General features: G+C 52.0%; 55 protein-coding genes, 1 tRNA gene, 1 other RNA gene and 2 pseudogenes (2 of these 59 running past the window's edge). 46 read left to right on the top strand and 13 right to left on the bottom strand.

All coding sequences use genetic code 11. The annotated features are described in order from the left end of the window. The 7 genes from tkt to ACQG19_RS20245 all read left to right on the top strand — a co-directional run. Positions 1-1456: the 3' portion of a transketolase gene (gene tkt / locus ACQG19_RS20275; RefSeq protein ID WP_246932814.1), read on the top strand. It extends 536 nt beyond the left edge of the window; only the last 1456 of its 1992 coding nucleotides appear in the window; the start codon falls outside the window, past its left edge; its stop codon occupies positions 1454-1456. Positions 1457-1813: 357 nt separating this feature from the next. Further along, entirely contained in the window at positions 1814-2833 is a 1020-nt protein-coding gene (epd, locus tag ACQG19_RS20270) for an erythrose-4-phosphate dehydrogenase (RefSeq protein WP_014833195.1), read from the top strand. Between the two features lie 49 nt (positions 2834-2882). Then, positions 2883-4046 carry a phosphoglycerate kinase gene (gene pgk / locus ACQG19_RS20265; RefSeq protein WP_013098635.1) on the top strand — a complete coding sequence of 388 codons (1164 nt, stop codon included), beginning with the start codon at positions 2883-2885 and terminating at the stop codon, positions 4044-4046. A 91-nt stretch (positions 4047-4137) separates the two neighbouring features. Further along, positions 4138-5217: a class II fructose-bisphosphate aldolase gene (gene fbaA, locus ACQG19_RS20260; RefSeq protein WP_013098634.1), complete on the top strand. Its 1080-nt coding sequence runs from the start codon at positions 4138-4140 to the stop codon at positions 5215-5217. A 185-nt stretch (positions 5218-5402) separates the two neighbouring features. Continuing rightward, positions 5403-6257 (top strand): small-conductance mechanosensitive channel MscS, encoded by an 855-nt coding sequence (locus ACQG19_RS20255; RefSeq protein ID WP_013098633.1) that lies wholly within the window; start codon positions 5403-5405, stop codon positions 6255-6257. Positions 6258-6402: 145 nt separating this feature from the next. Continuing rightward, on the top strand, positions 6403-7038 hold the full coding sequence (gene argO / locus ACQG19_RS20250; RefSeq protein WP_013098632.1) for an arginine exporter ArgO: 636 nt from the start codon (positions 6403-6405) through the stop codon (positions 7036-7038). A 92-nt stretch (positions 7039-7130) separates the two neighbouring features. Next, the gene (locus ACQG19_RS20245) at positions 7131-7871 is read left to right on the top strand and encodes an oxidative stress defense protein (RefSeq protein ID WP_013098631.1); all 741 of its coding nucleotides are present in this window, start codon (positions 7131-7133) and stop codon (positions 7869-7871) included. A gap of 48 nt (positions 7872-7919) precedes the next feature. Here the strand turns inward: ACQG19_RS20245 and argP are convergent, their stop codons facing one another. Next, complete coding sequence (argP, locus tag ACQG19_RS20240) at positions 7920-8813, bottom strand: DNA-binding transcriptional regulator ArgP (RefSeq protein ID WP_008499727.1); 894 nt, start codon at positions 8811-8813, stop codon at positions 7920-7922. Between the two features lie 127 nt (positions 8814-8940). Here argP and rpiA point away from each other — a divergent pair, with 127 nt between their 5' ends. Further along, the gene (gene rpiA / locus ACQG19_RS20235) at positions 8941-9600 is read left to right on the top strand and encodes a ribose-5-phosphate isomerase RpiA (protein WP_013098630.1); all 660 of its coding nucleotides are present in this window, start codon (positions 8941-8943) and stop codon (positions 9598-9600) included. Positions 9601-9867: 267 nt separating this feature from the next. Then, complete coding sequence (serA, locus tag ACQG19_RS20230) at positions 9868-11100, top strand: phosphoglycerate dehydrogenase (RefSeq protein WP_013098629.1); 1233 nt, start codon at positions 9868-9870, stop codon at positions 11098-11100. 96 nt (positions 11101-11196) lie between these two features. On the opposite strand, the gene ACQG19_RS20225 is transcribed toward serA, so the two are convergent. From ACQG19_RS20225 to zapA, 3 genes are all read right to left on the bottom strand, one after another. Further along, entirely contained in the window at positions 11197-11793 is a 597-nt protein-coding gene (locus tag ACQG19_RS20225; protein ID WP_040021696.1) for a 5-formyltetrahydrofolate cyclo-ligase, read from the bottom strand. 23 nt (positions 11794-11816) lie between these two features. Next, positions 11817-12000, bottom strand: a non-coding RNA gene (gene ssrS, locus ACQG19_RS20220) — 6S RNA. Between the two features lie 41 nt (positions 12001-12041). Next, positions 12042-12371: a cell division protein ZapA gene (gene zapA, locus ACQG19_RS20215; protein WP_006811891.1), complete on the bottom strand. Its 330-nt coding sequence runs from the start codon at positions 12369-12371 to the stop codon at positions 12042-12044. Positions 12372-12539: 168 nt separating this feature from the next. Between zapA and ACQG19_RS20210 the strand changes: the two genes are divergently transcribed. The 8 genes from ACQG19_RS20210 (at position 12540) to ACQG19_RS20175 (ending at position 22570) form a co-directional block, all read left to right on the top strand. Then, positions 12540-13118: a YecA family protein gene (locus ACQG19_RS20210; protein ID WP_013098627.1), complete on the top strand. Its 579-nt coding sequence runs from the start codon at positions 12540-12542 to the stop codon at positions 13116-13118. Between the two features lie 31 nt (positions 13119-13149). Next, the gene (gene pepP, locus ACQG19_RS20205) at positions 13150-14463 is read left to right on the top strand and encodes a Xaa-Pro aminopeptidase (protein ID WP_154232330.1); all 1314 of its coding nucleotides are present in this window, start codon (positions 13150-13152) and stop codon (positions 14461-14463) included. Next, entirely contained in the window at positions 14460-15638 is a 1179-nt protein-coding gene (gene ubiH, locus ACQG19_RS20200) for a 2-octaprenyl-6-methoxyphenyl hydroxylase (RefSeq protein ID WP_020687080.1), read from the top strand. Before pepP ends, ubiH begins: the two co-directional genes overlap by 4 nt. 12 nt (positions 15639-15650) lie before the next feature. Further along, on the top strand, positions 15651-16853 hold the full coding sequence (gene ubiI / locus ACQG19_RS20195) for an FAD-dependent 2-octaprenylphenol hydroxylase (protein WP_013098624.1): 1203 nt from the start codon (positions 15651-15653) through the stop codon (positions 16851-16853). 397 nt (positions 16854-17250) lie between these two features. Then, on the top strand, positions 17251-18345 hold the full coding sequence (gene gcvT, locus ACQG19_RS20190; RefSeq protein ID WP_028028158.1) for a glycine cleavage system aminomethyltransferase GcvT: 1095 nt from the start codon (positions 17251-17253) through the stop codon (positions 18343-18345). A gap of 23 nt (positions 18346-18368) precedes the next feature. After that, entirely contained in the window at positions 18369-18758 is a 390-nt protein-coding gene (gene gcvH / locus ACQG19_RS20185; RefSeq protein WP_013098622.1) for a glycine cleavage system protein GcvH, read from the top strand. Positions 18759-18880: 122 nt separating this feature from the next. Next, positions 18881-21754 carry an aminomethyl-transferring glycine dehydrogenase gene (gcvP, locus tag ACQG19_RS20180; RefSeq protein WP_038983907.1) on the top strand — a complete coding sequence of 958 codons (2874 nt, stop codon included), beginning with the start codon at positions 18881-18883 and terminating at the stop codon, positions 21752-21754. A gap of 72 nt (positions 21755-21826) precedes the next feature. Further along, positions 21827-22570, top strand: coding sequence for an SDR family oxidoreductase (locus ACQG19_RS20175; RefSeq protein WP_013098620.1), 744 nt, complete (start codon positions 21827-21829; stop codon positions 22568-22570). 69 nt (positions 22571-22639) lie between these two features. Here the strand turns inward: ACQG19_RS20175 and ACQG19_RS20170 are convergent, their stop codons facing one another. Together ACQG19_RS20170 and ACQG19_RS20165 are read right to left on the bottom strand one after the other, a co-directional pair. Further along, positions 22640-24073, bottom strand: a complete 1434-nt coding sequence (locus ACQG19_RS20170; RefSeq protein WP_020687084.1) for a 6-phospho-beta-glucosidase — start codon at positions 24071-24073, stop codon at positions 22640-22642. A gap of 115 nt (positions 24074-24188) precedes the next feature. After that, positions 24189-24920 carry a MurR/RpiR family transcriptional regulator gene (locus tag ACQG19_RS20165; protein WP_020687085.1) on the bottom strand — a complete coding sequence of 244 codons (732 nt, stop codon included), beginning with the start codon at positions 24918-24920 and terminating at the stop codon, positions 24189-24191. A 265-nt stretch (positions 24921-25185) separates the two neighbouring features. Between ACQG19_RS20165 and trhA the strand changes: the two genes are divergently transcribed. Next, a complete protein-coding gene (gene trhA / locus ACQG19_RS20160; RefSeq protein WP_003863433.1) occupies positions 25186-25845 on the top strand; it encodes a PAQR family membrane homeostasis protein TrhA in 660 nt (219 codons plus the stop codon). A gap of 109 nt (positions 25846-25954) precedes the next feature. Here the strand turns inward: trhA and ygfZ are convergent, their stop codons facing one another. Continuing rightward, a complete protein-coding gene (gene ygfZ / locus ACQG19_RS20155; protein ID WP_246932816.1) occupies positions 25955-26935 on the bottom strand; it encodes a tRNA-modifying protein YgfZ in 981 nt (326 codons plus the stop codon). 294 nt (positions 26936-27229) lie between these two features. Between ygfZ and sdhE the strand changes: the two genes are divergently transcribed. Together sdhE and ACQG19_RS20145 are read left to right on the top strand one after the other, a co-directional pair. Then, positions 27230-27496: an FAD assembly factor SdhE gene (sdhE, locus tag ACQG19_RS20150; protein WP_013098615.1), complete on the top strand. Its 267-nt coding sequence runs from the start codon at positions 27230-27232 to the stop codon at positions 27494-27496. Beyond that, positions 27477-27890: a protein YgfX gene (locus tag ACQG19_RS20145; RefSeq protein ID WP_023620447.1), complete on the top strand. Its 414-nt coding sequence runs from the start codon at positions 27477-27479 to the stop codon at positions 27888-27890. The genes sdhE and ACQG19_RS20145 overlap by 20 nt, the downstream gene beginning before the upstream one ends. 6 nt (positions 27891-27896) lie before the next feature. Here the strand turns inward: ACQG19_RS20145 and fldB are convergent, their stop codons facing one another. Beyond that, a complete protein-coding gene (gene fldB, locus ACQG19_RS20140; RefSeq protein WP_013098613.1) occupies positions 27897-28418 on the bottom strand; it encodes a flavodoxin FldB in 522 nt (173 codons plus the stop codon). A gap of 101 nt (positions 28419-28519) precedes the next feature. Between fldB and xerD the strand changes: the two genes are divergently transcribed. The 5 genes from xerD to lysS all read left to right on the top strand — a co-directional run bounded on the left by xerD (position 28520) and on the right by lysS (position 34613). Beyond that, positions 28520-29416 carry a site-specific tyrosine recombinase XerD gene (gene xerD, locus ACQG19_RS20135; protein WP_040021689.1) on the top strand — a complete coding sequence of 299 codons (897 nt, stop codon included), beginning with the start codon at positions 28520-28522 and terminating at the stop codon, positions 29414-29416. Positions 29417-29444: 28 nt separating this feature from the next. Beyond that, the gene (dsbC, locus tag ACQG19_RS20130; protein ID WP_013098611.1) at positions 29445-30158 is read left to right on the top strand and encodes a bifunctional protein-disulfide isomerase/oxidoreductase DsbC; all 714 of its coding nucleotides are present in this window, start codon (positions 29445-29447) and stop codon (positions 30156-30158) included. A gap of 5 nt (positions 30159-30163) precedes the next feature. Then, on the top strand, positions 30164-31897 hold the full coding sequence (recJ, locus tag ACQG19_RS20125; RefSeq protein ID WP_246932818.1) for a single-stranded-DNA-specific exonuclease RecJ: 1734 nt from the start codon (positions 30164-30166) through the stop codon (positions 31895-31897). Between the two features lie 90 nt (positions 31898-31987). Beyond that, positions 31988-33086 (top strand): peptide chain release factor 2 gene (prfB, locus tag ACQG19_RS20120; protein ID WP_129327563.1). Its coding sequence is split into 2 segments (ribosomal slippage): positions 31988-32062 and positions 32064-33086, totalling 1098 coding nucleotides; the frame shifts between segments, so codons are not numbered across the junction. Positions 33087-33095: 9 nt separating this feature from the next. Beyond that, a complete protein-coding gene (gene lysS, locus ACQG19_RS20115) occupies positions 33096-34613 on the top strand; it encodes a lysine--tRNA ligase (RefSeq protein ID WP_246932820.1) in 1518 nt (505 codons plus the stop codon). A gap of 47 nt (positions 34614-34660) precedes the next feature. On the opposite strand, the gene idi is transcribed toward lysS, so the two are convergent. Further along, complete coding sequence (gene idi / locus ACQG19_RS20110; protein WP_020687092.1) at positions 34661-35203, bottom strand: isopentenyl-diphosphate Delta-isomerase; 543 nt, start codon at positions 35201-35203, stop codon at positions 34661-34663. 162 nt (positions 35204-35365) lie between these two features. On the opposite strand from idi, the gene actS reads away from it, so the two are divergent. The 3 genes from actS to ACQG19_RS20095 all read left to right on the top strand — a co-directional run bounded on the left by actS (position 35366) and on the right by ACQG19_RS20095 (position 38254). Continuing rightward, positions 35366-36109 carry an amidase activator ActS gene (actS, locus tag ACQG19_RS20105; protein ID WP_013098606.1) on the top strand — a complete coding sequence of 248 codons (744 nt, stop codon included), beginning with the start codon at positions 35366-35368 and terminating at the stop codon, positions 36107-36109. 80 nt (positions 36110-36189) lie between these two features. Continuing rightward, positions 36190-36263, top strand: a tRNA-Gly gene (locus tag ACQG19_RS20100). A gap of 608 nt (positions 36264-36871) precedes the next feature. Then, positions 36872-38254 carry an HNH endonuclease signature motif containing protein gene (locus ACQG19_RS20095; RefSeq protein WP_023309091.1) on the top strand — a complete coding sequence of 461 codons (1383 nt, stop codon included), beginning with the start codon at positions 36872-36874 and terminating at the stop codon, positions 38252-38254. Between the two features lie 46 nt (positions 38255-38300). On the opposite strand, the gene ACQG19_RS20090 is transcribed toward ACQG19_RS20095, so the two are convergent. After that, complete coding sequence (locus tag ACQG19_RS20090; protein ID WP_023309090.1) at positions 38301-38879, bottom strand: tyrosine-type recombinase/integrase; 579 nt, start codon at positions 38877-38879, stop codon at positions 38301-38303. A 1619-nt stretch (positions 38880-40498) separates the two neighbouring features. Between ACQG19_RS20090 and ACQG19_RS20085 the strand changes: the two genes are divergently transcribed. From ACQG19_RS20085 to ACQG19_RS20030, 12 genes are all read left to right on the top strand, one after another. Next, positions 40499-40747: a hypothetical protein gene (locus tag ACQG19_RS20085; RefSeq protein WP_131678078.1), complete on the top strand. Its 249-nt coding sequence runs from the start codon at positions 40499-40501 to the stop codon at positions 40745-40747. 18 nt (positions 40748-40765) lie between these two features. Beyond that, a complete protein-coding gene (locus ACQG19_RS20080) occupies positions 40766-40942 on the top strand; it encodes a hypothetical protein (protein WP_170227636.1) in 177 nt (58 codons plus the stop codon). A 14-nt stretch (positions 40943-40956) separates the two neighbouring features. Beyond that, positions 40957-41727, top strand: a complete 771-nt coding sequence (locus ACQG19_RS20075) for an ArsR family transcriptional regulator (protein WP_155024043.1) — start codon at positions 40957-40959, stop codon at positions 41725-41727. Next, the gene (locus ACQG19_RS20070; protein WP_032693799.1) at positions 41721-42182 is read left to right on the top strand and encodes a helix-turn-helix domain-containing protein; all 462 of its coding nucleotides are present in this window, start codon (positions 41721-41723) and stop codon (positions 42180-42182) included. Before ACQG19_RS20075 ends, ACQG19_RS20070 begins: the two co-directional genes overlap by 7 nt. 105 nt (positions 42183-42287) lie before the next feature. Beyond that, complete coding sequence (locus ACQG19_RS20065) at positions 42288-42674, top strand: hypothetical protein (protein WP_246932822.1); 387 nt, start codon at positions 42288-42290, stop codon at positions 42672-42674. After that, on the top strand, positions 42667-43005 hold the full coding sequence (locus ACQG19_RS20060; protein ID WP_155024042.1) for a hypothetical protein: 339 nt from the start codon (positions 42667-42669) through the stop codon (positions 43003-43005). The genes ACQG19_RS20065 and ACQG19_RS20060 overlap by 8 nt, the downstream gene beginning before the upstream one ends. 662 nt (positions 43006-43667) lie before the next feature. After that, a complete protein-coding gene (locus ACQG19_RS20055) occupies positions 43668-43901 on the top strand; it encodes a hypothetical protein (protein WP_023309086.1) in 234 nt (77 codons plus the stop codon). 3 nt (positions 43902-43904) lie between these two features. Then, positions 43905-44282, top strand: a complete 378-nt coding sequence (locus tag ACQG19_RS20050) for a hypothetical protein (protein WP_155024041.1) — start codon at positions 43905-43907, stop codon at positions 44280-44282. Between the two features lie 18 nt (positions 44283-44300). Continuing rightward, entirely contained in the window at positions 44301-45338 is a 1038-nt protein-coding gene (locus ACQG19_RS20045) for a major capsid protein (protein ID WP_155024040.1), read from the top strand. 136 nt (positions 45339-45474) lie between these two features. After that, complete coding sequence (locus ACQG19_RS20040) at positions 45475-45669, top strand: hypothetical protein (protein ID WP_038416657.1); 195 nt, start codon at positions 45475-45477, stop codon at positions 45667-45669. Continuing rightward, complete coding sequence (locus ACQG19_RS20035) at positions 45669-47534, top strand: hypothetical protein (RefSeq protein WP_038416655.1); 1866 nt, start codon at positions 45669-45671, stop codon at positions 47532-47534. Before ACQG19_RS20040 ends, ACQG19_RS20035 begins: the two co-directional genes overlap by 1 nt. A gap of 23 nt (positions 47535-47557) precedes the next feature. Then, positions 47558-48235 carry a phage baseplate protein gene (locus tag ACQG19_RS20030; RefSeq protein WP_038417074.1) on the top strand — a complete coding sequence of 226 codons (678 nt, stop codon included), beginning with the start codon at positions 47558-47560 and terminating at the stop codon, positions 48233-48235. 21 nt (positions 48236-48256) lie between these two features. On the opposite strand, the gene fabV is transcribed toward ACQG19_RS20030, so the two are convergent. Both fabV and ACQG19_RS20020 read right to left on the bottom strand, forming a co-directional pair. Next, positions 48257-49453 carry an enoyl-ACP reductase FabV gene (gene fabV, locus ACQG19_RS20025; protein WP_023309081.1) on the bottom strand — a complete coding sequence of 399 codons (1197 nt, stop codon included), beginning with the start codon at positions 49451-49453 and terminating at the stop codon, positions 48257-48259. Positions 49454-49588: 135 nt separating this feature from the next. After that, on the bottom strand, positions 49589-50770 hold the full coding sequence (locus ACQG19_RS20020; protein ID WP_023309080.1) for a tyrosine-type recombinase/integrase: 1182 nt from the start codon (positions 50768-50770) through the stop codon (positions 49589-49591). A 229-nt stretch (positions 50771-50999) separates the two neighbouring features. Here ACQG19_RS20020 and ACQG19_RS20015 point away from each other — a divergent pair. The 5 genes and pseudogenes from ACQG19_RS20015 to ACQG19_RS19995 all read left to right on the top strand — a co-directional run. Then, positions 51000-51797 (top strand): annotated as a pseudogene (locus tag ACQG19_RS20015) (integrase); the annotation flags it as partial. 66 nt (positions 51798-51863) lie between these two features. Further along, the gene (istA, locus tag ACQG19_RS20010) at positions 51864-52886 is read left to right on the top strand and encodes an IS21-like element ISSen3 family transposase (RefSeq protein WP_000627495.1); all 1023 of its coding nucleotides are present in this window, start codon (positions 51864-51866) and stop codon (positions 52884-52886) included. Next, positions 52883-53665, top strand: coding sequence for an IS21-like element ISSen3 family helper ATPase IstB (gene istB / locus ACQG19_RS20005; protein WP_001531258.1), 783 nt, complete (start codon positions 52883-52885; stop codon positions 53663-53665). The genes istA and istB overlap by 4 nt, the downstream gene beginning before the upstream one ends. A gap of 67 nt (positions 53666-53732) precedes the next feature. After that, a pseudogene (locus ACQG19_RS20000) lies at positions 53733-54503 on the top strand (site-specific integrase); the annotation flags it as partial. Between the two features lie 60 nt (positions 54504-54563). Next, a protein-coding gene (locus ACQG19_RS19995) for an IS3 family transposase (protein ID WP_085949497.1) occupies positions 54564-55711 on the top strand; the annotation gives its coding sequence in 2 pieces (ribosomal slippage) (positions 54564-54801 and positions 54801-55711; 1149 coding nt in all). A gap of 390 nt (positions 55712-56101) precedes the next feature. Here the strand turns inward: ACQG19_RS19995 and ACQG19_RS19990 are convergent. Continuing rightward, positions 56102-57043, bottom strand: coding sequence for a LecA/PA-IL family lectin (locus tag ACQG19_RS19990; RefSeq protein ID WP_246932427.1), 942 nt, complete (start codon positions 57041-57043; stop codon positions 56102-56104). A gap of 404 nt (positions 57044-57447) precedes the next feature. Here ACQG19_RS19990 and ACQG19_RS19985 point away from each other — a divergent pair, with 404 nt between their 5' ends. Continuing rightward, positions 57448-57671, top strand: partial view of a helix-turn-helix domain-containing protein gene (locus ACQG19_RS19985; protein WP_058650435.1) — the start only. 406 nt of this gene lie beyond the right edge of the window; 224 of the gene's 630 nt are visible here — the first part of the coding sequence; the start codon lies at positions 57448-57450; the stop codon falls past the right edge of the window.

The following is a 57671-nucleotide window of genomic DNA, read 5'->3' as shown; positions in this document are numbered from 1 at the left end:
TGCGTTCTACGACGACAACGGTATCTCCATCGACGGTCATGTTGAAGGCTGGTTTACTGATGACACTGCGGCACGTTTCGAAGCCTACGGCTGGCACGTTGTGCGTGGCGTTGATGGCCACGATGCTGACTCGATTAAACGTGCAGTAGAAGAAGCGCGTGCGGTCACTGACAAACCATCCCTGCTGATGTGCAAAACCATCATCGGCTTCGGTTCTCCGAACAAAGCGGGCACCCACGATTCCCACGGTGCACCACTGGGCGACGCGGAAATCGCGCTGACCCGTGAAGCGTTGGGCTGGAAACACCCTGCATTCGAAATCCCATCTGAAATCTATGCCCAGTGGGATGCCAAAGAAGCGGGTCAGGCGAAAGAAGCGGCCTGGAACGAGAAGTTCGCGGCTTACGCTAAAGCCTTCCCACAGGAAGCGGCTGAATTCACCCGTCGTATGAAAGGTGAAATGCCGTCTGACTTCGATGCGAAAGCGAACGAGTTCATCGCTAAGCTGCAGGCGAACCCATCTAAAATCGCCAGCCGTAAAGCGTCTCAGAATGCGATCGAAGCGTTCGGTCCATGGCTTCCAGAATTCCTCGGCGGCTCCGCTGACCTGGCACCGTCTAACCTGACCCTGTGGTCTGGCTCTAAGCCAATCAACGAAGATGCGGCCGGTAACTACATCCATTATGGTGTACGTGAATTCGGTATGACCGCTATCGCGAACGGTATCTCCCTGCACGGTGGTTTCCTGCCGTACACCTCTACCTTCCTGATGTTCGTGGAATATGCCCGTAACGCCGTGCGTATGGCTGCGCTGATGAAACAGCGTCAGGTGATGGTTTATACCCACGACTCCATTGGTCTGGGCGAAGATGGTCCAACTCACCAGCCGGTAGAGCAGGTTGCTTCTCTGCGTGTCACCCCGAACATGAGCACATGGCGTCCATGTGACCAGGTGGAATCTGCAGTGGCATGGAAATACGGCGTTGAGCGTCAGGACGGTCCAACCGCGCTGATCCTCTCCCGTCAGAACCTGGCGCAGCAGGATCGTACCGAAGAGCAACTGGCGAACATCGCCCGCGGTTGCTACGTGCTGAAGGATTGCGCGGGACAGCCAGAGCTGATCTTCATCGCAACCGGTTCTGAAGTTGAGCTGGCTGTTGCAGCCTGGGACAAACTGACTGCCGAAGGCGTTAAAGCGCGCGTGGTTTCCATGCCGTCTACCGATGCGTTCGACAAGCAGGATGCTGCTTACCGTGAATCCGTACTGCCTAAAGCCGTTTCCGCACGCGTGGCGGTTGAAGCGGGTATCGCTGACTACTGGTTCAAATACGTGGGTCTGAACGGCGCTATCGTCGGTATGACCACCTTCGGTGAATCTGCTCCGGCAGAGCAGCTGTTCGAAGAGTTCGGCTTCACCGTTGAGAACGTTGTCGCTAAGGCGAAAGAACTGCTGTAATTGCCGTTTTGCCCGGTGGCGCTTACGCTTACCGGGACTACAAATGGCTCGAAAGTAGGCCGGGTAAGCGCTAGCGCGCCACCCGGCTTTTTTGTAGGCACTATTCCTCAGACATGTAACTGCTCTGTAAATTATTCCATCCAAAATGTGACGCAAGTCATATAGCTCGCTTATTCATCTGGACAGACATTCCTTTTATTCCCCGATTCGCTTATTCTTGCTGAAGCGTTTCAGTCGATTAAATGTTCGACAATTGACCAATCAATCGCAGTTTGTGATAGCAAAGATTCCCCTTCGGGCGTAGCTGGATTACTCTTTCAGCCACCTCGAACTCAGGGATAGCTTTGCAGGAGATCTATGACCGTACGCGTAGCGATTAATGGCTTCGGTCGCATCGGGCGCAACGTGGTTCGTGCTTTATATGAATCCGGGCGTCGGGCGGAAATTACCGTGGTGGCAATCAATGAACTGGCGGATGCTGCGGGCATGGCGCATTTATTGAAATATGACACCAGCCACGGACGCTTTGCCTGGGACGTGCGCCAGGAAAGGGATCAGCTGTTTGTCGGTGACGATACGATCCGCGTACTGCATGAGCGCAGTATTGCCGCGCTACCGTGGCGTGAACTGGGTGTGGATGTGGTGCTTGACTGTACCGGCGTATATGGCAACCGCGAACACGGCGAAGCGCATCTCACCGCCGGCGCGAAAAAAGTCCTGTTCTCTCATCCCGGCAGTAACGACCTCGACGCAACGGTCGTTTTCGGCGTCAATCAGCATGAGCTGCAAGCCGAACACCGTATTGTCTCCAACGCCTCCTGCACCACCAACTGCATTATTCCGGTCATTAAACTGTTAGACGATGCATATGGCATTGAATCCGGCACCGTGACCACGATTCACTCCGCCATGCACGATCAGCAGGTCATCGACGCCTACCACCCGGATTTACGACGCACGCGTGCTGCGAGCCAGTCAATCATCCCGGTGGACACAAAGCTGGCTGCCGGGATCACCCGAATTTTCCCGCAGTTTAATGACCGTTTTGAAGCGATTGCCGTGCGTGTACCGACGATAAACGTCACCGCAATTGACCTCAGCGTGACGGTGAAAAAACCGGTAAAAGCCTGTGAAGTCAACCTGTTGCTGCAAAAAGCGGCACAGGGGGCATTTCATGGTATAGTTGACTATACGGAATTACCGTTGGTCTCAGTGGATTTTAACCACGACCCGCACAGCGCCATTGTTGATGGCACGCAAACGCGCGTCAGTGGCGCACACCTTATCAAGACGCTGGTCTGGTGTGATAACGAATGGGGCTTTGCTAACCGAATGCTCGACACCACGTTAGCAATGGCTGCCAAAGGTTTCAGGTAAGACGCATCGTGCGTCTGCAAAACTTTAAGAATCAACGAGAGGATTCACCATGTCTGTAATTAAGATGACCGATCTGGATCTGGCTGGTAAACGCGTTTTCATCCGTGCGGATCTGAACGTGCCAGTTAAAGATGGCAAAGTGACCAGTGACGCGCGTATCCGTGCATCTCTGCCAACCATCGAACTGGCTCTGAAGCAGGGTGCGAAAGTGATGGTGACCTCCCACCTGGGTCGTCCAACTGAAGGCGAGTACAACGAAGAGTTCTCTCTGCTGCCGGTTGTTAATTACCTGAAAGACAAACTGTCCAGCCCGGTTCGCCTGGTAAAAGATTACCTGGATGGCGTGGAAGTGGCTGCCGGTGAGCTGGTGGTGCTGGAAAACGTTCGCTTCAACAAAGGCGAGAAGAAAGACGACGAAGCACTCTCCAAAAAATACGCGGCGCTGTGCGACGTATTCGTAATGGATGCATTCGGTACTGCGCACCGTGCGCAGGCGTCTACCCACGGTATCGGTAAATTCGCAGACGTTGCGTGCGCTGGTCCTCTGCTGGCTGCGGAACTGGATGCGCTGGGTAAAGCACTGAAAGAGCCTGCTCGTCCAATGGTTGCCATCGTGGGTGGTTCTAAAGTTTCTACCAAACTGACCGTTCTGGATTCCCTGTCTAAAATCGCTGACCAGCTGATCGTTGGCGGTGGTATCGCGAACACCTTCGTTGCCGCTCAGGGCCACAACGTTGGTAAATCCCTGTATGAAGCAGACCTGGTTGACGAAGCCAAACGCCTGCTGGGTACCTGTGATATCCCGGTTCCAACCGATGTTCGCGTTGCCACTGAGTTCTCCGAAACGGCGACTGCTACCCTGAAATCAGTGAACGACATCAAAGATGAAGAGCAGATTCTGGACCTGGGCGACGTTTCTGCACAGAAACTGGCTGAAATCCTGAAAAACGCAAAAACTATCCTGTGGAACGGTCCTGTTGGCGTGTTCGAATTCCCGAACTTCCGTAAAGGGACTGAAATTGTTGCTAACGCTATCGCAGACAGCGAAGCGTTCTCTATCGCAGGCGGTGGTGACACCCTGGCAGCAATCGACCTGTTCGGTATCGCTGACAAAATCTCATACATCTCCACTGGTGGCGGCGCATTCCTCGAATTCGTGGAAGGCAAAGTTCTGCCAGCAGTAGCAATGCTCGAAGAGCGCGCTAAGAAGTAAGCCATTCAAGGGCAGGGAAACCTGCCCAATTTTCAGCGCGCTTTAAGAGCTCGCACCTTTTCTAACGGCCGAAGATACAGGACTAAGCAACATGTCTAAAATTTTTGATTTCGTAAAACCTGGCGTGATCACTGGTGATGACGTTCAGAAAGTGTTCCAGGTAGCTAAAGAAAACAACTTTGCTCTTCCAGCAGTTAACTGCGTGGGTACTGACTCCATCAACGCCGTACTGGAAACCGCTGCAAAAGTTAAAGCGCCGGTTATCGTACAGTTCTCTAACGGCGGCGCTGCGTTCATCGCAGGTAAAGGCGTGAAAACTGACATTCCTCAGGGTGCTGCAATCCTGGGCGCTATCTCTGGTGCGCACCACGTACACCAGATGGCTGAACACTACGGTGTTCCAGTTATCCTGCACACTGACCACTGCGCGAAGAAACTGCTGCCGTGGATCGACGGTCTGCTGGACGCGGGTGAAAAACACTTCGCGGCTACCGGTAAGCCACTGTTCTCTTCTCACATGATCGACCTGTCTGAAGAGTCTCTGGAAGAGAACATCGAGATCTGCTCCAAATACCTGGCGCGCATGTCCAAAATGGGCATGACCCTGGAAATCGAACTGGGTTGCACCGGCGGTGAAGAAGACGGCGTGGACAACAGCCACATGGACGCTTCTGCTCTGTACACTCAGCCAGAAGACGTTGATTACGCTTACACCGAGCTGAGCAAAATCAGCCCACGCTTCACCATTGCAGCGTCCTTCGGTAACGTACACGGCGTTTACAAACCAGGTAACGTGGTTCTGACCCCAACCATCCTGCGTGACTCTCAGGAATACGTGTCCAAGAAACACAACCTGCCGCACAACAGCCTGAACTTCGTCTTCCACGGCGGTTCCGGTTCTTCTGCTCAGGAAATCAAAGACTCCGTAAGCTACGGCGTAGTGAAAATGAACATCGATACCGACACCCAGTGGGCAACCTGGGACGGTATCCTGCAGTACTACAAAGCGAACGAAGCTTACCTGCAGGGCCAGCTGGGCAACCCGAAAGGCGAAGACCAGCCGAACAAGAAATACTACGATCCACGCGTATGGCTGCGCGCAGCGCAGACGTCCATGGTGACCCGTCTGGAGCAGGCATTCAAAGAGCTGAACGCGATCGACGTTCTGTAATTTGAGCTGCTGACAGCATCAGGAGGCCCGCAAACGCGGGCCTTTTTTTATGCTTTTTCAATACCCTGTCAGATCGGTTTTTGTGATCTGTTTGGCAAAACTTGCGCTTTTTGTTTACCCTTTACGGACCTGCCTGTCTCCATGGGGGATGGATTTGTGTTTTGGTTTAACAAAAGGAAGAATAAATGGAACAACTCGATGTTGTAGACAGCATCAATAACGCCGGTAACTGGCTGGTGCGCAACCAGGCGCTGCTGCTGAGCTACGCCGTGAATATCGTCGCGGCGATTGCCATCATCATCGTCGGGATGATCGTGGCGCGTATTGTATCGAATGCGGTCAACCGGGTGATGGTAGCGCGACATATCGACGCTACGGTGGCTGACTTTCTCTCTGCGCTGGTGCGCTATGGCATCATCGCGTTTACGCTGATTGCTGCACTGGGGCGCGTGGGGGTACAAACGGCATCGGTGATCGCCGTGCTTGGTGCCGCGGGTCTGGCTATTGGTCTGGCGTTACAGGGCTCGCTCTCAAACCTGGCGGCAGGCGTTCTGCTGGTCACCTTCCGTCCGTTCCGTTCCGGTGAGTATGTTGATCTGGGCGGCATTGCCGGTACCGTACTGCAGGTACAAATTTTCTCTACCACTCTGCGTACCGTTGACGGGCGTATCGTTGTGGTCCCGAACGGGAAAATCATCGCGGGCAACATTATTAACTTTTCTCGCGAGCCGGTGCGCCGTAACGAGTTAATTATCAGCGTGGCGTATGATTCCGATATTGATCAGGTGAAATCGCTGATTGCTAACATCATCGCCTCCGACGATCGTATTCTGAAAGACAAAGAGCAGACCGTGCGCCTGCACGAGCTGGGTGCTTCCTCTATTAACTTCGTGGTGCGTATCTGGAGCAAAAGCAGCGATCTGCAAAACGTGTACTGGGATGTGTTGGAGCGTATCAAACGTGAGTTTGACGCCAACGGCATCAGCTTCCCGTATCCGCAGATGGACGTAAACGTCAAAAAAGTAAAAGAAGCCGAATAACGTCTCCCGTAGGCCCGGTAAGCGCTAACGCCACCGGGCTTATCTTTTATTAGCCATGCTAATACCCAATTAATATTATCAATTTCCTCTAATGTTCTTCTCGCAGTATAGTCTGCTCCAAAGACAACTCAGCGAGATTAATGTCATGTTATCGTATTATTTTCAGGGGCTTGCGTTAGGTGCAGCCATGATCCTTCCCCTCGGTCCGCAAAATGCGTTTGTCATGAACCAGGGGATTCGCCGTCAGTATCATCTGATGATTGCCCTGCTGTGCGCGGTAAGCGATTTACTGCTGATTTGTGCCGGGATTTTTGGCGGGAGTGCGCTGCTGATGCAGTCACCCTGGCTGCTGGCGCTGGTGACCTGGGGCGGGGTCGCCTTCCTGCTGTGGTACGGATTCGGTGCGTTAAAAACGGCAATGAGTAGTAACCTGGAGCTGGCGAGCGCCGAAGTGATGAAGCAGGGGCGCTGGAAGATCATCGTCACCATGCTGGCGGTAACGTGGCTTAACCCGCACGTCTATCTCGACACGTTTGTGGTGCTCGGGAGTCTGGGTGGGCAACTGGACGTTGAGCCGAAGCGCTGGTTTGCCCTGGGCACGGTGAGCGCCTCCTTTCTCTGGTTCTTTGGCCTCGCCATTCTGGCGGCGTGGCTGGCACCCCGTTTGCGTACCGCCAAAGCCCAGCGGATCATCAACACGCTGGTGGGCGTGGTGATGTGGGTCATTGCCTTTCAGCTGGCGAAAGAGGGGATTCATCATGTTCAGGGATTGTTCAACTAAGCGTTGTCTTATGGACAACTGAGCAGGACCCGCTAAGCTTGCTGGCATGCGCCCTGTTGTTAGGGCACTCTTCGCAACATGGAGGAATGACAGTGAAGTTTAACGTGATGGCCCTGGCGGCATTAGTAAGTTTGGGTGCGGTGTCTGTTCAGGCGAATGAATTGCCAAATGGTCCGCACATCGTCACTTCCGGCACCGCCAGCGTGGATGCGGTACCGGATGTTGCGACGCTGGCAATTGAAGTCAACGTGGCCGCGAAGGATGCCGCTTCCGCCAAGAAGCAGGCTGACGATCGTGTTGCGCAATATCTCTCTTTCCTGGAGCAGAACGGTGTTGCCAAAAAAGACATCAGCTCTGCGAACCTACGTACTCAGCCTGATTACGACTACCAGAACGGCAAAAGTATCCTGAAAGGCTATCGCGCGGTGCGTAGCGTTGAGGTGACCGTCCGCCAGCTGGATAAGCTGAACTCCCTTCTGGATGGCGCGTTGAAGGCGGGTCTGAACGAAATTCGTTCCGTCTCACTGGGCGTTGCGCAACCGGAGAAATACAAAGACGAAGCGCGTAAAGCGGCAATTGACGATGCGATGCATCAGGCGCAGCAGCTGGCCGCTGGCTTTAAGAGTAAGCTCGGCCCGGTGTATAGCGTGCGTTACCACGTCTCTAACTATCAGCCAAGCCCGATGGTACGGATGATGAAAGCCGATGCGGCGCCGGTATCTGCTCAGGAAAGCTATGAGCAGCCGACCATTCAGTTCGACGATCAGGTTGATGTGGTGTTCCAGCTGGAGCCGACGCAAACTCAGCAAACTGAGACGGCTAAGGCGCAGTAATTTGCCCTCACCCTAACCCTCTCCCACAGGGAGAGGGAATTCAAGCGATTAATCCTGTCTCAACACCTTGTGCCCGTATGCCAGCAGCGCGTCGGTGACGTTGCGCATCATGCGGCTTTCCGGCGCAAAACGGTGCCAGTAAAGCATCCGGCGCTGATACAGCCCCGGCGTCAAATCAATCAGCTCACCGCTTTTCAACTCCTTTTCAATCTGCAGGTGCGGGATCATGCAGCAGGTGGTTCCCTGACGCGCAAGCTGCACGAAGGCTTCAGACGAGTTCACGATGTGGCACGGCACGCTGCCCGGTGGCAGGTCAAAGTTTTGTTGCAGGAAAGCCTGATGCATATCGTCCAGATGGTCGAACGCCACGGCAGGCGCCTTAAGCAGCGCGGCGCGGGTGACGCCATTGGGGAAGTAGCGCTCCGCAAAGGCTTTTGAACCGACAAACAGGTAATCCAGCGCCCCCAGTTGATCGACCAGGCAGCTTGGCAGTGCCTGAGGCTGAATACTGACCGCCCCGACCACTTCACCGCGACGCAGGCGTTCCTGGGTGCGGGTTTCATCTTCAACCTGCAGATTAAGACGGATAGGGGAATCGGCCAGAACCGGGGCGAGGGCGGGCAGCAGCCAGGTTGCCAGACTGTCGGCGTTCACCGCCAGCGACAGCAGCAACGGCGTAGAACCCGTTTGTTCATCACCCAGCCATTCGTCTTCCAGCAGTTCAACCTGACGGAGCAGGGCGAGGAGCTTTTGTCCTTGCTCTGTTGGACGCGGTGGCACGGTACGCACCAGCAGTGGCTGCCCGAACATGTTTTCAAGCTGTTTGATACGCTGTGATACGGCGGACTGAGTAATACACAGCTTTTGCGCTGCGCGCTCAAAACCGCGTTCACGAATAACTGCATCAAGTGCCTGTAGTGTTCTGTAGTCCGGACGTTTCATTGCTCTGGCTTACTCCTTAATTTTGCTTAATCTGCACTATGACACAATTTTCCCTTTGTGGCAGACGAATTCCACCTCACGTGTTCTATAATGCGCCCTAAGTTTTCATACCACAGGCAAAACGATCATGACGCAGGATGAACTGAAAAAAGCAGTAGGATGGGCCGCGCTCCAGTACGTGCAACCGGGTACTATCGTCGGTGTGGGTACGGGGTCGACGGCGGCACACTTTATCGATGCGCTGGGCACGATGAAGGGGCAGATCGAGGGCGCGGTTTCGAGCTCCGATGCTTCCACGGAAAAGCTGAAAAGCCTCGGCATTACCGTTTTCGATCTGAACGAAGTGGACCGTCTGGGGATCTACGTTGATGGCGCGGATGAAATCAACGGGCATATGCAGATGATCAAAGGCGGCGGCGCAGCGCTGACGCGTGAAAAGATCATCGCCTCCGTGGCCGATAAATTCATCTGTATCGCGGATGCATCCAAGCAGGTTGATATTCTGGGTAAATTCCCGTTGCCGGTTGAAGTGATCCCAATGGCGCGCAGCGCCGTGGCACGTGAGCTGGTAAAACTGGGCGGACGTCCTGAATACCGTCAGGGTGTGGTCACCGATAACGGCAACGTGATCCTCGACGTTCATGGCCTGGAAATTCTCGACGCGATCGCGCTCGAAAACGCCATCAACGGCATTCCGGGCGTGGTAACAGTAGGGTTATTCGCCAACCGTGGCGCGGATGTTGCGCTGATCGGCACGGCTGATGGCGTGAAAACCATCGTAAAATGATCTGACGGGGGGAGTCCTCCCCCCGCTAAAAAAAATTTGAAAAGCTAAATTCGGTGACATGTGTCACGTTTTTTGCCCCTCTCTTGCTGAACCTTCCGCATTCACAAATATTTCCAGCATTTTACACTGCTATTTTGCGCTGTATGACTTTTCTTCAGAGTGCCGACGCAAACGTTCATATTGCTGCAATAGTTTTTTTTGATATGTTGGCTAAGCGGATTTCAATCCAGCACAACATCAGTTCAGACAAAAAACAGGGTCGGGTAAATGGCAAAGGTATCACTGGAGAAAGACAAGATTAAATTCCTGCTAGTAGAAGGCGTGCATCAAAAAGCACTTGATAGCCTTCGCGCGGCAGGTTACACCAACATCGAATTTCACAAAGGCGCGCTGGATACTGAAGAGCTGAAAGCGTCCATCCGTGATGCCCATTTCATCGGCCTGCGATCCCGTACTCACCTGACTGAAGATGTTATTGCTGCGGCGGAAAAGCTGGTCGCTATCGGCTGTTTCTGCATCGGTACCAACCAGGTTGACCTGAATGCTGCCGCAAAACGCGGTATCCCGGTCTTCAACGCCCCGTTCTCCAACACCCGTTCCGTGGCGGAGCTGGTGATTGGCGAACTGCTGCTGCTGCTGCGTGGTATTCCGGAAGCCAACGCCAAAGCCCACCGCGGCGTGTGGAACAAACTGGCCGCGGGCTCTTATGAAGCGCGCGGTAAAAAACTGGGTATCATCGGTTACGGCCACATTGGTACCCAACTGGGTATCCTGGCTGAATCCCTGGGCATGCATGTTTACTTCTACGACATTGAAAGCAAACTGCCGCTGGGGAACGCCACTCAGGTTCAACATCTTTCTGACCTGCTGAACATGAGCGACGTGGTAAGCCTGCATGTGCCGGAAAACGCCTCAACCAAAAATATGATGGGCGCGGAAGAGCTGGCGCTGATGAAGCCAGGTTCCCTGCTGATCAACGCCGCACGCGGTACGGTTGTCGACATTCCCGCGCTGTGCGATGCCCTGAAGCGTAAGCATCTGGCGGGGGCGGCTATCGACGTCTTCCCGACGGAGCCTGCAACCAACAGCGATCCATTTAACTCTCCGCTGTGCGAGTTCGACAACGTGATCCTGACGCCACACATCGGTGGCTCTACTCAGGAAGCGCAGGAGAATATCGGTCTGGAAGTGGCGGGTAAACTGAGCAAATACTCCGATAACGGTTCAACGCTCTCTGCCGTTAACTTCCCGGAAGTGTCGCTGCCGCTGCACGGTGGCCGTCGTCTGCTGCACATTCACGAAAACCGTCCGGGTGTGCTGACCGCCATCAACCAGATCTTTGCTGAGCAGAGTGTCAACATTGCCGCGCAGTATCTGCAAACCAACTCGCAGATGGGCTATGTGGTTATTGATATCGAAGCAGATGAAGATGTGGCCGAGAAAGCGCTGCAGAGCATGAAGGCCATTCCGGGGACGATTCGCGCGCGTCTGCTGTACTAAGGGTGAGGTTTGTAGTGTCGGGTGGCGGCTACGCCTTACCCGACCTACGTCGACGTTTTGTAGGCCGGGTAAGCGTAAGCGCCACCCGGCTTTATTCTACCAGGTCCAGGTTTTACTGGGTGTTATCACCGCCGGCAACGGCACATCCCACTTCTCGACCGGCAAGGCGTCTACCGCCTGGCAATCATGCGCATAACCCACCGGCTGCAACCCGTACTGCTGCCAGTTTTGCAACGTTCTGTCATAGAACCCTCCGCCCATTCCTAAACGCTGGCCCTGTTCATCAAACGCCACCAGCGGCGTAATCAGCACGTCCAGCTGTGACAGCGGCAGCACGTCGCGCACATCCAGCTTCGGCTCGGTGATTTTCAGACGATTCACAACCAGTTCGCTGTGCGGGTGGTAGTGCAGAAACAGCAGGTTCCCTGCGCTAAACGGATGCAGCACCGGCAGATAAACCCGCTTTCCGGCTCGCCAGAGTTGTTCGATGAGTGGCTGCGTATCCAGCTCACCATCAAAAGAGAGAAACAGCGCGACGGTATGCGCCATTACTACAGGCGGATACGCCATCATGCGTGCCGCGGCCTGCTGGGCAAAATGCGCTTGCTGTTCAGGGGTTAACGCCCGGCGACGTTGTCGAATGAGTTGACGAATATCCTGGCGTGAGGCAGAAACTTCAGGGAATTGAGTCATGGTAGTGGTAGAAGAAGAGTGAGGGAATCTCCGAGATGCCGCCGCAGGCTGTAACCCTTGAACCCTTGGTTCAAGGTGAATGTGTCGTCATAGTTTTAAGGCTTCTCGGACGAACCGAGCATGCTCACCAACCATGGAGCGCCACATTCTTGTGGTATGAAATATCGGCTCAGGGGACTGGCCCGCTTGCGAACATCTCAGAGAAATTTTGTCTTCACAGTTACTCTACCATAGTCAACTGAGAAGTGTTATTCAAACTTTGGTCCCGGTCTTTCGGGATTGCGACCTTGATCAAGCAACGCCTGTTCTATGGTCTGCTGGAGCATTTTAATGCGCTGCTCCATGCTTGCCGCGTAGTCGCGGGTCTTCGCTTTTTCCTGAGTCAGTTCATAGCTGATGTTCAACGCGGCGATAAAAACCAGCTGCTCAGTATTTGTGACTCTAGTGCGTTCTTTGAGATCTTGCAACCGCTGATTCAAATCGTCCGCAGCCTGATTCAAAGCATCCCTTTGTTCAGGAGGACAATTCACTCGCAGTGAACGGCCAAAAATCTGGAGATCGACGGGTTGTGCAGACATGCCACCTTCCTGCTGATTGACTGCGCTGCCTTCGCTTACTGCCCCGGGGGCTGCGAAGGGGCGACACTATAGCTACCCTGATGTGAAGATACAAGCCCTTTTCTGGTATCACCAGGGTCCAAAGTGGTAGCATATCATGAATATTCCTCCCTTTGATGACGAAAGCTCATGTCTATACAGAACGAAATGCCTGGTTACAACGATTTAAACCAGTTACTGAACCAGCAGGGTGTGGGTTTAACCCCTGCCGAAATGCACGGTCTGATCAGTGGCATGCTATGCGGCGGAAACAGCGACAGCTCATGGCAGCCGCTGATCCACGACCTGACGAACGAAGGGCTGGCGTTTGGTCATGAACTGGCGGAAGCGCTGCGAAAAATGCACTCGGCAATCAGCGATTCGCTGGAGGACGATGGCTTCCTTTTTCAGCTTTATCTGCCTGAAGGCGACGATGTCAGCGTGTTCGATCGCGCCGATGCGCTGGCCGGTTGGGTAAACCACTATCTGCTGGGGCTGGGCGTAACGCAGCCTAAGCTTGATAAAGTGACCGGTGAAGCGGGTGAAGCGATCGACGATCTGCGTAACATCGCGCAACTGGGTTACGACGAAGAAGAAGATCAGGAAGAGCTGGAGATGTCTCTCGAAGAGATTATCGAGTACGTTCGCGTGGCGGCACTGCTGTGCCACGATAACTTCACCCGCTCGCAGCCAACCGCACCGGAAGTTCGTAAGCCAACCTTACATTAAGAAAAATAACGCACAGGAGGGTGTCATGGTTATCTCGCATCAAGAGTATTCCCGTCGTCGTCAGGCGCTGCTGGCAAAAATGCAGCCCGGAAGCGCTGCGCTGATTTTTGCCGCGCCCGAAGTGACGCGCAGTGCCGACAGTGAATACCCCTATCGCCAGAACAGCGATTTCTGGTACTTCACCGGGTTCAATGAACCTGAGGCGGTACTGGTGCTGATCAAGAGCAATGACACCCACAACCACAGCGTGATTTTCAACCGCGTACGGGATCTCACCGCGGAGATCTGGTTTGGTCGCCGCCTGGGGCAAGAGGCCGCGCCCGCGAAACTGGGTGTGGACCGTGCGCTGGCGTTCAGCGAAATCAACCAGCAGCTCTATCAGTTGCTGAACGGGCTGGATGTGCTTTACCACGCGCAGGGTGAGTATGCGTACGCCGATGAGATAGTCTTCACCGCGCTGGATAAGCTGCGTAAAGGCTCCCGGCAGAATCTCTCCGCCCCGGCCACGCTGACGGACTGGCGCCCGGTGGTCCACGAGATGCGCCTGTTTAAATCGCAGGAAGAGCTGGACGTGATGCGTCGTGCAGGCGAAATCAGCGCGCTGGCTCACACAAGGGCGATGGAAAAGTGCCACCCCGGCCTGTTTGAATATCAGCTGGAAGGCGAGATTCACCACGAGTTTAACCGCCACGGCGCGCGTTATCCCTCTTACAACACCATTGTCGGCGGCGGTGAAAACGGCTGCATTCTGCACTACACCGAAAATGAAAGTGAACTGCGTGACGGCGATCTGGTGCTGATTGATGCAGGCTGCGAATATCAGGGCTATGCGGGCGACATTACCCGTACCTTCCCGGTGAACGGTAAGTTCACTCCCGCGCAGCGCGAAATTTATGACATCGTTCTTGAATCTCTTGAAACCGCGCTGAAGCTCTATCGCCCCGGCACCTCCATCCAGGAAGTGACCGGCGAAGTGGTGCGCATCATGATTACCGGCCTCGTAAGGCTCGGGATTCTGAACGGTGATGTGGATACCCTGATTGCTGAAAATGCGCATCGCCCCTACTTTATGCACGGCCTGAGCCACTGGCTGGGGCTGGATGTGCATGATGTGGGTGCGTATGGTTCAGAACGTTCTCGCGTGCTGGAGCCGGGTATGGTGCTGACCGTTGAACCGGGGCTCTACATTGCGCCGGATGCCGACGTGCCGGAAGCGTACCGTGGAATTGGTATTCGCATCGAAGATGACATTGTCATCACCGAAACCGGTAACGAAAACCTGACCGCGGGCGTAGTGAAAAACGCCGATGACATTGAGGCGCTGATAGCAGCGGCACGCCCATGAGCGTGATTATCGTTGGTGGGGGGATGACGGGAGCTACGCTGGCGCTGGCCATCTCGCATTTGACGAAAGGGCAACTTCCGGTCCATCTGGTGGAGGCCGTGGCGCCAGAGGCGTCCGACCATCCCGGTTTTGATGCCCGCGCCATTGCCCTGGCTCAGGGGACCTGCCAGCAGCTCGCTCGAATTGGCATCTGGCAGGCGATTGCGGATTGTGCGACGGCAATCAACACCGTTCACGTCAGCGATCGTGGCCATGCCGGGTTTGTGACGCTGGACGCGCAGGATTACCGCATTGATGCCCTGGGTCGGGTGGTTGAACTTCACGACGTCGGGCTGCGTCTGTTCCGTTTATTGCAGGATGCCCCGGGCGTGACGCTCCATTGCCCGGCACGCGTCGCCAGCTTCAGCCGCAGCGAAGCGGCGGTCAGCGTGACGCTGGAAAACGGCACGGTTCTGGATGGCCAGCTTCTGGTCGCCGCCGATGGTTCACGTTCTGCGCTTGGCACCCAGTGCGGCGTGGAATGGCGCGCCCAGCCTTACGGACAGGTCGCCGTTATTGCTAACGTTTCTACGGCGGGAGAACACAACGGCAGGGCGTTTGAACGTTTCACTCAGCACGGCCCGCTGGCCATGCTGCCGATGTCAAACGGACGCTGCTCGCTGGTGTGGTGTCATCCCCAGGATAAAGCGGCTGACGTTGAGGCCTGGTCCGACGACCGTTTTTGTACCGAGCTGCAAAAAGCCTTTGGCTGGCGGCTGGGGCGTATTACCCATGCGGGAAAACGCGCTGTTTACCCGCTGTCGCTGACCACGGCATCTCAGTCCATCTCCCATCGCGTGGCGCTGGTCGGCAATGCCGCGCAGACGTTGCACCCAATCGCCGGGCAAGGCTTCAACCTTGGGCTACGCGACGTGATGAGCCTGGCAGAGACTCTGTCTCAGGCGTGGCATGAGCAAAAAGATTGCGGTGCGTATCCGGTGCTCAGCCATTATCAGAAGCGACGCCGGGCCGATAAAGAAGCGACTATCGGCGTCACCGATGGCCTGGTACATCTGTTTGCCAATCGCTGGGCACCGCTGGTTGCAGGCCGCAACCTTGGGCTGATGGCGATGGAATTATTCATTCCGGCACGTGACGTGCTGGCGCAGCGGACCCTTGGTTGGGTCGCGCGTTAAGGAGTTATCATCGTGCAAAATGTTGATGTCGCCATTGTGGGCGGCGGAATGGTAGGGCTGGCGCTGGCCTGTGGTTTACAGGGCAGTGGTCTGCGCGTGGCCGTGCTGGAGCAAAATCTGCCTCAGCCCGTTGCGCACGATGCGCCGCCGGAACTGCGCGTCTCGGCAATCAATGCCGCCAGCGAAAAACTACTGACGCGCCTTGGCGTCTGGTCAGATATCGTGGCGCAGCGTGCCAGCTGCTATCACGGAATGGAAGTGTGGGACAAAGACAGCTTTGGTCATATCGCGTTTGATGATGAAAGTATGGGCTATAGCCATCTGGGTCATATCATCGAAAATGCCGTCATTCACCATGCGTTATGGCAAAAAGCGCAATCCTGCAGCGACATCAACCTGATGGCGCCCGCGCAAATCCAGCAGGTGGCATGGGGCGAAAACGAAGCGTTTCTCACCCTGCAGAGCGGCGACATGCTCACCGCGCGGCTGGTGGTGGGCGCGGATGGCGCAAACTCGTGGCTGCGTAACAAGGCGGATATTCCCCTGACCTTCTGGGATTATCGTCATCATGCGCTGGTAGCAACCATCCGTACTGAAGAGCCGCACGGCGGCGTTGCGCGCCAGATTTTCCATAACGACGGTATTCTGGCATTTCTGCCGCTGAGCGATCCGCACCTGTGCTCGATCGTCTGGTCTCTGGTGCCGGAAAAAGCACAGCTGATGCGCGAGGCGACGCCAGAGGCGTTTAATCAGGCGCTGTGCATGGCGTTTGATAACCGTCTTGGTCTGTGCACCCTTGAGAGCGAACGCCTGGTATTCCCGTTGACCGGCCGCTACGCGCGCCAGTTTGCGGCGCACCGTCTCGCGCTGGTGGGTGACGCGGCGCATACCATTCATCCGCTGGCCGGACAGGGAGTTAACCTTGGCTTTATGGATGCGGCAGAGCTGGTGAATGAGCTGCGCCGTCTGCACCGCGAAGGTAAAGACATCGGCCAGCATCTCTACCTGCGTCGCTACGAACGTAGCCGCAAGCACAGCGCGGCGGTGATGCTGGCAGGTATGCAGGGCTTCCGCGAGCTGTTTGCCGGGGCAAATCCGGCGAAAAAACTGCTGCGCGACATCGGCCTGAAACTGGCCGACACCCTTCCGGGCGTAAAACCTCAACTCCTTCGTCAGGCGATGGGTCTTAACGATCTTCCCGACTGGTTACGTTAATCTCGATCCCCGTCACACTTTATTTACCCGGCCTCTGCGCCGGGTAAATATCCTCGTTTGAAATAATCTAATTTCACGCCATTTTTCGCATTAGATAATCTAATCTGGCTATTTTTACGTTACGGAAATTTGGCCCGTTTTTCAGCATGAAATATCATCATGTGCTAAATATTGTTAGATCGTTGTTAATTTTATGCGGGTTTAATCGCATTTTACCAGTGAATAACTCTGTAGGCTTTTCAGCGTTTTTTGGTCATAAGCTAATGTGATGACCTGTTTTACCTTATGGTTAACCGTCGGTTTCGGTGGTAAGTTCAGGTAAAAGAGAACGTTTGCGTCGGTGCCGAATGACGGGGCCGATACCGGGATTCACGGTGAATTTTTCAACGAGGAAAAGATGGCTCAACAGACTCCTTTGTACGAACAACACGTGTTATGCGGTGCACGTATGGTGGACTTTCATGGCTGGATGATGCCGCTGCATTACGGCTCCCAGATTGATGAACACCACGCAGTGCGTACCGATGCCGGTATGTTCGACGTCTCCCACATGACAATTGTCGACCTGCGCGGTAGCCGCACCCGGGAGTTTTTGCGTTATCTGCTGGCAAACGACGTCGCAAAACTGAAGACGCCAGGTAAAGCGCTCTATACCGGCATGCTAAATGCCTCTGGCGGCGTGATTGACGACCTTATCGTCTACTACTTCACTGAAGATTTCTTCCGCCTCGTTGTAAACTCCGCCACCCGCGAAAAAGACCTCTCCTGGATTACCCAACACGCTGAACCATATGCCATCGACATCACCGTCCGTGATGATCTGTCGTTGATCGCCGTGCAGGGGCCGAACGCGCAGGCGAAAGCCGCCACGCTGTTCAACAACGAGCAGCGTGAAGCCACCGCTGGCATGAAGCCGTTCTTCGGCGTGCAGGCGGGCGATCTGTTTATCGCCACCACCGGCTATACCGGTGAAGCGGGCTATGAAATTGCCATGCCGAATGAAAAAGCCGCCGATTTCTGGCGTGCGCTGGTGGAAGCGGGCGTCAAGCCTGCAGGACTGGGCGCACGCGATACGCTGCGTCTGGAAGCGGGCATGAACCTTTATGGTCAGGAGATGGACGAAAGCGTCTCTCCACTGGCCGCTAACATGGGCTGGACCATCGCGTGGGAACCGGCTGACCGCGAATTTATTGGCCGTGAAGCGCTGGAGATGCAGCGCGAAAAGGGCACTGAACAGCTGGTTGGCCTGGTGATGAAGGAAAAAGGCGTGCTGCGCGGCGAACTACCGGTACGTTTTACCGATGCAGACGGCAATCCGCGTGAAGGCGTGATCACCAGCGGTACCTTCTCCCCGACGCTGGGCTACAGTATTGCACTGGCACGCGTGCCGGCCGGCATTGGCGAAACGGCGGTGGTACAGATCCGCAACCGCGAAATGCCGGTCCACGTGACCAAACCGATTTTTGTTCGCGCCGGTAAGCCGGTCGCCTAATCATTTTTATCAGGAGAACTTCAATGAGCAATGTGCCAGCAGAACTGAAATACAGCAAAGAACACGAGTGGCTGCGCAAAGAGGCGGACGGCTCTTATACCGTTGGGATCACCGAGCACGCGCAAGAGCTGCTGGGCGACATGGTGTTTGTTGACCTGCCGGAAGTGGGCGCGACCGTTAGCGCGGGCGATGACTGCGCTGTCGCGGAATCTGTTAAGGCGGCATCCGATATCTATGCACCGGTGAGCGGCGAAATCATTGCCGTCAACGACGCGCTGAGCGACTCCCCGGAACTGGTCAACAGCGAACCGTATGAAGGCGGCTGGATCTTCAAGATCAAAGCCAGCGACGAATCACAGGTTGCTGCGCTGCTGGATGCCACCGCATACGAAGCCCTGTTAGAAGACGAGTAAGCCATTATCCCTCTCCCTCCGGGAGAGGAAAGGGGTGAGGGTGCCCATCTTTCCCTCACCCTAACCCTCTCCCGGTGGGAGAGGGAACTTATATTCACTGCACGTTTCAGGAACCATCGCTCATGACACAGACTTTAAGCCAGCTTGAAAACCGTGGCGCCTTCATTGAACGTCACATAGGGCCGGATGCTCAGCAACAGCAGGAGATGCTGAAGACAGTTGGCGCGGATTCATTAGACGCACTGATCGGCCAGATCGTGCCAAAAGACATCCAGCTTGCCACGCCACCACAGGTGGGCGAGGCGACGACTGAATTTGCTGCGCTGGCAGAATTAAAGGCCATTGCAGCCCTTAACAAGCGCTATAAGTCTTACATTGGCATGGGTTATACCAACGTGCAGTTACCGCCGGTGATCCTGCGCAACATGCTGGAAAACCCGGGCTGGTATACCGCGTATACCCCCTATCAGCCGGAAGTGTCCCAGGGCCGTCTGGAAGCGCTGTTGAACTTCCAGCAGGTGACCCTGGATCTGACCGGTCTCGACATCGCCTCTGCGTCTCTGCTGGATGAAGCGACCGCCGCGGCAGAAGCCATGGCAATGGCGAAACGCGTGAGCAAGCTGAAAAACGCCAACCGCTTCTTCGTGGCGGCGGATGTTCATCCGCAGACGCTGGACGTGGTACGCACTCGTGCGGAAACCTTTGGCTTCGACGTGATTGTCGACGATGCCGACAAAGTACTGGATCACCAGGATGTCTTTGGCGTGCTGCTACAGCAGGTGGGCACCACCGGCGAAGTGCATGACTACAGCGCGCTGATGACCGAACTCAAATCCCGCAAAGTCGTTGTCAGCGTCGCCGCTGATTTTATGGCACTGGTACTGTTGACGGCGCCTGGCAAACAGGGTGCGGATATCGTCTTCGGCTCTGCGCAGCGCTTCGGCGTGCCGATGGGCTACGGCGGCCCGCACGCGGCATTCTTTGCGGCAAAAGATGAATTCAAACGCTCCATGCCTGGCCGTATTATCGGTGTGTCAAAAGACGCTGCCGGTAACACTGCGCTGCGCATGGCGATGCAGACGCGTGAGCAGCATATCCGCCGCGAGAAAGCGAACTCCAACATTTGTACTTCGCAGGTTCTGCTGGCTAACATTGCCAGCCTGTATGCGGTGTTCCATGGTCCGGTTGGCCTGAAACGCATCGCCAGCCGCATTCACCGTCTGGCCGATATTCTGGCCTGCGGTCTGCAGCAGAAAGGCCTCAAACTGCGTCACGCTCACTACTTCGACACCCTGTGCGTTGAAGTGGCGGACAAAGCGGCGGTGCTGGCGCGTGCTGATGCGGCGCAAATCAACCTGCGCAGCGACATCCATAACGCGGTCGGCATCACCCTCGATGAATCCACCACCCGTGTAGATATCGTCAACCTGTTTAACGTGTTGCTGGGCGACGCGCACGGTCTGGATATTGATACGCTGGACAAAGAGGTCGCGCTCGACAGCCGCTCAATTCAGGAAAGCATGCTGCGTAACGATGCGATCCTGACGCACCCGGTCTTTAACCGCTACCACAGCGAAACCGAGATGATGCGTTACATGCACTCTCTGGAGCGCAAGGATCTGGCGCTGAACCAGGCGATGATCCCGCTGGGTTCCTGCACCATGAAGCTGAACGCGGCGGCGGAGATGATCCCTATCACCTGGCCTGAGTTTGCCGAGCTGCACCCGTTCTGCCCTGCCGAACAGGCGGAAGGGTATCACCTGATGATCAACCAGCTCTCCGACTGGCTGGTGAAACTGACGGGTTACGATGCGCTCTGCATGCAGCCAAACTCTGGCGCGCAGGGTGAGTACGCCGGTCTGCTGGCGATCCGCCACTATCACGAGAGCCGTAACGAAGGCCACCGTGATATCTGCCTGATCCCAAGCTCTGCCCACGGCACCAACCCGGCCTCCGCCCAGATGGCGGGGATGGAAGTGGTCGTGGTGGCGTGCGATAAGAACGGCAACATTGACCTCGCTGACCTGCGTGCGAAAGCCGAACAGGCGGGCGATAAGCTCTCCTGCATCATGGTGACCTACCCGTCGACTCACGGCGTGTACGAAGAGACCATCCGTGAAGTGTGTGAAGTGGTGCATCAGTTTGGCGGCCAGGTCTATCTCGACGGTGCGAACATGAATGCGCAGGTGGGCATCACCTCGCCGGGCTTCATCGGTGCGGACGTTTCGCACCTGAACCTGCATAAAACCTTCTGCATTCCGCACGGCGGTGGCGGCCCGGGTATGGGGCCAATCGGCGTGAAAGCACACCTGGCACCGTTTGTTCCAGGCCATAGCGTGGTGCAGATCGAAGGGATGCTGACCCGTCAGGGCGCGGTGTCAGCGGCACCGTTTGGTAGCGCCTCTATCCTGCCAATCAGCTGGATGTACATCCGCATGATGGGCGCGGAAGGGCTGAAGAAGGCAAGCCAGGTGGCGATCCTGAACGCTAACTACATCGCGACCCGCCTCAAGTCAGCCTTTCCGGTGCTCTACACCGGTCGTGATGGCCGCGTGGCGCACGAGTGCATTCTGGATATTCGTCCGCTGAAAGAGCAGACCGGCATTAGCGAGCTGGATATTGCCAAACGTCTTATCGACTATGGATTCCATGCGCCAACCATGTCGTTCCCGGTTGCGGGTACGCTGATGGTGGAGCCAACGGAGTCCGAGAGCAAAGCCGAGCTGGACCGCTTTATTGATGCGATGCTGGCCATCCGCATGGAGATCGACCGCGTGCAGGACGGCGAATGGACGCTGGAAGACAACCCGCTGGTCAATGCGCCGCACACGCAGCATGAAATGGTGGCGGAGTGGAATCACGGTTACAGCCGTGAACTGGCGGTCTTCCCGGCCGGTGTGGCAAACAAATACTGGCCAACCGTGAAACGTCTTGATGACGTCTACGGTGACCGTAATCTGTTCTGCTCCTGCGTACCAATGAGCGAATACCAGTAATCGTGTTGATGTAGTAACGTAGGCCGGGTATGGCGAAGCCGCCATACCCGGCTTTTTTATTGGGAGAAAAGAATGGGTATTGCACTTGTAACAGGCGCCAGCCGCGGTATCGGTAAAGCCACCGCGCTGCAGCTGGCAAACGAAGGCTACACCGTGGCGGTGAATTATCACCACAATATCAAGGCTGCGACGGACGTTATCAACCAGATCGTCGGGGCGGGCGGTAAAGCCTTTGCCCTGCGCGCAGATATTAGCGATGAAGCGCAGGTACTGGCGATGTTCGACAGTCTTGACCGAGAAGCTGAGCCGCTGACGGCGCTGGTGAATAACGCCGGGATCCTGTTTGAGCAATCCACTATCGAAAATCTTTCGGCTGAACGCATTAATCGCGTGCTGGCAACCAACGTCACGGGGTATTTCCTTTGCTGCCGTGAAGCGGTAAAGCGTATGTCGCACAAACATGGCGGCAAGGGTGGGGCGATTGTGAATGTCTCCTCCGCGGCGTCACGACTGGGCGCACCGGGTGAGTATGTGGATTACGCGGCGTCCAAAGGGGCGGTGGATTCACTGACAACCGGGTTAGCGCTGGAGGTGGCGGCGCAAGGTATCCGCGTTAACTGCGTGCGCCCTGGGCTTATCTATACCGACATCCATGCCGACGGTGGAGAGCCGGGACGTGTGGATCGTGTTAAGTCGTTGCTGCCGATGCAGCGCGGCGGCCAGCCTGAAGAGGTAGCCCAGGCGATTGTCTGGCTGCTGAGCGAGAAAGCGTCGTACGTGACGGGCAGTTTTATTGAGTTAGCGGGCGGGAAGTAAACCCCTTACCCTAACCCTCTCCCCAAAAGGGAGAGGGGATCAATCGTAGCGCCGCCCGGCGTTACAGAGTTAAAGCGTCTCACCGTTACTGGCAATCACACCTTTATACCACTCGAAGCTTTTCTTACGGGAGCGCGACATGTCGCCCGTGCCGTCGTCGTGCTTGTTCACATAGATAAAACCATAGCGCTTGCTGTACTGGCCGGTGGTGAACGACACGCAGTCGATACAGCCCCACGGCGTATAACCCATCAGGTCCACGCCATCGTGCGTCACGGCTTTGATCATCTCTTCCACGTGAGCGCGCAGATAGTCGATGCGGTAGTCGTCGTTAATGCTGCCATCTTCTTCCACTTTATCGTAGGCGCCAAAACCGTTCTCGACGATAAACAGCGGTTTCTGATAACGCTCGTATAGCTCACACAGAGAGTAGCGCAGACCCACAGGGTCAATCTGCCAGCCCCAGTCAGAGGCTTTCACATGCGGGTTGGGCACGCTGCCTTCAAAGCCTGAGATTGCATCGCCGGTACCGCCTTCTGCTTTGACGGCGTTAGTCATGTAATAGCTGAAACCTAAGTAGTCGCAGGTACCTTCACGCAGGATCTGCTCATCACCCGGCTCCATGTTAATGGTAAAACCACGGCGCTCCCACTCATTCAGTACATAAGACGGGTAATAACCGCGCAGCTGAACGTCGGTAAAGACATAGCGTTCACGCATGGATTCCTGGGCAAACATCACGTCCTCCGGTTTACAGGAGAACGGATAGAGCGCCACCATCGCCAGCATACAGCCGACCTTCATTTCCGGGTTAATACGACGCGCAGCTTTCACTGCCAGGGCGCTTGCCACAAACTGATGATGCAGCACCTGGTACATGGTCTCTTCCGGGTTGTCGTGCTCGGTATAGACCACACCGGAGCAGCAGTAACCGAACAGCGGGGCACGCCAGTTACGCTGGTTGTTGATTTCGTTGAAGGTCATCCAGTATTTGACCTTGTTTTTGTAACGCTCGAAGACCACTTCCGCGAAACGGACAAAGAAATCGACCACTTTACGGTTGGTCCAGGCGCCGTATTCCTGCACCAGGTGCAGCGGCATTTCGAAGTGGGAGAGGGTGATCACCGGCTCGATGTTGTACTTCAGCAATTCATCGAACAGATCGTCGTAAAACTTCAGCCCTTCTTCATTGGGCTGCGTTTCGTCACCTTTCGGGAAGATGCGCGTCCAGGCGATAGAGGTGCGGAAACATTTGAAGCCCATCTCGGCAAACAGCTTGATGTCTTCTTTGTAGTGGCCGTGGAAGTCGATGGCCTCGTGGTTTGGGTAGTATTTACCCGGTACCACTTCCTGGGTGATTTCACGGGGAACGCCATGCGCGCCACCGGTCAGCACGTCACAGATGCTCGGCCCTTTGCCGCCTTTGTTCCAGCCGCCTTCCACCTGGTGAGCAGCAACCGCGCCGCCCCATAAAAAATCTTTTGGTAAGGTTAATTTTTTCATCGTTGCTATTCTCAATTCATGACTTATTGAATCGAGTCTAGCAAAGCGACATTAAATGTCACGATATAACAATTTGCATGAATTGTAATTTGTCACATGCAAAAAACAGGATGTTTTATTCTGTTAATTTCTTCGCCAGTTTACGCCCGAGCGACTCCAGAATATAAATAACGGGAATTTGGGTGGTGATATCATACACGCCTGCAATACGCGTCTGTGGAACATGCCAGGAGAGATTAAAATCGGCCAGTTTTGCCAGCCGCGAGTGCTCATGGCTGGTAATGGAGAGTACCTTGCAGTGATGCAGACTGAACTGGCTGGCGAAGCGCAGGATCTCTTCCGTTTCACCGGATACCGACAGTACAATCGCCAGCGCATTTTTGGCCATGTCATTGGTCACCGGGAAATAAGGATCGTCGATATGGTTGCTGAATTTACCGATATTAGAAAAGAAGCGTGCACCATATTTTGCCAGCGAGCCTGAGGTCCCTGCGCCGACAAAGATAATTCGCTCGGACGATAATATTATCTCCACCGCTTCATCTAATAATGTATCGAACTCTTCATTATTAACGCTTTTAAAGAAGCTGATAATTTCACTGGCACCAAAATTTATCTGCTGAGGTTCGTTCTGCTCCAGGTAGAGCTTAAAGCGTACGCGGAATTCAGAGTAGCCTTCGCAGTTGAGTTTGCGGCAAAAGCGCAGGATAGTGGTGGTGGAGACACCTGCCGCGTCCGCCAGTTCGCGGATAGTCATGTACATCACTTTGTCACGATTTTTGATGACATAGTTGTAGACCATCATCTCCAGATTATTGAGACTGGCAATGGCGGCGTGGGTGAACATACTCACAGTGGCATAACTCTCATTCAGACCTCATTGACCCATCATAACATGCAGCCAGAGGGCAGGATCCATTTTTATACCTTTGATTCATAATGATTAAATTTTAATGTGAACAAATGTAAGGTGAAACTGTTTTTTATATATATGATTTTTATATATAAATTATGGATTGAAATTATTTTAGCTAACAGGTGTTCACTGGAATCATTCTCAGTTAGCATAGTCATGCGATGAATAATCATCTTTCGTTTTCCCGGAGTTTTGTATGGTGAGCAGACCATTAATCGCACAGGGATATTCACTGGCTGAGGAAGTAGCCAACAGCATCAGCCACGGCATTGGCCTGGTGTTTGGGATTGTCGGTTTAGTGTTATTACTGGTGCAGGCGGTGGACACCAACGCCAGTGCCATGGCCATTACCAGCTACAGCCTGTATGGCGGGAGTATGATCCTGCTGTTTCTGGCGTCGACGCTGTATCACGCCATTCCGCATCAGCGGGCAAAGATATGGCTCAAAAAATTTGACCACTGCGCTATCTATCTTCTTATTGCAGGCACCTACACGCCATTCCTGCTGGTGGGGTTGAACTCACCGCTGTCGCGTGGCCTGATGATTGTGATCTGGAGCCTGGCGCTGCTGGGGATCCTCTTTAAGCTGACCATTGCGCACCGGTTTAAGGTGCTGTCGCTGGTGACCTACCTGACGATGGGCTGGCTGTCGCTGATAGTGGTTTATCAGCTGGCGATTAAGCTGGCGGTAGGGGGCGTGACCCTGCTTGCCGTAGGCGGCGTGGTCTACTCGTTGGGCGTCATTTTCTATGTCTGCAAGCGCATCCCTTATAACCATGCCATCTGGCACGGCTTTGTACTTGGGGGCAGCGTGTGTCACTTCCTGGCAATTTATTTGTATGTGGGGCAGGTGTAGTTTTTACATCTTGCGGCCTGTTGCCCTCACCCTAACCCTCTCCCACAGCGAGAGGGAGAACACCAAAACCGTAGGCCCGGTAAGCGCAGCGCCACCGGGCGATACAACATCACTCTTCCAGTGAATACGGCAGCGGCTCAATACTCAAGGTATTGGCATCATCACGCACGCGGAACACGCTGTCGGCTTCCATGTCGTTGTTCATCACCGCCTGCACCAGCAGACGGCCATTATCCAGCTGAACGGCGGCTAACACGGTGCCGGTACGGCGCCAGTTTTCACCCATCTTCAGTTCTAAATCTTCACCCGCTTCCGGTACACGGCTGGCGTGACCCGCCAGTGTCCACAGCGCGCGCTTATTCGCGCCGCGGAATTTTGCCCGCGCGACCATCTCCTGGCCGGTGTAACAGCCTTTTTTAAAGCTGATGCCGCCCAGCGCCTGCAGGTTGGTCGCCTGCGGAATAAACTGCGCGCTGTTGGCCGCGTCAATCACCGGCAGACCCGCTTCAATGTTCAGTGCCAGCCACTGCTGGCTGTTATTGAACTGGGCTTCACCGCGCAGGGCCTCAGTAACGCGCTCGGCGGTCGCGGCGTCGGTCACCAGCAGGAAACGCTCTGCAGGGTGTTCAAACCACAGGATGGAGGTTTCACCTTCGCTAACCAGCTGTTTTTCTGCATCCGGCAGTTCGTTGAACAGGTTTTTCAGCGCGGCACGCGCCTGGAAACCGGCCACGCCCAGCAGCACGTGCTCGTCATCTGGCGCAATGGTGACTTTGGAAAAGACCGCGTATTTCTTTAGCTCTTTAAGCTGGTCATCACGCAGGCTGCGGCGCTCAATAAAGGCAAAGCCATCCTGACGGCGGAACAGACGCAGGTTGCTCCACATTTTGCCTTTTGGATCGCAATGCGCAGCCAGCAGATGCTGATGTTCGGTCATCTGGCTCACGTCTGCCGTGACCTGGCCCTGAAGGTATTTTTCGGCGTCGGCACCAACGAGTGTGGCCAGTGCCCAGTCATCAAGAGAAATAAGCGTCAGCGGCAGACGCGCAGAGGCGGCGGGCTGGCGAGGAGAAAATGGTGTAAATGCCATAACGGTATCCTGAATTGCTTAACGCTTTGATAATGCCTAATGGTAAAAGAGACTACAGCCATTGCAAGCGCTTTCAGCAGGCCATTCGTGCCATAACGCAGCAATGCGTAGCGCCACGCAAAATAGTGTAATCCGCTGTCTTTATAGGGGTTATTCTGGAAGCCCGCTTCAGCTTCGCAATATTCCAGTAAAGAAACGGTCAAAAACACGTTACACTAGCGAGTGTCCCCGCAAAGAAATAAAGAAGACTGAACGGGGTACCGACTGTGCCAAACGTAATGCAGGAAACAGAACATGGATATTAACAACAAGGCCCGTATTCACTGGGCATGCCGACGCGGCATGCGTGAACTTGATATCTCCATCATGCCTTTCTTCGAATATGAGTATGACAGCTTAAGCGATGAGGATAAGCGTCTGTTTGTTCGCCTGCTTGAGTCTGACGATCCCGATTTATTCAACTGGCTGATGAACCACGGCAAGCCCGCCGACACCGAGTTGCAACGGATGGTGCAATTAATTCAAACACGGAATCGGGAACGTGGTCCTGTGGCAATCTGATCTTCGCGTCTCGTGGCGCTCGCAGTGGATGTCGTTATTGCTCCACGGCCTGGTCGCGGCATTTGTTTTACTGATGCCGTGGCCGCTTAGCTATACGCCGCTGTGGCTGTTGTTGCTTTCGTTCGTCGTTTTTGACAGCGTGCGCAGCCAGCGCCGGATCAATGCCCGCCAGGGTGAGATCAAATTACTGATGGACTCCCGCCTGCGCTGGCAGGGTAAAGAGTGGGATATCCTCGGTATGCCCTGGATGCTCAGTTCCGGCATGATGCTACGGTTACGCCAGGTGGGCGGCGGTAAGTGCCAGCATCTGTGGCTGGCCGCCGACAGTATGGATATTGCGGAGTGGCGGGAACTGCGCCGGATGCTACTGCAGCAGCAACCGACGCAGGAATAATACGCGTTAACTGAACTTCTCGGCCATTTCGCCCAGAATCTGTTCGCACCAGGTTTGCAGACGCTCGTCGCTCAGATCGTACTGGTTGGTTTCATCCAGCGCGAGCCCGACAAACAGCTGGCCGTCTGCGATAATCGGTTTTTTACTGGTAAATTCGTAACCTTCCGTTGGCCAGTAGCCGATAAACGTGACGCCCTTCGGTGCCAGCTTATCGTGCAGCATGCCGAGTGCATCCAGGAACCATTCCCCGTAACCGAACTGGTCGCCCATACCGTACATGGCAATGATTTTGCCGTCGAGGTTGAGCGTATCGAGCTGATCCCAGATGGCTTCCCAGTCTTCCTGTATCTCACCGAAATCCCAGGTCGGGATGCCGAGGATCAATACGTCGTACTGCTCCATCAGCGTGAGCGCATCGTCCTTCAGGTTATGCAACGTCACCAGTTCCGGGCCAATGATGTCGCGAATTTTCTCTGCCGCCATTTCGGTGTAGCAGGTGCTGGAACCATAAAACAGACCAATATTCATCGCGTATCTATCTCAATTCTTGCTATGACTTTGCGCGTAGTGTACCAGAAACCGCTCGCAATCAGGCATAATGCCCGGATTGCAGAATCAAAGGGGCTGATGTGGAAAAGGATCTCGCACTCATCGAACAGTTTCTCGATGCGCTGTGGCTGGAGAAAAACCTGGCCCAAAATACGCTGAGCGCCTATCGGCGGGACCTCACCATGCTGGTGGAGTGGCTGGCACACCGGGGACTGTCGCTGGAGAGCGCACAAAGCGACGACCTGCAGGCGCTGCTGGGCGAGCGTATGGAGGGGGGCTACAAAGCCACCAGTTCCGCGCGTCTGCTCAGTGCAATGCGTCGACTGTTCCAGCATCTCTACCGTGAGAAAATTCGCACGGACGATCCCAGCGCCCTCCTGGCATCGCCTAAACTCCCGCAGCGGCTACCGAAAGATCTCAGCGAAGCACAAGTTGAGAGATTATTACAATCACCGGCTGTTGACCTGCCGCTGGAGTTACGCGATAAAGCCATGCTTGAGCTATTGTATGCTACCGGCTTGCGCGTTTCGGAACTGGTTGGCCTGACGATGAGCGACATCAGCTTGCGCCAGGGCGTGGTTCGTGTGATCGGTAAAGGGAACAAGGAACGGCTGGTCCCGCTGGGAGAAGAGGCGGTGTACTGGCTGGAAACGTATCTGGAACACGGTCGTCCGTGGTTGCTGAACGGCGTTTCTATCGATGTCTTGTTCCCCAGCCAGCGTGCGCAGCAGATGACGCGGCAAACGTTCTGGCATCGCATCAAGCATTACGCCACACTGGCGGGCATTGACAGCGAAAAGCTGTCGCCGCACGTGTTGCGGCATGCCTTTGCGACACATCTGCTGAACCACGGCGCCGATCTGCGCGTGGTGCAGATGCTGCTGGGACACAGCGATCTTTCCACGACGCAAATTTACACCCATGTCGCGACGGAACGCCTGCGGCAGCTACACCAACAGCACCACCCTCGCGCGTGAGTGCCGACGAATTGTTACAGGATCTTATATGAAAAAGTCTTTTGCGCTGTTCACCCTGCTGGCAGCCTCTTTTACCGGTTTTGCCCACGCGGATGACGCCGCTATCAAACAGTCGCTGACGAAACTCGGCGTGACCAGCAGCGATATTCAGCCTGCGCCGGTGGCGGGGATGAAAACCGTTTTAACCAACAGCGGCGTGCTGTACGTGACCGAAGATGGCAAACACATTATTCAGGGGCCGATGTACGACGTAAGCGGCGCGCAGCCGGTGAACGTGACCAACCAGCTGCTGATGAAAAACCTGAATGCGCTCGAAAAAGAGATGATCGTTTATAAGGCGGCGCAGGAAAAACACGTTATAACCGTCTTTACCGACATTACCTGTGGCTACTGCCACAAGCTGCATGAAGAGATGAAAGATTACAACGCGCTGGGCATTACCGTGCGTTATCTGGCTTTCCCTCGCGCGGGTGTGCAGAGCCAGCCTGAGCAGGATATGAAGGCCATCTGGTGTGCAAAAGATCGTAACAAAGCGTTTGATGACGCGATGAACGGTAAGGGTGTGCAGCCGGCTTCCTGTGATATTGATATTGCCAACCACTACGCACTGGGCGTGCAGTTTGGCGTGACCGGTACGCCAGCCATTGTCTTAAGCAACGGCTACGTTGTCCCGGGCTATCAGGGGCCAAAAGAGATGAAAGAGTTCCTCGACGCACACCAGAAACAGTTTGGTGGTAAATAATCCGCGTGAAAGCCCCAATAAAATTGCGCCGCCGCGACGCGGTTGAACAGGTTGATTTGCCAGCCGATCTTCCCCCGCTGTTAAAGCGGCTCTACGCCAGCCGCGGCGTGCGGAATGCAGGCGATCTTGAGCGCAGCGTCAAAGGGATGCTGCCCTGGCAGCAGCTGAACGGCATCGAAAAAGCCACTGAAATGCTCTACAACGCGCTTCGAGAAGGCACGCGCATTGTGGTGGTGGGGGATTTCGATGCCGACGGCGCCACCAGCACCGCGCTGAGCGTGCTCAGTCTGCGCGCGCTGGGCTGCGAAAACGTTACCTATCTGGTGCCTAACCGCTTTGAAGATGGTTATGGCCTTAGCCCGGAAGTGGTCGATCAGGCACATGCCCGTGGCGCGCAGATAATCCTGACCGTAGATAACGGGATCTCCTCCCATGCGGGGGTCGATCACGCGCATCAGTTGGGGATCCCGGTGCTGGTTACCGATCACCACCTGCCGGGTGAAACGCTGCCGGCCGCTGAGGCCATTATTAACCCGAACCTGCGCGACTGCGATTTCCCATCGAAATCACTGGCGGGCGTGGGCGTGGCGTTTTATCTGATGCTGGCGCTGCGCACCCTGCTGCGGGATAAAGGCTGGTTCGAGTCCCGCGGGATCGCCGTGCCCAATCTTGCCGAGTATCTCGATCTTGTTGCGCTCGGCACCGTGGCGGACGTGGTACCGCTCGATACCAATAACCGTATCCTCACCTGGCAAGGGTTAAGCCGCATTCGTGCGGGCAAGTGTCGTCCGGGTATTAAGGCGCTGCTGGAGATTGCGAACCGCGATCCGCTCAAGCTCGCCGCCAGCGATTTGGGCTTTGCCCTCGGCCCGCGCCTGAACGCGGCCGGCAGGCTGGACGATATGTCCGTCGGCGTCGCGCTGCTGCTGTGCGACAACATTGGTGAAGCGCGCGTGCTGGCTAATGAGCTGGATGCGCTGAACCAGACCCGCAAAGAGATCGAACAGGGAATGCAGGCTGAAGCACTAACCCTGTGTGAAAAGCTTGAACGCAGCGGTGAAACATTGCCGGGCGGGCTGGCGATGTACCACCCTGAATGGCATCAGGGGGTGGTGGGCATTCTGGCGTCGCGTATTAAAGAGCGTTTCCACCGTCCGGTGATTGCATTTGCGCCCGCAGGCGATGGCACGCTGAAGGGCTCCGGTCGTTCGATTCAGGGGCTGCACATGCGCGATGCGCTGGAGCGTCTGGATACGCTCTACCCGGGCCTGATGCTCAAATTCGGTGGTCACGCGATGGCGGCAGGCTTGTCGCTGGAAGAGGCGAAATTCGACGAGTTTCAGCGTCTGTTTGGCGAACTGGTGACTGACTGGATCGACCCCGCTCTGCTGCAGGGTGAAGTGATTTCCGACGGTGAGCTCGCACCGATGGAGATGACCATGGAAGTGGCGCAAATGCTACGCGATGCAGGCCCGTGGGGGCAGATGTTCCCGGAGCCACTGTTCGATGGCCGCTTCCGTCTGCTGCAACAGCGCATCGTGGGCGAACGTCACTTGAAAGTGATGGTGGAACCGGTGGGCGGCGGCCCGCTGTTGGATGGTATTGCCTTTAACGTCGATACCGCTGTCTGGCCGGACAATGGCGTACGCGAGGTCGAACTGGCCTACAAACTGGATATCAACGAGTTTCGCGGTAACCGCTCCCTTCAAATCATCATCGACAATATCTGGCCAATTTAGCGGCAGTAATCTCTATAAAAAAGGGCGTGGATTCGGTACAATCCCGCTCTTATCACCGCATTTTGACAAGTCCATAAAAGAAAACAGACCATGTTTGAAATTAATCCGGTAAAAAACCGTATTCAGGACCTCACGGAGCGCTCTGACGTTCTTAGGGGGTATCTTTGACTACGATGCCAAGAAAGAGCGTCTTGAAGAAGTAAACGCCGAGCTGGAACAGCCGGACGTCTGGAACGAGCCTGAACGCGCGCAGGCGCTGGGTAAAGAGCGTTCCTCTCTCGAAGCTATCGTAAATACGCTGGATCAAATGGCTCAGGGGCTGGAAGACGTTTCCGGTTTGCTGGAGCTGGCTGTAGAAGCCGACGACGAAGAAACCTTTAACGAAGCCGTGGCAGAGCTCGACGTGCTGGAAGAGAAGCTGGCGCAGCTTGAGTTCCGTCGTATGTTCTCCGGCGAATACGATAGCGCTGACTGCTATCTCGATATCCAGGCAGGTTCTGGCGGTACTGAAGCGCAGGACTGGGCTAGCATGCTGATGCGCATGTATCTGCGCTGGGCTGAAGCGCGTGGCTTCAAAACCGAGATTATCGAAGAGTCTGAAGGCGAAGTGGCTGGCATTAAGTCCGTCACCATCAAGATCATTGGTGACTACGCCTACGGCTGGCTGCGTACCGAAACCGGCGTTCACCGCCTGGTACGAAAGAGCCCGTTCGACTCCGGTGGTCGTCGTCATACCTCATTCAGCTCCGCGTTTGTTTACCCCGAAGTTGACGAAGATATCGATATCGAAATCAACCCGGCAGATCTGCGTATCGACGTTTACCGCGCATCTGGCGCGGGTGGACAGCACGTTAACCGTACGGAATCAGCGGTACGTATTACCCACATTCCAACCGGGCTGGTAACACAGTGCCAGAACGACCGTTCCCAGCATAAGAACAAAGACCAGGCCATGAAGCAGATGAAAGCGAAGCTTTATGAGCTGGAGATGCAGAAGAAAAATGCTGAGAAACAGGCGATGGAAGACAACAAGTCTGATATCGGCTGGGGCAGCCAGATCCGTTCTTACGTCCTTGATGACTCCCGCATCAAAGACCTGCGTACCGGGGTTGAAACCCGTAACACGCAGGCGGTGCTGGACGGCAGCCTGGACCAATTTATCGAAGCAAGTTTGAAAGCAGGGTTATGAGGAACCAACATGTCTGAACAACAAGCACAGGGCGCTGACGCGGTAGTCGATATTAACAACGAACTGAAAACCCGCCGCGAGAAGCTGGCAGCGCTGCGCGAGCAGGGCGTGCCGTTCCCGAACGATTTTCGTCGTGACCACACCTCAGACCAACTGCACGCTGACTTCGACGCTAAAGAAAACGAAGAGCTGGAAGCGTTGAACATCGAAGTGGCCGTTGCGGGCCGTATGATGACCCGTCGTATCATGGGTAAAGCCTCTTTCGTTACCCTGCAGGACGTAGGCGGCCGCATTCAGCTGTACGTTTCCCGTGACGATCTGCCAGAAGGCATCTACAACGAGCAGTTCAAGAAGTGGGACCTGGGCGATATCCTGGGCGCGAAAGGTAAACTGTTCAAAACCAAGACCGGTGAACTGTCTATCCACTGCACCGAACTGCGTCTGTTGACCAAAGCCCTGCGCCCGCTGCCGGACAAATTCCACGGACTGCAGGATCAGGAAGCGCGCTACCGCCAGCGTTATCTGGACCTCATCTCTAACGATGAGTCCCGCAAGACTTTCAAAATTCGCTCCCAGATCATGGCCGGTATCCGCCAGTTCATGGTTAACCGCGACTTTATGGAAGTGGAAACCCCAATGATGCAGGTGATCCCGGGCGGTGCTTCCGCACGTCCGTTCATCACCCATCACAATGCCCTGGACCTGGACATGTACCTGCGTATCGCGCCGGAACTGTACCTGAAGCGTCTGGTGGTGGGTGGGTTCGATCGCGTGTTCGAAATCAACCGTAACTTCCGTAACGAAGGCATCTCCGTGCGTCATAACCCAGAGTTCACCATGATGGAACTCTATATGGCGTATGCAGATTACAAAGATCTGATCGAGCTGACCGAATCCCTGTTCCGCACCCTGGCGCAGGATATTCTGGGCACAACGCAGGTACCTTACGGTGAAGAAGTGTTCGACTTCGGCAAGCCGTTCGAAAAACTGACCATGCGCGAAGCCATCAAGAAATACCGTCCTGAAACCAACATGGCGGATCTGGATAACTTCGATTCTGCAAAAGCGATCGCTGAAAGCATCGGTATTAAAGTGGAGAAGAGCTGGGGTCTGGGCCGTATCGTGACCGAGATCTTTGAAGAAGTGGCAGAAGCGCACCTGATTCAGCCGACCTTCATCACTGAATACCCGGCTGAAGTGTCCCCGCTGGCGCGTCGTAATGACGAGAACCCGGAGATCACTGACCGCTTTGAATTCTTCATCGGTGGCCGTGAAATCGGCAACGGCTTTAGCGAGCTGAACGATGCAGAAGATCAGGCGCAGCGCTTCCAGGATCAGGTTGACGCAAAAGCGGCAGGCGACGACGAAGCGATGTTCTTCGACGAAGACTACGTGACGGCGCTGGAGCACGGCCTGCCACCAACGGCGGGTCTGGGTATTGGTATTGACCGTATGGTAATGCTGTTCACCAACAGCCACACCATCCGCGACGTGATCCTGTTCCCGGCGATGCGTCCGGTTAAATAACGTCTGCAGATCGTAAAAAGCCCCGTGCGATAGTCGCCGGGGCTTTCTTATTTGGCGGCGAAGGCCCGCAGTTTTTCGCGTGCCGCCGTCGCTTCCATCACCATCCAGGGGCTAAAGGCCCACGGTGTGGCATCCAGAGCCTGGAACAACGCGTCCAGATCAACCCATTCGTATGCCATCACTTCATCACTGTTGATCGTCAGCTCATTCGTTATCCTGGCGGCAAAGACCGGGCAAATCTCATTTTCGACGATCCCGGAAGGATCGGTTTCACAGTAGCGAAACTCAGCGGCGACAGGGGTGATCCCGGTAATTTCGGCTCCTACTTCATAGCGGCAGCGGCGCACAATAGCCTGATCAATCGCTTCACCAGATTGCGGATGGCCGCAGACTGAGTTCGTCCAGACGCCCGGCCAGGCTTTTTTGCTTAATGCGCGACGGGTGATAAGACACTCCCCTTTGGCATTGAAGAGCCAGGAAGAGAACGCCAGATGGAGTGGGGTATGGGAGGTATGTGCAGCGTATTTTTCCTGAGTGCCAATCACCATTCCCTGGTCATTTACCAAAATAACGTGTTCTTGAATACTCATTGATGCTCCAGTGCTAACCATGCGGATGGTTCAGCACCACCAGCGATGTCATTATACTGCATTCCGGTACGAACGGTTTGTTCCACAGAGCGGAAAAGGGCTGACCCATATCTGTTTGGGCTGGTATTATAGGGCGCCATTCACGCTGACCGAGGATCTGTTTTGTTTGCAGGAAGCCTGACGAGAAACCCCATCACTGCCGTGTTCTGCCTGATGCTGACGCTATTACTGGCAGGCTGTTCAGGGAGTAAATCTTCGGATATGGGCAGCTATTCCGGTGCGGTCTATACCGTGAAGCGCGGGGATACGCTGTACCGGATTTCGCGCGCGACGGGGACCAGCGTAAAGGAGCTGGCGCGTCTGAATAATATCTCTCCGCCATATACCATCGAAGTGGGGCAGAAGCTGAAGGTTAATGGTGGTTCATCCTCGGGCAAAAAATCGTCGTCGAAAGGCAAAACCGCCAAAGTGACGCCATCCTATGCGGTGCCGCAATCCTCCTGGCCGCCTGTCGGACAGCGCTGCTGGATTTGGCCGGCCAGCGGCAAAGTTGTGTTGCCGTATTCCTTATCTGAAGGCGGCAATAAGGGAATCGATATTGCAGCCGCGCGCGGTACGCCGGTTTATGCCTCCGGGGCAGGGAAGGTCGTGTACGTGGGCAACCAGCTGCGCGGTTACGGTAATCTGATCATGATTAAGCATGGTGAAGACTACATCACGGCTTATGCGCATAACGACACAATGCTGGTTAATAACGGCCAGAACGTGAAGGCGGGGCAGAAGATCGCCACCATGGGTAGCACGGGGACGGATACGGTGAAGCTGCACTTCCAGATCCGTTATAAGGCCACCGCCATCGACCCGCAGCGTTATCTGCCGGCACAGGGCAGCAAGCCGAAGTGCTAAGTGATTATTTTATCGCCGTTTAGTTGCGAAGAGGCTTGTATGAAGAGGCGTAAGGTCTATAATGCTTTACGCACCTCAAAGCGGGCGTAGTTCAATGGTAGAACGAGAGCTTCCCAAGCTCTATACGAGGGTTCGATTCCCTTCGCCCGCTCCAGATCTCTCCCCTTGTGGCAAAACTTCGATAAAACTCGTTTTGCTTTCAACAACTTACTTAACATAAGTTGTCGTGTTCGTTCTACCATTGAACGACGATTTACCAACACAAGGTACACTGTTAGTTGTCACGGATAGTTACTATGGAAGTAAGAGTATAACTATTCGGCGGCGGCAGTTGTAGCCCTCACACCGCGATAGCACAACGTGAAGGAAAAGCCTGATCCGGGCATTGTCTCTTGCACCAGACCGATCACACGCATTTTAAGCCCGATGTGCGGCCTTGTGGCTGCGTAAACAGGTGTATAGTGGTAAACGTACCTGCACACGATATGCAGGCTCTGCCAGCGCTTCGCTCACGCTCCTGACGGTACACGAGCACCCTGATAAGGTGTGATCCCTCTGACAATCTGATGAAGTCGCTACGCTCCGCTTGTTGCTTGTACCACTAACGGGGCTTTATGGCTTCTATTGTCCAAAATCTGTTAGTTGCGCGTTGTATGCACCTTGGTTAATCTAAGATTAATCCGATAGGGGTGGTGTAGATGCGTGATGGGCGAAGCTCTGGTAGAGATTTGTATGTTAGATTTCAAGGAAGGGTAACTGCTGATGAAGAATAGTATTCTTGCTGATGCTTTGTTGAATGCTGCGAAAAATAGCGAGCCTGAAAGCGCTATCACCAAACTTGTTGCATCAAGTGCTGGAGAACAGCAAAAACAAACCAAAAGAAAACTTCATGCTCAAGAAATGTCTCTACCTGAATTGATCAGGGTAAAAAATGAATACTCTGAAAAAATAAACGATCCGGTAACATCTAACGAGAAGAAGAAAGAAATTTCGGAAATCATTAAATCATTAAATTATGAGATCAGGAATAGAACTAAGGATACGCCTGGACAAAGTCTAAAGGAACCTCGCTCAATATTTAAGCAGGAGAGGAGAGTTGCACGCGAAAATTATAGAAAATCTATTCAGGTTAGATCTTTCAAGAAAACTATCCCGCCGAATCAGTTTACCATTAGCCATGAAAATCGTAGTTTCCTGCCATTGAATGAGAAGACTTTGGAGCGTGAAAGATTGCGTAAAGAGTTAATAGCCAAAGAAGCTCAGGCTGAGCTGGAGAGAATGGCTTTAATTTCTCGCGTTACGCATACTAAAATTATTCAAGAAGAAAGAACTGATACGAAGAAGACATCACCTGCAAAGGTGATCACAAAATTAGATACCAATTCAACAACCAAAATTGAAGTGCCTGAATTTTATTTTAATAGCGAACTGTATAGCCAGTTGATAAGGACTATTCCTGTCACGCAAGCGTACAAGATCGCAAAAAGTCGTGAACTATCTTCAAAATATTATGACAGTAAAGTTGAGCCAGGTAAGTTTTCATATTTTAATTCGCTCGCTTACTTAATTTCGTTAAGAAGTAAGAATGAAACAGATGCGCGTGAAATTGCCAAGAAACAAGGGCAATCTGAAAGGGTTTTGTATGACCTTATCACAGTAGGTTATAAGATTTCTCTAAGTAAAAAAGATTCTGGCGCAGTAAGAAAGGAACAAGAGAAAATTAGTTCCTATCCTGAATCAGTGGATCTTAAATTAATTTCGAGTAATGTTCAGCGTACACTGCAGTTAAGAAGAATTAGTGACCAACAAAGTTTCCGAAGGAGAGTTGAGACCAACTTCAAAGGTAGGTGTGCAGTAACTGGACAATCAATTCAATCTTTGCTTCAAGCCTGTCATTTAGAGGATTATTGTTCTTCGCACAATATGGATACCAGTAACGGCATCCTACTTACCTCGGATTGTCATCGAATGTTCGATAACGGCCAACTTGGTATAAATCCAGATACCCTAACCATACATTTTAATGTTGAATGTATATATGCCCATATGTTTGAGGGTAAAATAATAGGGGCACATACTGTGAAGTTAGACGAGAATAAACTGCGCAGTAAATGGAAATTATTTTTGAAGATCAGATCCAGTTGATATGTTACTTTCAACCTTTGGTCAATTTTAGAATAAGTACATTCCGTCACCACTCTAAAGAAAACTCCTCTGTTAAATCGTCCTGCACGTCCTGACCATACCCGATGTAATACATCGTTGAGCGCGGATCTGTCTGTCCCAGGAAATGGGCGATTGTTTCAATAGCCACTCCAGCATCGAACATCACGCGCCCACGGCTTTTACGTGGTGTATGGCATCCCACGTTAGAGAATCCTGCTCTACGTCCCATCTTCCCAAATTCAGTGAATACCGTGTTACGGGTTACGGCGTTGCCTTTGCTACGTATATCGCCCTTGCTAAAAATGAAATCCGTCTTCACTGGCATATCGGCTTGCTCTGCCTTGCGTTGTGCCATCACTGACAGCATCGCGGCTGTCACCTTTGGCCTCACCACGTTTCCGGTTTTCTCCTGCTTCACCTTGAGGTGAGATTGCCCCTCTACATCTTCGTACCGGAGTTTGAGCACGTCAGAGATACGTAAGCCCGATTCATACATAAACACCCACAAGCAATAGAACAGGTTGCTTCTGGCGTTGCGTTGTAGCTCTGCCGCCACTGCTTTAACTTCGTCTGCACTCTTTAGCGCCTGGCTAATGCCTTTCATCTTTACCCTCCTTATGTTCGTTTCGTTGAAAGCATCATTGATCATAAATTGATCATTTTCAACATGTTGCACGATACGTTTTTTCAGAAGAGCACTAAATGATCAAAATGTGTGCGCGGTTGCTTGACCGATCGAACACCGCCCGAGGCACTTCCCCAATTCCAGGCGTAGAAGTCCCGAAATATCCGTAACTGATTGAAAAATAAATGAAAATGCATTTATCCGCATGGTTCATGAAACGGTGATTCTGTCAAGAGATTTATTTTCGATGACGGGGAGTTACCCCTGTTTGCACGGTGAAGTGATGGAAAAGTGTTCTGATTAAATAAAATCAATGAGTTGCAGAATACACTTTTCTAATGTGTATCGAAGCGGGGCGAAATTGCACGATAGATGATAATAATTCTCACCTGAATTAATTGCATCATGAAATGATTGGAATGCTAACTAATTGGCGGGTTTAGGCATGGAAAATCAGCGGAGTGATCTTTCGAGAATACTCGTTCAACGAATCCGGCACGGGTGCAAAGTAGTTTTCATGACAAACAGCGCTGTATCCCGCACTACACAACGGTTTAGCTAAAATGATCATTCTGACAATGAAAGTGAACAATCCACTTTGGCTTACATCTACACCGATTCTTTACCTGTCATTTAAGATAGGTTTTGATGTTATTAATGTCGTGGTTTGATAGGTATTGCCTAATATTGCCTCTGGCTATTCTTAGGATTGTTGCATGTGCGATTCGTAGTGAGCAGGGCGACGATATACATCAAAATGATGTGTGTCGAAACTGAGGATAAGCGGCTATACATCAAAATGATGTATGGATGCATGGGATACGCATCAAATTGATGTATGGATCGGCAAACTACACATCAAATTGATGTTCTATACAAAGAGATTCTAAAAGCGATCTCTAAAAGAGAGCTTTTAGAAGATCTTGTGAAAGATTCGCTTTGCTGGCGCGTGTCGCCTGGCAAGTGACCTGATTCGCCTTTGGGACTACTCGGTCAGCCGCTCACGACGCAGCGATCAGCGCATCTGTCTGTGATTGTGCCAGGGCTTCGCCCTCGTGAAACGAGGCACAGAAGCTATGCGCCGTGTGCGCAATGTCTTTCGGCATAACTTCTGCCTGTCTTCCATGCTCCGCATTCATCCATGCAAAGTTAGCCCACGGCTAAGGATTCACTGGTCGCTGATGGCTCCAGTTCATCCAGCCTCAATCCAACACCACCACCTACTATCCTGATAACTACTGTTATCCCTCAGTAGTTTGTGCTATTGGTTTCGGGAGTAAGTGCCAGAGGGCGGCGGTAACGCAAACGGAACGCCCCAGACGCGCTGAGAGCGTTTTCGAGAGGATAGGGAGGGCATTGCTCCTCTCAGGCTTTCAAACCTGTTAGGAAGCGATAGAACGCGTTTTATGATGATATGAATGAGTTGATCACAACGTGTAAGTGCGCTATGATCTGAGATGGATAGAAATAAGTCTTGACATTTAAATCATTTCATGTTAAAGTAAATGATGTAGGGTGATGAAAGCATTCATCCCGTCATCATCTCAGGCATCCAGCCTAACGCAAACAATCCAACTTACACCGCACTATCAGGCAACGTGATTAACGTTCTCCCTGGATGGTGTTTCTGTGTTTCTAACGCAAGGAGAACCAAAATTAAGTATTTTAATCCAGAACTTGTCTTCGAGGCTTTAAAGGCCGGAAGCCAGACGCGAAATGCAATAAACAGCCAGCGAGCAGCCGCACAACGGCAAGGATATTTCGAACACGCTGAAAGATTGCGTAAAGGAATCGAACTTTACGATCAATGGAAAGCTGAACAGGCTGAAACCACCGCCAACGAATAAACCAGAAGGAGAAAACAAATGAGCGAAATCCAGAAGAAGAAACCAGCCGGAACATTCGTAAAACTGCCGGATGAAGTGTTTAGCACTTTGTTAAAAGAGGCGCGAGCGAGAGGCGTAACAGTGCAGGAGATGTTAATTGACGCTGCAACCACACTTTCCACATCGATTAAGAACGGAGAACGTTCTACTAAATAAGGATACACCATAATATGACTGACATTATAAACAGTAAGGCTTTTAGTTTCACCAACACCGAAGACGCATTTAACGAATGCACCAGGATCACCAATCTTAAAACAGGCGTTACAGAGTACCTTTCTCCTGCTGATAAGCAGTTTTACGTCAGAATGCGCCATCGTTATTATCGCTTTACGATAGAGTTGGGCGGTACTTATTACGATGACATTGATCAGCTTGGTGCAAGTATTGGTGTTAGTTCGGCAACAGCAACACGCATTGTTGCAAAGTTGAAGAAAATTGGACTGATCGCCAGTAATAAGCCAAAGCGCTCAAACCAATGGACCATAACGCCACTCACGCCGGAAAACTTCGCCTTTGAACGTGATCGTAATGCGATGGAACGAGATTCCGCACCGGAATGGGTCGATTGTCTGAAACATCCCGTGTTTGGCAAAGTTAAAGAAGACGTAGCGCCAGAGGAGCAACGTGAAGAGGCCAAAGCAGATCCGATGTGCGAGTTTGACGAAATAACGGAAGAAACTAAACCTATTCCAAAACGGGAAAAGCCAAAGGCAGTAACGAAGAAGAAATCTACACCACCCCCAGCCAGAGAAATAGAAATCGAAGCCGTTAACCCTGTCTCAATCGGCGTGTATCGGGATGAATGGGAGAATCCTGAAAAGAATCTACCTGTTTCACAACATCCGAAAATAAGATGGATGCTCATTCATGGATACCTGGACTATACAATCAACCCCAAACTTAAATCAATCTACGAGGAAATAGAACATTTATGCTGAAAACGGTTATACCCAAACAATACAACGAACGTGATCTTAACATCATCCATCTTGCCAGTTTATTAAATCCAGAAGTTGAAAGAGGCGTTGCATTCGAACAAGCGCAAGAACTTGTAGATGTTTACGCTGAACGAGGTGAATCAAGTTACGCTAATGCTCTTGTTACGCTATTCAATGCAGCGATGAAGCCACCGAAAGAGATCGAATGTAAAATGTCATCCCCACATCTTCACGATAAGAATCTGTCTCCTTCGGAACGTCTGGTATTAATGCACCTCGAATCACTGTCATCATTAACAAATGTGAAGCAGGAATCAATAGCGATAGTGTTGGGGATCAGTGTGGCAACTGTATCCAGTGCGATTCGCAAGCTCCGCCGCAATGGTTATCTAACTACTACGTTAATCAAACCTGGTCGCGGTAAAGGTTGCGACATTACACTTACGACTAAATAACAACAATCGGGAAACTTTTATGATTACTGCTTTATGGTGGTGGGCTGTGCTGTACGGATTGTACGTCATGACAAGACAAGGAAGTTTCCCCTCTACGAGGATTTAATGACAAGAAAACAAAATAGATCTACGCTCGTTAGAATAGAAAAAGCCACACGCATCAGAAAACATATATTCACTTCATCTCTACAAGATTTCGCACGAGAATCTATTCCTGGAGAGATGGTGACAACTATTCAAGAATATCCCGCAGTAGAACCAACTGGATTAGAGTTTGAACTATTGCAGGATGTTCTATCGTCAACGGATAACGTTTATTACAAACCACGACGCAGACGCGAATATATTATAGATAGTAGCCATCTCAAGAAATGGCAAATAGCAGGATTTGAACATTACGCCGATTATATTGGGTATTGCCAGACCTGGGGACTATCCCACCATACACAAGACTTTGACATTCTCTTTGACGACAAGGAAAACAATGAATAATAAAACTATGGACACAGTGAACACCCTAATTAACTCCTTCCACGACAACTGGCATTTACCAACCTTACAGCTTGTTAATGCAGCGTGGCGTGAGAGAACGCCCTCCGCGCTTCTGGAAGCGTTGCAATACACTGAAGAGGCAATCACTGCCCTTGAACATCTGCAAACGTCTGTAGCTCGTTTGGTGCAGCGTGACGGCAGTACGATCACACCAGAAGAAGCGTGGCGTGTAGCTAATGACCTTGAGGAGCTTGCTTGCTCTCTGCAATACATCACCGTTGAACTCGGAGAGCTTTCCATCCAGATCGCGGAAGAATGCGCCATAACATAAAGGTTACAAAATGTCTTGACAATATGTGCTATATGTGTCATAATGAGTTATAGGGTAAGTATTCGAATCACTTCACCCTCGTATGTCAATACGAACTCCTTGAGAATGCCGTTTCCCATGGCGGCACTCTCTCCCTCTGAATGCTATTTTTCTGAAAGTGTTGGTTCTTTCCTCTTTGTCTTGTTTAGTTCCGAAGGAATGCGCGGGATGTAATATCTTGTTGTGTTGGTATTGCATCGCAATCACCGCGCATCTCCGACTTTTTCAGAAAGGGCATTCGCTCTTTGCTCATTCATTCCGTTAGGATGAATGTAGTCAGACTGAATAAACGCCGTAAGCGGTAGTTACGTTCAGGCTGGCAATCTCTTATTACTATTCCAGTGGTGATATTGAGATTCCATTCCCACTTCTCGCCATGACAGAAGGGCTTCTGTTTTGAAGTGGGGCAATGACGGGCGATCCTACTTCTGTTATTCGTAACAGTTGCGCCCTTCATTTTATTCAAGAAACCATTCTTTAACTTCATAATCCTCCCAAACGATGACGTTAAACAATGCTTTCTAACAAGGGCATCTCTCCAGGGGCTTAATTGCCCCTTTTTAACAATCTGCATGTAACACTTCCGTTATTAATGAACGCAGTAACAATACGAAGGAAATCTCATGTTCCTTATGAATTATGATCGTGTAATAACACACAAAGGTGCTTCTCTTATTCTCTCTGAAAAGATGATGAAACAAGCGGCGAATGTATTAGGTGTAAGTGTCGAAGAGATTCGAGAGGCTACAGAGAAATTCTGGCCTACCGCCACTATCACCAAATCAAAAGAAGGTTCTCACCCATCATCAGGGCTTGAGGAACGATTAAAACTAAAAGCAATAGCAAAAGGAAAATAACCAATGCAATTTGGAACATTTCAAACTCTGAACGGGAATAACAGCCACGCCCGATATAAAGTAGTGGCTTACGCATCTGATGCAATTATGCAGGATAAGCTGATCAAGACAGCTACAGGAATCCCTGATTCCCTTATCGTAGGTGATCTTGTAGACGCTACAGGTAAGAAAGCTACCGTTCCTGGCAATATTGCGTATGTTGTCGTAGAACCTGCACGCGCTGGCGATAAGGCGTTTATTGTAGCTTCTCCAGAACATACTATTTTAGCCCTGGTTGGCATTGAATTTGGAAGTCTGGATAAATCTCTGGCTCAAGCGCAATTAGCAACTCTTGGCTTTACTTTCACTGACTACGACACAGTAGCCCTACACACAACCTAATTAAGGATAATAATAAGAATGGCTTATTCAGATCTATTTTCTGGCAACATGTACGATTTTGCCAGCCCGTTTACATTCTCTACTCAGTTGAATGCAATTGTAAGTAATCTTGGGTTATTTAAAATTGAGAACCACGACGTCAATACAATCGCTCTTGAGAAAATCACAGATGTGAAAAATCTCGTTGCACCTGAAAAGATGCCTTACGCCCAAAGCGATTGGAACAGTGCAGAACGCCCAGAATTCAGCAATGTGCTGTATCAGCTTAAATATACCAACTCCCTTAACACCGTCACCTCTCGTGATCTTGAGCAGTATAAAATGCGTGGAACAGTAGACACTGCTGATCAAATTACCTTGGCTATTTCTGATTTCAGCGATGCACAATACGCCCAGGTGAGTAATACGGTAGAGGTTGACCTGGTAGAGGCGCTGTTAGGGCTTCGTGTGCAGTCACAATACGCCGGACAGGGTAATTTAGATTTCCTTGCAGGTGGGAGCAAAACCACATACACGATGGATATCAGTGCAGGTGCTAACGTGTTCCAGCAACTAAGCGAGATCGGGCGAATCCAGAATGTGAAACTTGGCTCAGGGTTGGCACAGGCTAAACAGGGCGTAGTGATCCTTGCCTCCGGTAAAGCTGCCGTAGCGCTACGCTATCACCCATCAGTGAGAGACTTCATGGTGTATACGCTCCCTCTGGAGCAGGGAGACAACTTCTACACCCGTACTAAAAGTGCAAACCCTGCTTTCGAAACCTGGACACTAAACGGTGTCACCGTGATCGATGTGACAGGCTATAGCCTCATCACTGACAACATCGGTGTGGACTCATTCGTGAGTCTTCCTGTAATGGCTCCTGAGAGTAATGCCTACGTCCTGCATAGCGGTGTTGGCGTTCGCCACGCCACACAAGGCAAAGGCGCAGAGCTATATCACCAGTATGTCGTAGTAGATCAGCGTTGGGGCTTCCCCGAGATCGCAACTGAATGCAGCTATCTCCCAATCGTGGCAATCCCGCAAGCGATCATCTTCGGTACTGTCGCAGAATAACGATCGATAGACGTTAGCTCTTCACGTCTGAAAAATAACAGAAGAGCTTGTAATCAAGGGCGTAGGGAACTGGAACACGCAAAGCAAATGCGCCAGCCCTTGCCCCTTTTTTATTTCCAGAATGAGGAAAGATAATATGCAGTTAATACTCAAGAGTGCAAAAGGCGTTCATATTGATATTCAAGGTGATAGTGCATCAGATTTACTTAAAGTAAGTCAACTATGTGCGCTATTAGATATTTCATATACAGGTGTTAGGCAACGTATTTTTCGAGGAGATACGATTGAGCAAGCTATTCACTATTTCTTAGACAAACAAGGCGGTGAATAATGCTTGATATCAACGTCGCTTCAATAAAAACAAGTGTTCGTTTTGTCGTTAGTAAAGAAGATATTGCAGAGGCTAAACGGGCTGCTTCTGACTTAAAGAAAGCCTTCGAGAAGATTCAAGATCCGAAGATGAACTTCAAGCGCATGAAAGAGAATATGCGACAGGCGAAGCGTGAAACAGAGAAAGCCAATAAAAACGCCGCCAAACCTCGTAGCAACGATGAACAAGAAAAGGCAAGGGCAGCTAAGGCGCAAGCCCGTGTAGAGGCTCAGGCAGCGAAAGAGGCCGCGAGAAACGCACAGCGGCGTGAACGTGCGGAGCTAAAACTCCTGGATACAGCCAGCAGCTTTAAATCAATGCAACACCTTACCAATGTTGAGCTTACACAGGCGGCATTACAGGCCAGCAGGATTACCCGTAGTTATGCTGATGGAACGATCAGCCTACAACGCCAAAACAGCGAGATCAAACGCCTCCAGCAGAGCTACAGACGTATTAACGCAGAGCGTAGGGCAGCGGCAAAAGCGGGAGGGGCTAACGCTCTTGCTGGCGGTGGTAAGGCTACAGGGGCTATCTCTGGCTCTCTGATGGGCTTAGGCACTGGTGCGCTGGCTGGCGCTGGTATTGGTGCGGCGGCTTATGGCGCTTATTCATGGGGCAAAGAGGCTGTTACCGCACAGGAAGAGCGCAGCGAGATTGTGCAGCGTGCCAGATTGGGCGGTGTGGATTATAACGTCCTCCAGGCACTTTCACAGTATGCCTCGGCTAACGGGATCGATAGTGGGATGGGGCTGCAAGGTCAGCGGAAGTTGCTCGACAACGGAAAGGACATTTCCGAAAAGCTGGCAGACAGCTACACCAACAGCACCTTTGATAAGAAGTCTGGAAAATGGAAAGGCGGGAACGCCGCAGTAAATACAGCCCTGAACATGGGATTCACTAAAGACGATCTGAAATCCTACCAATCCAATCCGTTTGGCTTCGTTTCTGCCTATACCAACACCATGCAGGGCAAAGGCTATTCACAAGAGCAAATCCTTCATAACCTGGAAGACCTTGCAGACGATTTAGGCTTGTATCACAAGGCATTTTCTAATCAAGGAAAAGCGATCACTGATCAGGTGGACGTGCTCAAGCGTAATGGTCAGTGGCTGGATGAAGCCCAGCAGGATCAGCTTGTTCAATACCGTAAGTTTAACCAGGAGCTTAGCATTCTCTCCGATAGCCAGAAGCTGGCATTCTTCGAAGGGTTTATGTCAGAGATTGACCCTGAAACCATGCGAGAGTTTAAGGAAGCTATGCAGGAGGCGTTACCCTTCTTTAAAGGTTTAGGAAAAGCGGCGGGTGATGTAGTAGACGGCTTAATGAAGCTAACCAACTGGATCACAGGCAAGCTAAACCTCCTTAACGGTGACAACACTTCTAAAGAGGCTGTTAGTCAGCATTACGGCACTACGTCAGCACCTGCACAGCCAGGAAGTAATCCTGTGGCTAACGCTTACGGAGGCAGCCAGCCTAAATCAGACGGCACACATGAGCCGAACATGTTCGATACATTCCATGATTGGTGGAACGGGATAAGCGACGCTAAAGACGTGAGCAGCTACGCGCAGAGCACAAACGGAGATTACTCTCCTGTTTCGATGTTGAAACAGAGTGCAGCAGCGCCAGCTAAGCCAGCCAGTGCGCCGATCATGCAGCCTGTAGTGTTGCAGAATCAGCTACCGGAAGGGCTTATCCATCTAACTATTTCTCCTGATCCAACGTTTGGAAACATGCTTAATGCTACCGTTGATCAGCGTATCAATGACAATAATCAGCGTATTGTGCTGGCTGTTTCATCTGGACAAGGGGCGGGGGGCTAATGCCCCTCTTCGTAAGGAATAAAATGGCAACACCAGGAAGTTTAACAATCGGGGGCGATTCCTCCCGAATCAATTCAACTCAGAACAGTAATAACAGCAGCGCTACCCGTACCAAAGGTGAAAACGGATTCACCATTCTTGCATCGGTATATAACCCAGCCTCTGATAACTATATTCGTAACTATCAGGCGATAGTTTTTGATGCTGTGACAGATACGGGAGTACGTAGACAGGCTGATATTACGAGCTATCCCGTTGAGAGCGGGGCAGAGGTGAGCGACCACGTTCAGATTAAGAATAATACATTCAAAATGTCTGGAGTAATCACGGAAACTCCGATCAGACTTGAGGGAGATTTATTATACAGTGCTGGTGTTAATGGTACGCGAATATCACAAGCTATCACCTATCTCGATCAAATATTTGACAGTCGTCAGCCCATCACATTAGTGACAGAACATAAAGTGTACGAGAATGTTATTCTCTCCGGCATCTCCTACGATTATAAATCTGAATTTGCTATGCAATTCGATCTTGAATTCGAGCAAATTCGCCTTGTCAGCAAAGCTACGGTTAATGTGATTGCAACTAAAACGCAGGGAAATAAATCTGTAGGCGGTACGGTGAAACAGAAGGTGGTGAACAATGCACCTAAGAAAACCGAAGGTGATACGGTGACTACGGAGTTTAATAAAAAATAAGGGGGCTTGCGCCCCCTTTTATTAGATTAATGTTTTCACATCAAAATCTATGTTTGTATCGGTATCGGCTTCGTAGTTAACTTCTTCGAATCCGAACCCAAACAACTTCAGGAACTCTTCTTTATAAGCAATGTAATCTGTTAACTGCTCCAGATTTTCATCGGTAATGGTCGGCCAGATTTCGCGGCACGCCTGCTGCACATCTTCACGCAGTTCCAGATCGTCCATGCGGATTCGCTGCTCGTCATCAAGTTTGGCATTACCCCCATACAGGCTGGTAGTCATCAGACGATTAATTTGCTCGATGCAGCCTTCGTGTATCCCACGATCTTTCATGAGCTTGAACACGATAGAAATATAAAGCGGCATGACTGGAATAGCTGAAGACGCTTGGGTGACAACAGACTTTAACACCGCGACGTTTGCAGCACCGTTGAGAGGAGCCAGCTTGTTGCGTAACTCTTTTGCCACCCGATCCAGGTCTTCCTTCGCCTTACCGAGCGCACCGTGCCAGTAAATAGGCCAGGTCAAATCCGTGCCGATGTAGGAGTAAGCAACGGTCTTCACGCCATCAGCCAGAACGCCAGCGTTATTAAGCGCATCAATCCACAGTTCCCAGTCCTCGCCACCCATCACGGTAACAGTGTTACGCACTTCTTCTTCGGTTGCCGGTTCGATACTGGCAGTAATGATCTGATCTTTGTTGGTATCAATGGCTTTAGAGGTATAAACCTCACCGATTGGCTTCAGCGCAGAGCGAACAATTTCGCCTGTTTTTGGCATCTTTCTTACCGGAGATGCAAGCGAATAAACCACTAAATCAATCTGACCCAGATCTTCTTTGATGAGGCTGATAACTTCGTCGCGGCACTCATCGGAGAACGCGTCGCCGTTGATGCTTTTCGAGTAAAGACCTTCACGTTTCGCTGCTTCATCAAAAGCCGCAGAGTTATACCAGCCCGCTGAGCCTGGCTTGGCATCCGTCCCCGGTTTTTCAAAGAAAACACCGACAGTGGAAGCACCGCCGCCAAATGCTACAGAAATTCTGGAAGCAAGCCCATAACCAGTGGAAGCACCGATCACCAGCACGCGCGCAGGGCCATCAGTGAGTTTTCCGTTTTTGCGGATGTACTCGATTTGTTTGTTTACGTTGACTTGGCAACCAACCGGATGTGTGGTGGTACAAATGAATCCACGAATCTTAGGTTTAATTATCATGTTGATTTTAATCCATTTTCAAAATTTCTTTAGCATACAATAATGATAACTTTTTTATGAAAAGTTGTAATGAATAATACACTTTCATTAACTAACTCTGGGAAGGATAATGGTCTTGTTGAAACGTTACTATAATTAGATTTCAGGGTAGTCCACCAATTCGACATACCCTGCTAACTCTTCCATGCTCGCCCCCTTTGAATAGGTACGGAATGCTTCGGTTTTCGCTTTCTGTTCAGTGTGTCCGGTGATGGCCCCGATCCTTGTTTCGCTAACCCCTGCACGGTCTAAGCAGGTGATGAACATCCCGCGCAAGCTGTGGAAGCATTGACGATCTGTAGCGGTAGGCAATACTCGGCGGCGTAACCTGGTGAACGCTTGGGAGTAGAACGGGCCTTTCTTACCGTCAGCACGGTTAATCTTGTTAGCCTGTGGGAACAGGTACTCGCCGTAACTATGGCTCAGGTATTCATCGACAATCGCAGATAGCCTGGAATGAATAGGGACGTACCGTACCCCCGCCTTGGTCTTTGACTTCGAGATGTAGAAACAGCGTACACCTTCCATCGTTTGAATCTCTGATTTCTTAAGGCTTGCCAGTTCATCAAGGCGGCATCCTGAAAAAAGCCCCATGATTATGATATTCCTGATCTCCGGCTCTGCTGCATCCAGTAGCTTTTGCATATGATGAGCTTCAAATGGTTCATAGCTTACAATGCTGGCTCGTGCTTCGAGGTTGTGACCGTGAAACGGGTTATCTGGTGCTATGTCGTCGTAACCTCTCCGTGCATACTCGTACAGACTTCCCAGGCACGTCAGCCAGTTCTGCACGGTTTGGGGGGCTTTCTTGTCCTGCTGATTGATAAACATCGCCACTTGTGACCGTCTGATCTCCGTGACCTGAATGTCTGCACGGTCAAGCGAAGTGAGAAATACCTCTACGGCGCGAGCAGATTTAGCCAGCGTCGAGAATGAGCGCTTATCACTGTATCTGTCAGCGTATTGATCACGTATGGCGGTTAATGTTGGCACGGTCTGGAGTGGGGCGCGTAGCGTGGTTTGCTTATGTAATCCGGCTATGGCGTTTTGAATGCGCCGTTCCTCCGTGTTTGGGGAATACTGTTCCTTGAGTGTCTTCCACTCGATGAGCATGTGATTACGGAAGTGTTTAGCGGCGGCAAGATCTTTAGTTCCCGTTGATTTCCGGTATAGACGTTTCCCGCCGAAGATGTGGCGCATGTACGCCGGAATGAAGATCTGAAACATCCAGACCCCTTCCGCAGTTGGATATAGATAAGATTGACCCTTGATAGACATGAGAATGATCCTCTACAATCTCCGCTATCAACTACCAATGTTGAGATCTTTCGCGGTTCTTGGGGGGTTCTGTTCGATTCCCTTCGCCCGCTCCATGACACTTCTTAAAGTCTACTAACTTACTGAATCCTAAGGGATACGGCTTAACGCCTTCCGATAGTTTTACTCACTGTAACCAACACTGTGACTAACTTTGTTGAAGTAGTGAGCAGACCTAAGGTCTCAGTACATGCTCAAGTCAAGAACCTACCTTTATCAGCGTAATGGTGTCTTTTACATCCGTCTTAGGATGAAGACCACTAGTCGCCTGACCGCTTCGCTTCCTTCTCACAACCGTTATAAACTAGCGTCAGTATCTTTACGGACCAAGGATAGACGTACCGCTATGGCTCACTCACGGCACATCAAGTCAGCACTTAAAGCAATCCATGCAGACAACCCTAACGCCTCTTATGAGGAGCTACGGGAGCACCTGAAGACCATTGTCGAGTGGGAACTTAGTGTCAGCCGTGATGACCTGAACGACCCGGAGTCCTACCAGCTTTACGTTGACCAGTACGATGACATTAAGTCCAACCTTCGGGAAGCTGTAGCGACCGAGCGTCTGACTGTAGACCAGCATCGCTATATTAATGACGTTATCGGTGTGCTTAAGGCCTGTCAGGATAGACTCAATGGCGATAGCTCTGGCCTATTGTCTTACCTTGAGCCTGAGACTGGCAGTCTAAGACCGTCCGTCTCCCTATCTGTATTGGCGGAACCTGAAGTCCCTGAACCTAAAGCACTGACCCTCGCGTCTCTCATTGAGCAGTACGAGCAGGAGAACGCCCAGAACTGGAAGCCAGCGACCCTAAGCGAAAACCGAGCGTCACACTCTACGCTAATCGAGATATTCGACTATCTGGATATTCAGGATGTCGGCAAGGCGACCCGTGCAGATATGCTCAGAGTTCGTGAAGTCCTCCAGCAGCTACCGAAGAACCGCAAGCAACGCTTTAAGTCTATGCTGTTACCAACGGTGCAAAACTGATCCACCCCAGCGGTTGAAAATTGATCCAGGGGTTAATCTGCTCCTCTGAATACAGGGGAGCTTATGATCACTTTTGAGATTCGTATGGAAATTAAAGTCCTGCACAAGCGGGGAATGAGTATCCGGGCCATTGCCAGGGAGCTGGGTATTTCGCGCAATACTGTCCGCAGCCACCTGAAAGCCAAATCTGAAAAGCCGCAGTATTCACCACGCCCGGCACCATCATCACTGCTCGATGAATACCGTGATTACATCTCTAAGCGGATCAGCGATGCGCATCCCTACAAAATCCCGGCGACCGTTATTGCCAGGGAAATCATGGAGCTGGGCTATCGTGGAGGGCTTACTATCCTGAGAGAGTTCATCCGTAAACAGACCCTGCCAGCACAGGCAGAACCGGTCGTTCGCTTCGAAACCGAGCCCGGACGGCAGATGCAGGTTGACTGGGGGACCATGCGAAACGGCAAGTCACCCCTGCATGTGTTCGTCGCTGTTCTGGGATACAGCAGAATGCTTTACATCGAGTTCACCGACAACATGCGCTACGACACGCTGGAAGCCTGTCACCGCAATGCGTTCAGCTTCTTCGGCGGTGTACCGCAGGAAGTCCTGTACGACAATATGAAAACGGTGGTGCTGCAGCGTGATGCTTACCAGACCGGGCAGCACCGGTTCCATCCTTCCCTGTGGCAGTTCGGCAAAGAGATGGGCTTCTCTCCCCGCCTGTGCCGTCCCTTCAGGGCGCAGACTAAAGGCAAGGTGGAGAGGATGGTGCAGTACGCCCGCAACAGCTTCTATATCCCGTTAATGACACGCCTGCGTCCGATGGGGATCACCGTCGATGTTGAAACCGCAAACCGTTACGGCCTGCGCTGGCTGTACGATGTGGCCAATCAACGTAAGCATGAAACTATCCAGACCCGCCCCTGCGATCGCTGGGTGGAGGAACAGCAATCCATGCTGGCACTGCCACCGGAGAAAAAACAGTATGATGTGCAGGTTGATGAAAGCCTGATGACCTTCGACAGGCAGCCGTTGCATCATCCGCTCTCCATCTATGACACGTTCTGCAGAGGAGCCGCATGATGGTCGAACTGCAACATCAACGGCTGATGGTGCTTGCCGAACAGCTCCAGCTGGACAGTCTTATCGGCGCAGCGCCGGCGCTGTCGCAACAGGCGGTGGATCAGGAATGGAGCTACATGGACTTCCTGGAGCACCTGTTACATGAGGAGAAACTGGCCCGGCATCAGCGTAAACAGGCGATGTACACGCGGATGGCAGCCTTCCCGGCGGTAAAGACGTTCGAGGAGTACGACTTCACCTTCGCCACCGGCGCTCCTCAGAAGCAAATCCAGTCGCTGCGATCCCTGAGCTTCATAGAGCGTAACGAAAACATCGTGTTGCTGGGGCCATCGGGCGTGGGAAAAACGCATCTGGCGATAGCCATGGGCTACGAAGCAGTACGGGCGGGCATCAAGGTTCGCTTCACAACAGCAGCGGACCTGCTGCTACAGCTGTCCACTTCACAGCGTCAGGGCCGTTACAAAACGACTCTCAATCGTGGTGTCATGGCCCCGAAGCTGCTTATCATCGATGAAATAGGTTATCTGCCGTTCAGTCAGGAGGAAGCCAAGCTGTTCTTCCAGGTCATCGCCAAACGTTACGAGAAGAGCGCGATGATCCTGACCTCCAACCTGCCGTTCGGGCAGTGGGATCAGACGTTCGCCGGTGATGCAGCGCTGACATCGGCGATGCTGGACCGGATCTTACATCACTCACATGTCGTGCAAATAAAAGGGGAAAGCTATCGACTGAAGCAGAAACGAAAGGCCGGGGTTATCGCTGAAGCTAATCCTGAGTAAACAAGGTGGATCAATATTAAACCGTTGGTGGTGGCGGTAAGTGGATCACTTTTTACCCGTTGTTGACACTATGCCGCTGTCTGACTTGCTGAACCGGGAGTCTAAGACTGACTGTCTGGACGTCGTTACCATTAACAATAAATATCTTATCAAGATGGCTGCTGTGTTTAAGTGGGCGGTACGCAACGACTTGATAGCTAAGAACCTGACCGAAGGTCTTGAGCTGAAAGTCCCTCAGCGTAAAGCCTCCGACGCTCGTGATGCGTTCAGTCCTGAGCAGGTAGGGCAACTACTGGTCGCAGCTAAAGCGTACTCGCAGAAGACCTCAGGTAAGCCATACCATTATTACGTCACCGCTCTGGCTGCGATTACAGGTGCGAGACTTAACGAGGTGGCCCAACTTCAGGTTAAAGATGTCAGGACCACTGAGGCTGGGACCGTTTTTATCCATATCAACGAAGACGATAGCAGCCTGCCGGGTAAGAGTATCAAGAACGCCCACAGTGACCGCTGTGTCCCGTTGGTAGATGGTGCTTATGGTTTTGTATTGGCTGACTTTATGTCACTCGTGGAAGACCGTAGAAAGACTGAGGGTGATAATGCTATGGTGTTCAATGGCCTCAAGCTAATGAAGAACGGCTACGGTGAGCAGGTTAGCAAGTGGTTTAACCGAACGTTGCTGCCCAAAGTCCTCGCTGACCGTAGCGGCTTAGCTTTTCACTCGTTTAGACATACAGTTGCGACCCAGTTAAAACAACATGGGGTCGAGTTAGCGTATGCTCAGGCGATTATGGGTCATAGCTCAGGGTCTATAACTTACGACCGTTACGCGAAATGAATCGCCACGCGTTTAACAGACACCTCAGAGTCATTTAAGATGACTTAAAGAGAGGTGCCCATGAGCGGTAAGCGTTATCCTGAAGAGTTTAAAACTGAAGCAGTCAAACAGGTTGTTGATCGCGGTTATTCTGTTGCCAGCGTTGCAACACGTCTCGATATCACCACCCACAGCCTTTATGCCTGGATAAAGAAGTACGGTCCGGATTCTTCCACTAATAAAGAACAGTCAGATGCTCAGGCCGAGATCCGCCGTCTCCAGAAAGAGCTGAAACGGGTTACCGACGAACGGGACATATTAAAAAAAGCCGCGGCGTACTTCGCAAAGCTGTCCGACTGAGGTACGCCTTTATCCGTGACAACTCCTGTTGCTGGCCTGTTCGCCTGCTCTGTCGGGTGCTGGATGTTCATCCCAGTGGTTTTTACGCCTGGCTTCAGCAGCCGCATTCACAACGCCATCAGGCAGACCTGAGACTGACAGGACAGATTAAACAGTTCTGGCTGGAATCGGGATGCGTCTATGGTTATCGCAAAATCCATCTGGATCTGCGTGACAGCGGGCAACAGTGCGGAGTAAACAGAGTCTGGAGACTGATGAAACGTGTCGGAATAAAGGCTCAGGTCGGATACCGAAGCCCGCGGGCACGTAAAGGCGAGGCCAGTATCGTGTCACCCAACAGGCTCCAGCGACAGTTCAATCCGGATGCTCCTGATGAGCGTTGGGTAACGGACATAACCTACATCAGGACCCACGAAGGCTGGCTGTATCTTGCCGTTGTTGTTGATCTGTTCTCACGCAAAATTATCGGCTGGTCCATGCAATCCCGGATGACAAAGGACATTGTCCTGAACGCACTGCTGATGGCTGTATGGCGGCGTAATCCCGAAAAACAGGTGCTGGTTCATTCGGATCAGGGCAGTCAGTACACAAGCCATGAGTGGCAGTCGTTCCTGAAATCACACGGCCTGGAGGGTAGCATGAGCCGTCGCGGTAACTGCCATGATAATGCGGTTGCAGAAAGTTTTTTCCAGTTGTTGAAACGTGAACGGATAAAGAAAAAGATCTACGGAACGCGGGAAGAAGCCCGCAGTGATATTTTTGATTACATCGAAATGTTTTATAACAGTAAGCGTCGGCATGGTTCTAGCGAACAGATGTCACCGACAGAATATGAAAACCAGTATTATCAACGGCTCGGAAGTGTCTAGATTATCCGTGGCGATTCACTCATCTAATATAAAGAGCGAGCCAAAAGCCCCCATAGCCTGACCTGAGCCAGACCAAAAGGGCCGGGTAGTCAGACCGTGAGTTCTATTCCTTTAGAGGGAATATTACGTGCTTCAAGTCTTGACCTTCTATCTCTAAATGTGTGACTATCACTACAACCAACTGGATTCACCTGTCTTTAAGAAACAATAGGTTAGCTGGTTGTCTTCGATTTGTCGTAGGCTCCCTTCGCCCGCTCCAGACCTTTCTTAAAGACTAAATCCTAAGCGACTCTGTTTAAAGCTTTCTGGCTGATTTACTTACTGTAAGCAATTTTGAACATCGCACTGCCATCCAGCATTCCCGCTGAATAGCAGCCCGACTTTTTGACGTTAACCCTTTATTTTCAGTTCCTTGATACGGAAATCATTTCCCATACTGGCTGACACATGGCTGACTACCGCGAGTTCAGCCTGACTGCCCGTGGCTTTGAATTTTCCACTCAGGGTTACCCATTCATTTGCCTGCTTCAGTTCCAGGGGGGCGGAAATGTCTTTGCCATCTGCACGCAGCGAAACCTTTGGCGCTTCATATTTTCCTATGATGCGCGCAATTTTCACCGTCCAGGTATATTCATGCCCGGCAGTCAGACCTGTCAGTGTCTTTTTGAGGATCTCGCCGGCATGGTTTTTATTAGGTCTGGTAATAAACTCGACGGCGCGGGTGCTGGTGTCAACCAGGTAAAGATCGTGCCCGGCAGGTCCGGCCTGCCAGTTATTCCAGTTATCGCGCTCAAAGTTGGTTAAATCTTCAAACGGAGCTGCCGCCGCGGCGGAAATATCCGCCTCGCGATACACTTCAACGCTGAATTCACCGGCGTTGTCTTTGTACTGGTCTTTGCCATCGGCAAAAAACAGCGTCAACGTCCCTTCAGCTGGAACCGACCAGCGGTATTTATGATTACCAACCGGATAATTTTCGTTACCAAGGCGTGCCTGAAGCGAAGGATTGCGTAATGTTAGCGTTTCACCCTCTCGGGGAATACGCCCCTGTGGTGCGGTAAGCGCAAAATTTTCACTTCCATTCCTGGCCCAACCACTGGCCAGAATGGTAATTATCTCTCCCGCTTTGAGGGCAATTCCTGTATTTGTCCCTTCGGCATTTTTTGCGTCAACTTTTCCTGACCAGATTAAATTTTCGCTCATGTCTGACTCCTGTGACAGCGTGGCGAAGAATTTCGCCATTGAAAGATAGTCCTTACTAAATGCGTGATTTAAGTCACTCAGTTCTGCTAACCGCCTGATAATTTGAATAAATAACATTCTGAGAAGCACGAACTTCTCATCATCATTACCCGGTTATTATCGGCAGGAATGAGAATAGTCAGGTGGTATATACAATTCAAAACGCTAAAAGCTTTATTAAGGGTTGCGATTTTGTAATCAATTAAAAATAATAAAATAATTATCGCTGAATTAGGAATAATCTTAAGTAATAAGAGGGTGAGTGCAGGGTTTTTAAATCGTTTATTCTCCCCATTGTTTACGTTGATATTCATGTAAGCACTTCAGGAAATCGGGCATACTTATCACGTGTCATGCGGGTAAAGTTCAAAAATAAACAAATTATCTTTTTACGTATGCCATACCCTCTGATATACCTTCATTCCCTCATACCAGTCTGAGTGATGGCCGCTGTGGTCTATACTGGCCATTATCGAATACCCAAAGGTGGTGTCATGCATATATTGCCTCCTGTTCGCCCTGAACACTCCATTGAACGCCTGACGGCGGTACTTGAACCCATTGCGGAAAAAGTGAAGCTCGCGCCGCGTAAGCGGATTACCTGGAAACATAAAGGCCGCCAGCAAATGTATCTTTTTCAGGAAGGAGAGCTTTCTTTGCTGCGGGCATCTGACGGGTTGCTGTTAGTTAGCGTTTTTGAGCCTCATCTGTTCGGCAT

The organism is Enterobacter cloacae complex sp. 277I4, from assembly GCF_050031465.1.
Classification (GTDB): domain Bacteria; phylum Pseudomonadota; class Gammaproteobacteria; order Enterobacterales; family Enterobacteriaceae; genus Enterobacter; species Enterobacter cloacae.
Note: the sequence above shows the minus strand (reverse complement) of the source record. Positions and strands in the feature narration are given on the sequence as shown.

Excerpts from the sequence above, each read along its gene's own strand:
- epd (WP_014833195.1), top strand. The coding sequence starts at position 1,814 with ATGACCGTACGCGTAGCGATTAATGGCTTCGGTCGCATCGGGCGCAAC.
- pgk (WP_013098635.1), top strand. The coding sequence starts at position 2,883 with ATGTCTGTAATTAAGATGACCGATCTGGATCTGGCTGGTAAACGCGTT.
- fbaA (WP_013098634.1), top strand. The coding sequence starts at position 4,138 with ATGTCTAAAATTTTTGATTTCGTAAAACCTGGCGTGATCACTGGTGAT.
- ACQG19_RS20255 (WP_013098633.1), top strand. The coding sequence starts at position 5,403 with ATGGAACAACTCGATGTTGTAGACAGCATCAATAACGCCGGTAACTGG.
- argO (WP_013098632.1), top strand. The coding sequence starts at position 6,403 with ATGTTATCGTATTATTTTCAGGGGCTTGCGTTAGGTGCAGCCATGATC.
- argP (WP_008499727.1), bottom strand. The coding sequence starts at position 8,813 with ATGAAACGTCCGGACTACAGAACACTACAGGCACTTGATGCAGTTATT.
- rpiA (WP_013098630.1), top strand. The coding sequence starts at position 8,941 with ATGACGCAGGATGAACTGAAAAAAGCAGTAGGATGGGCCGCGCTCCAG.
- serA (WP_013098629.1), top strand. The coding sequence starts at position 9,868 with ATGGCAAAGGTATCACTGGAGAAAGACAAGATTAAATTCCTGCTAGTA.
- ACQG19_RS20225 (WP_040021696.1), bottom strand. The coding sequence starts at position 11,793 with ATGACTCAATTCCCTGAAGTTTCTGCCTCACGCCAGGATATTCGTCAA.
- zapA (WP_006811891.1), bottom strand. The coding sequence starts at position 12,371 with ATGTCTGCACAACCCGTCGATCTCCAGATTTTTGGCCGTTCACTGCGA.
- ACQG19_RS20210 (WP_013098627.1), top strand. The coding sequence starts at position 12,540 with ATGTCTATACAGAACGAAATGCCTGGTTACAACGATTTAAACCAGTTA.
- ubiH (WP_020687080.1), top strand. The coding sequence starts at position 14,460 with ATGAGCGTGATTATCGTTGGTGGGGGGATGACGGGAGCTACGCTGGCG.
- gcvT (WP_028028158.1), top strand. The coding sequence starts at position 17,251 with ATGGCTCAACAGACTCCTTTGTACGAACAACACGTGTTATGCGGTGCA.
- gcvH (WP_013098622.1), top strand. The coding sequence starts at position 18,369 with ATGAGCAATGTGCCAGCAGAACTGAAATACAGCAAAGAACACGAGTGG.
- gcvP (WP_038983907.1), top strand. The coding sequence starts at position 18,881 with ATGACACAGACTTTAAGCCAGCTTGAAAACCGTGGCGCCTTCATTGAA.
- ACQG19_RS20175 (WP_013098620.1), top strand. The coding sequence starts at position 21,827 with ATGGGTATTGCACTTGTAACAGGCGCCAGCCGCGGTATCGGTAAAGCC.
- ACQG19_RS20170 (WP_020687084.1), bottom strand. The coding sequence starts at position 24,073 with ATGAAAAAATTAACCTTACCAAAAGATTTTTTATGGGGCGGCGCGGTT.
- ACQG19_RS20165 (WP_020687085.1), bottom strand. The coding sequence starts at position 24,920 with ATGTTCACCCACGCCGCCATTGCCAGTCTCAATAATCTGGAGATGATG.
- trhA (WP_003863433.1), top strand. The coding sequence starts at position 25,186 with ATGGTGAGCAGACCATTAATCGCACAGGGATATTCACTGGCTGAGGAA.
- ygfZ (WP_246932816.1), bottom strand. The coding sequence starts at position 26,935 with ATGGCATTTACACCATTTTCTCCTCGCCAGCCCGCCGCCTCTGCGCGT.
- sdhE (WP_013098615.1), top strand. The coding sequence starts at position 27,230 with ATGGATATTAACAACAAGGCCCGTATTCACTGGGCATGCCGACGCGGC.
- fldB (WP_013098613.1), bottom strand. The coding sequence starts at position 28,418 with ATGAATATTGGTCTGTTTTATGGTTCCAGCACCTGCTACACCGAAATG.
- dsbC (WP_013098611.1), top strand. The coding sequence starts at position 29,445 with ATGAAAAAGTCTTTTGCGCTGTTCACCCTGCTGGCAGCCTCTTTTACC.
- lysS (WP_246932820.1), top strand. The coding sequence starts at position 33,096 with ATGTCTGAACAACAAGCACAGGGCGCTGACGCGGTAGTCGATATTAAC.
- idi (WP_020687092.1), bottom strand. The coding sequence starts at position 35,203 with ATGAGTATTCAAGAACACGTTATTTTGGTAAATGACCAGGGAATGGTG.
- ACQG19_RS20095 (WP_023309091.1), top strand. The coding sequence starts at position 36,872 with ATGAAGAATAGTATTCTTGCTGATGCTTTGTTGAATGCTGCGAAAAAT.
- ACQG19_RS20090 (WP_023309090.1), bottom strand. The coding sequence starts at position 38,879 with ATGAAAGGCATTAGCCAGGCGCTAAAGAGTGCAGACGAAGTTAAAGCA.
- ACQG19_RS20080 (WP_170227636.1), top strand. The coding sequence starts at position 40,766 with ATGAGCGAAATCCAGAAGAAGAAACCAGCCGGAACATTCGTAAAACTG.
- ACQG19_RS20075 (WP_155024043.1), top strand. The coding sequence starts at position 40,957 with ATGACTGACATTATAAACAGTAAGGCTTTTAGTTTCACCAACACCGAA.
- ACQG19_RS20070 (WP_032693799.1), top strand. The coding sequence starts at position 41,721 with ATGCTGAAAACGGTTATACCCAAACAATACAACGAACGTGATCTTAAC.
- ACQG19_RS20065 (WP_246932822.1), top strand. The coding sequence starts at position 42,288 with ATGACAAGAAAACAAAATAGATCTACGCTCGTTAGAATAGAAAAAGCC.
- ACQG19_RS20060 (WP_155024042.1), top strand. The coding sequence starts at position 42,667 with ATGAATAATAAAACTATGGACACAGTGAACACCCTAATTAACTCCTTC.
- ACQG19_RS20055 (WP_023309086.1), top strand. The coding sequence starts at position 43,668 with ATGTTCCTTATGAATTATGATCGTGTAATAACACACAAAGGTGCTTCT.
- ACQG19_RS20050 (WP_155024041.1), top strand. The coding sequence starts at position 43,905 with ATGCAATTTGGAACATTTCAAACTCTGAACGGGAATAACAGCCACGCC.
- ACQG19_RS20045 (WP_155024040.1), top strand. The coding sequence starts at position 44,301 with ATGGCTTATTCAGATCTATTTTCTGGCAACATGTACGATTTTGCCAGC.
- ACQG19_RS20040 (WP_038416657.1), top strand. The coding sequence starts at position 45,475 with ATGCAGTTAATACTCAAGAGTGCAAAAGGCGTTCATATTGATATTCAA.
- ACQG19_RS20035 (WP_038416655.1), top strand. The coding sequence starts at position 45,669 with ATGCTTGATATCAACGTCGCTTCAATAAAAACAAGTGTTCGTTTTGTC.
- ACQG19_RS20030 (WP_038417074.1), top strand. The coding sequence starts at position 47,558 with ATGGCAACACCAGGAAGTTTAACAATCGGGGGCGATTCCTCCCGAATC.
- fabV (WP_023309081.1), bottom strand. The coding sequence starts at position 49,453 with ATGATAATTAAACCTAAGATTCGTGGATTCATTTGTACCACCACACAT.
- ACQG19_RS20020 (WP_023309080.1), bottom strand. The coding sequence starts at position 50,770 with ATGTCTATCAAGGGTCAATCTTATCTATATCCAACTGCGGAAGGGGTC.
- istA (WP_000627495.1), top strand. The coding sequence starts at position 51,864 with ATGATCACTTTTGAGATTCGTATGGAAATTAAAGTCCTGCACAAGCGG.
- istB (WP_001531258.1), top strand. The coding sequence starts at position 52,883 with ATGATGGTCGAACTGCAACATCAACGGCTGATGGTGCTTGCCGAACAG.